Annotated in this window: 58 protein-coding genes, 1 tRNA gene and 1 pseudogene (1 of these 60 running past the window's edge); 37 read left to right on the forward strand and 23 right to left on the reverse strand. The window is 64.7% G+C overall.

Translation table 11 applies throughout. From position 1 onward, the window contains the following. The 3 genes from M8J71_RS18550 to M8J71_RS18560 all read right to left on the reverse strand — a co-directional run. Positions 1-472: aldehyde dehydrogenase family protein (locus tag M8J71_RS18550; protein ID WP_256249279.1), on the reverse strand; the 472-nt coding region annotated here is incomplete at its 3' end. Positions 473-513: 41 nt separating this feature from the next. Next, on the reverse strand, positions 514-1,428 hold the full coding sequence (kdgD, locus tag M8J71_RS18555; protein ID WP_256249280.1) for a 5-dehydro-4-deoxyglucarate dehydratase: 915 nt from the start codon (positions 1,426-1,428) through the stop codon (positions 514-516). A 139-nt stretch (positions 1,429-1,567) separates the two neighbouring features. Next, entirely contained in the window at positions 1,568-2,452 is an 885-nt protein-coding gene (locus M8J71_RS18560) for a LysR substrate-binding domain-containing protein (RefSeq protein ID WP_256249281.1), read from the reverse strand. Positions 2,453-2,594: 142 nt separating this feature from the next. On the opposite strand from M8J71_RS18560, the gene M8J71_RS18565 reads away from it, so the two are divergent. The 5 genes from M8J71_RS18565 to M8J71_RS18585 are packed head-to-tail and all read left to right on the forward strand — an operon-like array spanning position 2,595 to position 6,479. Further along, entirely contained in the window at positions 2,595-3,599 is a 1,005-nt protein-coding gene (locus tag M8J71_RS18565; protein WP_256249283.1) for a Bug family tripartite tricarboxylate transporter substrate binding protein, read from the forward strand. Positions 3,600-3,604: 5 nt separating this feature from the next. Further along, positions 3,605-4,189: a tripartite tricarboxylate transporter TctB family protein gene (locus M8J71_RS18570; protein WP_256249285.1), complete on the forward strand. Its 585-nt coding sequence runs from the start codon at positions 3,605-3,607 to the stop codon at positions 4,187-4,189. Between the two features lie 10 nt (positions 4,190-4,199). Beyond that, on the forward strand, positions 4,200-5,738 hold the full coding sequence (locus tag M8J71_RS18575; protein WP_256249286.1) for a tripartite tricarboxylate transporter permease: 1,539 nt from the start codon (positions 4,200-4,202) through the stop codon (positions 5,736-5,738). Then, complete coding sequence (locus M8J71_RS18580; RefSeq protein WP_163161365.1) at positions 5,735-6,139, forward strand: universal stress protein; 405 nt, start codon at positions 5,735-5,737, stop codon at positions 6,137-6,139. Before M8J71_RS18575 ends, M8J71_RS18580 begins: the two co-directional genes overlap by 4 nt. Before the next feature lie 19 nt (positions 6,140-6,158). Next, positions 6,159-6,479, forward strand: a complete 321-nt coding sequence (locus tag M8J71_RS18585; protein ID WP_256249287.1) for a hypothetical protein — start codon at positions 6,159-6,161, stop codon at positions 6,477-6,479. A gap of 8 nt (positions 6,480-6,487) precedes the next feature. On the opposite strand, the gene M8J71_RS18590 is transcribed toward M8J71_RS18585, so the two are convergent. Further along, complete coding sequence (locus tag M8J71_RS18590; protein WP_256249288.1) at positions 6,488-6,961, reverse strand: NUDIX domain-containing protein; 474 nt, start codon at positions 6,959-6,961, stop codon at positions 6,488-6,490. 109 nt (positions 6,962-7,070) lie between these two features. Here M8J71_RS18590 and M8J71_RS18595 point away from each other — a divergent pair, with 109 nt between their 5' ends. After that, on the forward strand, positions 7,071-7,340 hold the full coding sequence (locus tag M8J71_RS18595) for a hypothetical protein (protein WP_256249289.1): 270 nt from the start codon (positions 7,071-7,073) through the stop codon (positions 7,338-7,340). 100 nt (positions 7,341-7,440) lie between these two features. Here the strand turns inward: M8J71_RS18595 and M8J71_RS18600 are convergent, their stop codons facing one another. Beyond that, complete coding sequence (locus M8J71_RS18600; RefSeq protein ID WP_256249290.1) at positions 7,441-9,138, reverse strand: sensor histidine kinase; 1,698 nt, start codon at positions 9,136-9,138, stop codon at positions 7,441-7,443. Between the two features lie 124 nt (positions 9,139-9,262). After that, positions 9,263-10,636 carry a DNA repair protein RadA gene (gene radA, locus M8J71_RS18605; RefSeq protein WP_256249291.1) on the reverse strand — a complete coding sequence of 458 codons (1,374 nt, stop codon included), beginning with the start codon at positions 10,634-10,636 and terminating at the stop codon, positions 9,263-9,265. Between the two features lie 226 nt (positions 10,637-10,862). Here radA and M8J71_RS18610 point away from each other — a divergent pair, with 226 nt between their 5' ends. From M8J71_RS18610 to M8J71_RS18620, 3 genes are all read left to right on the forward strand, one after another. Continuing rightward, positions 10,863-12,782 carry a beta-glucoside-specific PTS transporter subunit IIABC gene (locus M8J71_RS18610; protein ID WP_256249292.1) on the forward strand — a complete coding sequence of 640 codons (1,920 nt, stop codon included), beginning with the start codon at positions 10,863-10,865 and terminating at the stop codon, positions 12,780-12,782. A 39-nt stretch (positions 12,783-12,821) separates the two neighbouring features. Then, complete coding sequence (locus M8J71_RS18615) at positions 12,822-14,243, forward strand: glycoside hydrolase family 1 protein (RefSeq protein ID WP_256249293.1); 1,422 nt, start codon at positions 12,822-12,824, stop codon at positions 14,241-14,243. Between the two features lie 110 nt (positions 14,244-14,353). Continuing rightward, positions 14,354-15,220, forward strand: a complete 867-nt coding sequence (locus M8J71_RS18620; RefSeq protein ID WP_256249294.1) for a PRD domain-containing protein — start codon at positions 14,354-14,356, stop codon at positions 15,218-15,220. Between the two features lie 32 nt (positions 15,221-15,252). Here M8J71_RS18620 and M8J71_RS18625 read toward each other — a convergent pair whose 3' ends face one another. Continuing rightward, positions 15,253-16,380 carry an FUSC family protein gene (locus M8J71_RS18625; protein WP_163161398.1) on the reverse strand — a complete coding sequence of 376 codons (1,128 nt, stop codon included), beginning with the start codon at positions 16,378-16,380 and terminating at the stop codon, positions 15,253-15,255. Between the two features lie 232 nt (positions 16,381-16,612). On the opposite strand from M8J71_RS18625, the gene pstS reads away from it, so the two are divergent. The 4 genes from pstS (at position 16,613) to pstB (ending at position 20,736) form a co-directional block, all read left to right on the forward strand. After that, positions 16,613-17,731 carry a phosphate ABC transporter substrate-binding protein PstS gene (gene pstS / locus M8J71_RS18630; protein WP_256249295.1) on the forward strand — a complete coding sequence of 373 codons (1,119 nt, stop codon included), beginning with the start codon at positions 16,613-16,615 and terminating at the stop codon, positions 17,729-17,731. 108 nt (positions 17,732-17,839) lie between these two features. Continuing rightward, positions 17,840-18,772 (forward strand): phosphate ABC transporter permease subunit PstC, encoded by a 933-nt coding sequence (gene pstC / locus M8J71_RS18635; RefSeq protein WP_256249296.1) that lies wholly within the window; start codon positions 17,840-17,842, stop codon positions 18,770-18,772. Beyond that, entirely contained in the window at positions 18,773-19,885 is a 1,113-nt protein-coding gene (gene pstA / locus M8J71_RS18640) for a phosphate ABC transporter permease PstA (protein ID WP_256249297.1), read from the forward strand. A gap of 71 nt (positions 19,886-19,956) precedes the next feature. Then, complete coding sequence (pstB, locus tag M8J71_RS18645; protein WP_163161406.1) at positions 19,957-20,736, forward strand: phosphate ABC transporter ATP-binding protein PstB; 780 nt, start codon at positions 19,957-19,959, stop codon at positions 20,734-20,736. 35 nt (positions 20,737-20,771) lie between these two features. Here pstB and M8J71_RS18650 read toward each other — a convergent pair whose 3' ends face one another. The 4 genes from M8J71_RS18650 to M8J71_RS18665 form a co-directional block, all read right to left on the reverse strand. After that, entirely contained in the window at positions 20,772-21,179 is a 408-nt protein-coding gene (locus tag M8J71_RS18650) for a hypothetical protein (protein WP_256249298.1), read from the reverse strand. 249 nt (positions 21,180-21,428) lie between these two features. Next, a complete protein-coding gene (locus M8J71_RS18655; RefSeq protein ID WP_256249299.1) occupies positions 21,429-22,442 on the reverse strand; it encodes an inorganic phosphate transporter in 1,014 nt (337 codons plus the stop codon). Position 22,443: 1 nt separating this feature from the next. Continuing rightward, positions 22,444-23,061, reverse strand: a complete 618-nt coding sequence (locus M8J71_RS18660) for a nuclease PIN (RefSeq protein ID WP_256249300.1) — start codon at positions 23,059-23,061, stop codon at positions 22,444-22,446. Positions 23,062-23,357: 296 nt separating this feature from the next. Then, entirely contained in the window at positions 23,358-24,017 is a 660-nt protein-coding gene (locus tag M8J71_RS18665) for a hypothetical protein (RefSeq protein ID WP_163161414.1), read from the reverse strand. A gap of 189 nt (positions 24,018-24,206) precedes the next feature. Here M8J71_RS18665 and M8J71_RS18670 point away from each other — a divergent pair. Beyond that, positions 24,207-24,279 (forward strand) — tRNA-Lys (locus M8J71_RS18670). 186 nt (positions 24,280-24,465) lie between these two features. Here the strand turns inward: M8J71_RS18670 and M8J71_RS18675 are convergent. Beyond that, a complete protein-coding gene (locus M8J71_RS18675; RefSeq protein WP_256249301.1) occupies positions 24,466-25,137 on the reverse strand; it encodes a hypothetical protein in 672 nt (223 codons plus the stop codon). Between the two features lie 42 nt (positions 25,138-25,179). Between M8J71_RS18675 and M8J71_RS18680 the strand changes: the two genes are divergently transcribed. From M8J71_RS18680 to M8J71_RS18690, 3 genes are all read left to right on the forward strand, one after another. Further along, positions 25,180-25,551, forward strand: a complete 372-nt coding sequence (locus tag M8J71_RS18680; protein WP_256249303.1) for a hypothetical protein — start codon at positions 25,180-25,182, stop codon at positions 25,549-25,551. Positions 25,552-27,095: 1,544 nt separating this feature from the next. After that, a complete protein-coding gene (locus tag M8J71_RS18685) occupies positions 27,096-28,127 on the forward strand; it encodes a hypothetical protein (protein WP_256249304.1) in 1,032 nt (343 codons plus the stop codon). A 137-nt stretch (positions 28,128-28,264) separates the two neighbouring features. Further along, on the forward strand, positions 28,265-29,281 hold the full coding sequence (locus M8J71_RS18690) for a LacI family DNA-binding transcriptional regulator (protein WP_256249305.1): 1,017 nt from the start codon (positions 28,265-28,267) through the stop codon (positions 29,279-29,281). Positions 29,282-29,357: 76 nt separating this feature from the next. Here the strand turns inward: M8J71_RS18690 and M8J71_RS18695 are convergent, their stop codons facing one another. Then, complete coding sequence (locus tag M8J71_RS18695; protein WP_256249306.1) at positions 29,358-29,837, reverse strand: hypothetical protein; 480 nt, start codon at positions 29,835-29,837, stop codon at positions 29,358-29,360. Between the two features lie 188 nt (positions 29,838-30,025). On the opposite strand from M8J71_RS18695, the gene araB reads away from it, so the two are divergent. Genes araB through araA form a run of 3 tightly spaced genes read left to right on the forward strand, consistent with a single transcriptional unit; the run spans position 30,026 to position 34,030 of the window. Then, positions 30,026-31,774, forward strand: a complete 1,749-nt coding sequence (gene araB, locus M8J71_RS18700; protein WP_256249307.1) for a ribulokinase — start codon at positions 30,026-30,028, stop codon at positions 31,772-31,774. Next, entirely contained in the window at positions 31,771-32,460 is a 690-nt protein-coding gene (locus M8J71_RS18705) for an L-ribulose-5-phosphate 4-epimerase (protein ID WP_256249308.1), read from the forward strand. The genes araB and M8J71_RS18705 overlap by 4 nt, the downstream gene beginning before the upstream one ends. Positions 32,461-32,509: 49 nt before the next feature. Beyond that, positions 32,510-34,030, forward strand: coding sequence for an L-arabinose isomerase (araA, locus tag M8J71_RS18710; protein WP_256249309.1), 1,521 nt, complete (start codon positions 32,510-32,512; stop codon positions 34,028-34,030). Between the two features lie 94 nt (positions 34,031-34,124). On the opposite strand, the gene M8J71_RS18715 is transcribed toward araA, so the two are convergent. Beyond that, positions 34,125-34,850 carry an ANTAR domain-containing protein gene (locus M8J71_RS18715; RefSeq protein WP_256249312.1) on the reverse strand — a complete coding sequence of 242 codons (726 nt, stop codon included), beginning with the start codon at positions 34,848-34,850 and terminating at the stop codon, positions 34,125-34,127. A 667-nt stretch (positions 34,851-35,517) separates the two neighbouring features. Between M8J71_RS18715 and arfA the strand changes: the two genes are divergently transcribed. The 12 genes from arfA (at position 35,518) to M8J71_RS18775 (ending at position 46,105) form a co-directional block, all read left to right on the forward strand. Next, positions 35,518-37,008 (forward strand): arabinosylfuranosidase ArfA, encoded by a 1,491-nt coding sequence (gene arfA / locus M8J71_RS18720; RefSeq protein WP_256249616.1) that lies wholly within the window; start codon positions 35,518-35,520, stop codon positions 37,006-37,008. A 93-nt stretch (positions 37,009-37,101) separates the two neighbouring features. After that, the gene (locus M8J71_RS18725) at positions 37,102-37,692 is read left to right on the forward strand and encodes an HhH-GPD-type base excision DNA repair protein (RefSeq protein ID WP_256249314.1); all 591 of its coding nucleotides are present in this window, start codon (positions 37,102-37,104) and stop codon (positions 37,690-37,692) included. 102 nt (positions 37,693-37,794) lie between these two features. After that, positions 37,795-38,799: a LacI family DNA-binding transcriptional regulator gene (locus M8J71_RS18730; RefSeq protein ID WP_256249315.1), complete on the forward strand. Its 1,005-nt coding sequence runs from the start codon at positions 37,795-37,797 to the stop codon at positions 38,797-38,799. Positions 38,800-38,860: 61 nt separating this feature from the next. After that, complete coding sequence (locus tag M8J71_RS18735) at positions 38,861-39,412, forward strand: cysteine hydrolase family protein (RefSeq protein ID WP_163161436.1); 552 nt, start codon at positions 38,861-38,863, stop codon at positions 39,410-39,412. A gap of 216 nt (positions 39,413-39,628) precedes the next feature. Next, entirely contained in the window at positions 39,629-39,931 is a 303-nt protein-coding gene (locus M8J71_RS18740; RefSeq protein WP_256249316.1) for an urease subunit gamma, read from the forward strand. Between the two features lie 10 nt (positions 39,932-39,941). Beyond that, on the forward strand, positions 39,942-40,301 hold the full coding sequence (locus M8J71_RS18745; RefSeq protein WP_256249317.1) for an urease subunit beta: 360 nt from the start codon (positions 39,942-39,944) through the stop codon (positions 40,299-40,301). Further along, entirely contained in the window at positions 40,298-42,100 is a 1,803-nt protein-coding gene (gene ureC, locus M8J71_RS18750) for an urease subunit alpha (protein WP_256249318.1), read from the forward strand. The genes M8J71_RS18745 and ureC overlap by 4 nt, the downstream gene beginning before the upstream one ends. Before the next feature lie 18 nt (positions 42,101-42,118). Continuing rightward, a complete protein-coding gene (gene ureE / locus M8J71_RS18755) occupies positions 42,119-42,598 on the forward strand; it encodes an urease accessory protein UreE (RefSeq protein ID WP_256249319.1) in 480 nt (159 codons plus the stop codon). A gap of 144 nt (positions 42,599-42,742) precedes the next feature. Beyond that, a complete protein-coding gene (locus tag M8J71_RS18760; protein WP_256249320.1) occupies positions 42,743-43,411 on the forward strand; it encodes an urease accessory protein UreF in 669 nt (222 codons plus the stop codon). A gap of 26 nt (positions 43,412-43,437) precedes the next feature. Next, positions 43,438-44,055: an urease accessory protein UreG gene (ureG, locus tag M8J71_RS18765; RefSeq protein ID WP_256249321.1), complete on the forward strand. Its 618-nt coding sequence runs from the start codon at positions 43,438-43,440 to the stop codon at positions 44,053-44,055. Positions 44,056-44,204: 149 nt separating this feature from the next. After that, entirely contained in the window at positions 44,205-45,044 is an 840-nt protein-coding gene (locus M8J71_RS18770) for an urease accessory protein UreD (RefSeq protein WP_256249617.1), read from the forward strand. After that, on the forward strand, positions 45,044-46,105 hold the full coding sequence (locus M8J71_RS18775; RefSeq protein WP_256249322.1) for a HoxN/HupN/NixA family nickel/cobalt transporter: 1,062 nt from the start codon (positions 45,044-45,046) through the stop codon (positions 46,103-46,105). Before M8J71_RS18770 ends, M8J71_RS18775 begins: the two co-directional genes overlap by 1 nt. A gap of 91 nt (positions 46,106-46,196) precedes the next feature. On the opposite strand, the gene M8J71_RS18780 is transcribed toward M8J71_RS18775, so the two are convergent. The 5 genes from M8J71_RS18780 to M8J71_RS18800 form a co-directional block, all read right to left on the reverse strand. Further along, a complete protein-coding gene (locus tag M8J71_RS18780) occupies positions 46,197-46,649 on the reverse strand; it encodes a DapH/DapD/GlmU-related protein (RefSeq protein ID WP_256249323.1) in 453 nt (150 codons plus the stop codon). A gap of 119 nt (positions 46,650-46,768) precedes the next feature. Beyond that, positions 46,769-47,428, reverse strand: coding sequence for a GntR family transcriptional regulator (locus M8J71_RS18785; RefSeq protein WP_256249324.1), 660 nt, complete (start codon positions 47,426-47,428; stop codon positions 46,769-46,771). A 121-nt stretch (positions 47,429-47,549) separates the two neighbouring features. After that, complete coding sequence (locus M8J71_RS18790; RefSeq protein ID WP_256249325.1) at positions 47,550-48,569, reverse strand: transketolase family protein; 1,020 nt, start codon at positions 48,567-48,569, stop codon at positions 47,550-47,552. After that, positions 48,566-49,474, reverse strand: coding sequence for a transketolase (locus M8J71_RS18795; RefSeq protein ID WP_256249326.1), 909 nt, complete (start codon positions 49,472-49,474; stop codon positions 48,566-48,568). Before M8J71_RS18795 ends, M8J71_RS18790 begins: the two co-directional genes overlap by 4 nt. A gap of 35 nt (positions 49,475-49,509) precedes the next feature. Continuing rightward, on the reverse strand, positions 49,510-50,847 hold the full coding sequence (locus M8J71_RS18800) for an MFS transporter (RefSeq protein ID WP_256249327.1): 1,338 nt from the start codon (positions 50,845-50,847) through the stop codon (positions 49,510-49,512). Positions 50,848-51,054: 207 nt separating this feature from the next. Here M8J71_RS18800 and M8J71_RS18805 point away from each other — a divergent pair, with 207 nt between their 5' ends. Genes M8J71_RS18805 through M8J71_RS18815 form a run of 3 tightly spaced genes read left to right on the forward strand, consistent with a single transcriptional unit; the run spans position 51,055 to position 52,651 of the window. Beyond that, positions 51,055-51,828 (forward strand): SDR family NAD(P)-dependent oxidoreductase, encoded by a 774-nt coding sequence (locus M8J71_RS18805; protein WP_256249328.1) that lies wholly within the window; start codon positions 51,055-51,057, stop codon positions 51,826-51,828. 51 nt (positions 51,829-51,879) lie between these two features. After that, on the forward strand, positions 51,880-52,158 hold the full coding sequence (locus tag M8J71_RS18810) for a hypothetical protein (protein ID WP_256249329.1): 279 nt from the start codon (positions 51,880-51,882) through the stop codon (positions 52,156-52,158). Positions 52,159-52,210: 52 nt separating this feature from the next. Continuing rightward, positions 52,211-52,651: an SRPBCC family protein gene (locus M8J71_RS18815; protein ID WP_256249330.1), complete on the forward strand. Its 441-nt coding sequence runs from the start codon at positions 52,211-52,213 to the stop codon at positions 52,649-52,651. Positions 52,652-52,724: 73 nt separating this feature from the next. Here M8J71_RS18815 and M8J71_RS18820 read toward each other — a convergent pair whose 3' ends face one another. After that, a complete protein-coding gene (locus tag M8J71_RS18820) occupies positions 52,725-53,054 on the reverse strand; it encodes a hypothetical protein (RefSeq protein WP_256249331.1) in 330 nt (109 codons plus the stop codon). Beyond that, positions 53,033-53,608 (reverse strand): SDR family NAD(P)-dependent oxidoreductase, encoded by a 576-nt coding sequence (locus M8J71_RS18825; RefSeq protein ID WP_256249618.1) that lies wholly within the window; start codon positions 53,606-53,608, stop codon positions 53,033-53,035. The genes M8J71_RS18820 and M8J71_RS18825 overlap by 22 nt, the downstream gene beginning before the upstream one ends. 213 nt (positions 53,609-53,821) lie before the next feature. Here M8J71_RS18825 and M8J71_RS18830 point away from each other — a divergent pair, with 213 nt between their 5' ends. Both M8J71_RS18830 and M8J71_RS18835 read left to right on the forward strand, forming a co-directional pair. After that, positions 53,822-54,418 carry a TetR/AcrR family transcriptional regulator gene (locus M8J71_RS18830; RefSeq protein ID WP_256249335.1) on the forward strand — a complete coding sequence of 199 codons (597 nt, stop codon included), beginning with the start codon at positions 53,822-53,824 and terminating at the stop codon, positions 54,416-54,418. Then, on the forward strand, positions 54,415-55,542 hold the full coding sequence (locus tag M8J71_RS18835) for a DMT family transporter (RefSeq protein WP_256249336.1): 1,128 nt from the start codon (positions 54,415-54,417) through the stop codon (positions 55,540-55,542). Before M8J71_RS18830 ends, M8J71_RS18835 begins: the two co-directional genes overlap by 4 nt. Here the strand turns inward: M8J71_RS18835 and M8J71_RS23475 are convergent. After that, a pseudogene (locus tag M8J71_RS23475) lies at positions 55,501-55,677 on the reverse strand (DUF3040 domain-containing protein); the annotation flags it as partial. The gene M8J71_RS18835 and the pseudogene M8J71_RS23475 sit on opposite strands and share 42 nt — an antisense overlap. Before the next feature lie 95 nt (positions 55,678-55,772). Further along, on the reverse strand, positions 55,773-56,233 hold the 3' portion of the coding sequence (locus tag M8J71_RS18845; protein WP_256249619.1) for a DUF488 domain-containing protein. The gene runs 73 nt beyond the window's last position; only the last 461 of its 534 coding nucleotides appear in the window; the start codon falls outside the window, past its right edge — the gene reads right to left on this strand; it ends in the stop codon at positions 55,773-55,775.

Here is a 56,233-nt window from a genome sequence, read left to right on the forward strand (position 1 = left end):
TGGCCCCGAACACGGCGACGGGGCCGAGCGGGATTTGGCGCTGGCGGATGTCTGCGCGGGGGAGGGGAGTACGCTCGGGCAGCGCGGGGTCGATGCGGACGCCGCGGAAGTCGCCCTGCCGGACCACCGCCGCGAAGAGGCGCAGCTGGCCGGTGGTGCGGGCGCGTTCGCCCTGGAGCCGGGCGGAGGGCAGGCCGGTTTCCTGGCCGGCGCGGATGACCAGCTCCTCGCCGATGGCCTCGATGTTGTCCGCGATCGCTTCCAGGAAGCTGGCGTGCGTTTCCGGGTCAAGGGTGCTGAAGGACGCGAAGGCCTCGGCGGCCGCGGCCGTTGCTGCCTTGAGCTGTTCCTCGGTGAGCAGCGTGTAGGTGGGCTCCAGCGCCTGGTTCGTTGCCGGGTCGAAGCCGAACGTGGTTTTGCCTTGGCCGGCAGTGGGCTGTCCGGCGATCAGGGAGTGTCCGGTAAGGGTCACAGTGGTTCCTCCTAGTAAAGGGTGGATCAGGAGATGGTTGATCAGGAGACGGCGGCGATAAGGGCCTTGAGGTCCGCGAGGTCCTGCTCGGCGAGGTTCTGCAGCGGCGGACGGACCGGCCCGGCCGAGCGGCCGATGGCGTCCAGGCCACCCTTGACGATGGACACGGAATATCCTTTCACACGGTCCCGGATGTCAAGGTAGGGGATAACAAAGTCGTTTAGCTTCTTGTTCACGGCCACGCGGTCGTTGTTGCGCACGTCCTGGTAGAAGTCCAGGGCGAACTGCGGAACGAAGTTGTACATGGCGCTGGAGTAGGTGCTCATGCCCAGCTGCAGCAGCGGCAGTGCGAAGGTTTCGGCGGTAGGCAGGCCACCAAGGTAGAAGAGCCGGTCGCCGAGCTTGGCGTAGACCCGGGCGTCGTGCTCGAGGTCGCCTACGCCGTCCTTGAAGCCGATGAGGTTTTCGTGTCGGTCAGCCAGGGTTGCCACCGTGGTGTCCTTGTAGATGGCGTTGGCCCGGTTGTAGATGATGACACCAAGGGAAGTGGCCGCACATACTGCGCTCACGTGTTCGGTCAGCCCGGCCTGGTCCGCTTCGGTCAGGTACGGAGGGAGGAGCAGGAGACCGTCCGCGCCGGCCGCTTCGGCAGCTTTTGCATTCTCGATGGCCTGCGCAGTGGAACCGCCAGCAGAGGCAAGGACAGGAACCTGGCCGCCCACTTCATCGACGGCAGTGCGCACTACGCGCTCTGATTCGGCCGGGGTCAGTGAGAAGCCTTCGCCGGTACCGCCGGCCGCGAAAAGCCCTGCCACCGGGAAGCTCGCCTGCCACGCCAGGTGCTTGCGGTAGTTCTCCTCATCGAACTGCAGTTCGGCGTCGAATGAGGTGACAGGGAAGGACAGCAGGCCTTCCTTGAGGGTGTCCGCCAGTTCCTGGGGTGAGTACTTTGCCACGGTGTGGTCCTCCGGTGTGTGCGCCGCGGGCGGCGGGCTGATGATTCCTTCCCAGACTAGGAGTGACGCTGATGCCTGTCTAAGTGCAATTTTGTATGTATTGATACCTTCCAGGCATGACGGCTGCGGCCGCCCCCATCTATTCCATGGCGAACTCAAGGTCCCGCAGCAGGCGCTCAAGGGCAGGGTTCGTAATCCTGCGGTTCCAGATGGCGTGCAGCTCCACCTGCTCCCCGTCGCCGCCTGCGAGCGGGAGGAACTCCACGCCCTTGATGCCCAGCAGGGTGGCGGAGTGGGGCACAAAGGCTAACCCGCGCTTTGCTGCAACCAGCGACACCATGGTCAGGATCTGGCTCACGGTGTGGACTACGTTGGCATGGTTGAAGGGGAGCGTCCGGACCACAAGGTCGTAGAAATAGCGGGCCTGGGTTGCGGAATGCATAATCAGCGGCTCCTCTTTGAAGTCCTCCGGCGAAATATCCCGCGCCAACAGCGTCAGCGGATGGCCGGACGGAACGGCCAGGACCATGGACTCGCGGTAAAGGAGGTGGGAGTCGAAGGTCTCTTTGTCGAACGGAGGACGCGCCAGCCCGAGATCCAGTTCGCCCGTCAGCAACCCGTTGAGCTGCTCGCCTGTGACCAGCTCCTGCAGGTCCACATCCACATCGGGAATGATTTGTGAAAGCTCCTCCAGGAGCGGCCCCAGGATGCTGAAGCCGCTGGCGGCGGTAAACCCGATGCGGAGCATGCCCGACCGCCCCGAAGCGATGCGCCGCGCCGTTACCGGTGCCCGTTCGGCAAGGGCCATAAGACGGCGCGCCTCCTCCAGGAACGTCTGTCCAGCGTGCGTCAACTCCACTTTGCGGTTGTCCCGCTCAAGCAGTTCCGCACCCACGATCTTCTCCAGCTTCTGGATCTGGCGGCTTAGCGGGGGCTGCGTCATGTTGAGCCGTTCCGCCGCCCGTCCAAAGTGGAGCTCCTCCGCCACGGCGATAAAGCCGGCAAGCTGGTCAAAAGTAAACATGATGCCTTCCAGGTATCAAATGATGCAGATTTGGGCTTAGACATGCATCATAACCACTCCCTACACTCGACAAAGCGAACGGGGTGACCCGCTTCACAGATGTTCCGGGCCCCAACGCCCGCCGTGCCAACTAGGAGTTCCAATGAAGCACTTCCCCACACGCCGCACGATTCTCGGAGCGGCATCGGCCGTTACGCTGCTGGCGCTGACGGCGTGCGGCAATGTCGCCGGCGGCGGCGCGGCCGACTCGGCCAAATACCCGTCCGGCCCCGTCAACCTCTCCGTAGGCCAAGCAGCCGGTGGCAGCACCGACCTGATTGCCCGCGCCCTCGCCGAAGGTGCCGCGAAGACCCTCGGCCAGCCGATGCCAGTGGTCAACAAGCCTGGCGCCAATGGCGCCCTGGCCACCAAGGAAATGGCCGGAAAGCCCGCCGATGGCCAGGAATTGGTCCTGCTCAACGCATCCCTGATCACCATCACCCCCCTGGCGGTCAGCGCCGATGAAGCAGTGAACATTGATGACCTGGACATCATTGCGGGCTTGTCCCAGGACGACTACGTGCTGGTGGCCAGCGCCGAGTCCGGGTTCAAGTCCTTCCAGGATGTAACCGCAGCAGGACGCAACGTCACCTTCGGCACCACCGGCGTCGGCACGGGTAGCCAACTTGCCCAGACGGTGCTGTTCAAGCAGGCTGACGTCAAAGGCACGGACATCCCCTTTGACAGCGGCAAGCCGGCCCTGACTGCAGTCCTCGGCAACCAGGTGGAGCTCGCCACTATCCAGTTGGGCGAAGCCATGCCGCAGATCGAGGCCGGAAAGGTGAGCCCGCTCCTGGTCTTCTCAGAAGAGCGCAACAGCTTCCTTCCTGACACGCCCACGGCAAAGGAAGCCGGCTACGACGTTCCGGTTGCCCAGTACCGTGCGGTGGCCGCCCCGAAGGGTACCCCGCAGGAGGTCAAGGACAAGCTGCTCGCCGCGTTCCAGGAGTCGTTCAAGTCTGACGCCTACAAGGAGTTCAACAAGAAGAACATGCTGACCCCGAAGGAGATTTCCGGCGAGGAAGTCGTGACGGAATGGAAGGCATACGCAGCGAAGTACAAGGAACTGGTGGAGAAGCACGGCATCAGCCTGAGCGGAAATAAGTGATTTCCGTGAAAGGAACCCCCGCAGGACCCGCCGGAGGCAGCAGTGCTACTGCTGCCTCCGGCGGGGACGCCCCCCATACCTTCCCCGATGAAGTCCTGGATGACCTGACCCCAGAACAACTCGCAGCACAGTGGGAGGAAGAAAAACCTCCCGCAGCCGGAGCCCTCGCCAACGTTGCATCATCATTGGTGGTTCTTGGCGTCGGTGTTGCTGCAGCCATCCTCTCTATGGCACTGGGGCTGGGCACGCCGTCCGCCCCGCAGCCCGGCCTGTGGCCGTTCATCATCAGCTGCGTCATGGTGGCCCTGGGCCTGTTCCAGCTGGTTGCCGGCCGGCACAACCGGGACGCGGAAAAGTTCACGCGCATGTCCACCTCGCCGCTCACCGGCCTGGTGACCCTCGCAGCCATGGTGGCCCTCATGCCGCTGATTGGCTTCGAACTGCCTGCCCTGGTGCTCTGCATCATCTGGATGCGCTTCCTCGGCGGCGAAACCTGGCGCTCCACGCTGGTGGTCAGTGCGAGCGTCGTCATCGCTTTTTATGCCATCTTCGTCCTCGCGTTGAACACCTCCGTTCCCCACCTCTTCTAGGAGACCTCCCGTGGATTTTCTCAATCCCGTTATCAACGGATTCGCGGTAGTCCTGGAGCCCACCAACCTCCTTTACTGCCTGATTGGAGTCGTGATCGGCATGCTGATCGGTGTGCTGCCCGGCCTGGGGCCTGCGGCAACCATCGCCATCCTGCTTCCGCTCACCTACAACGTGGAGCCGGTCACCGCAATCATCATGCTCGCCGGAATCTTCTACGGCGCACAGTACGGCGGCACCATCACTTCCGTCCTCCTGCGCCTGCCGGGTGAAGCCTCCTCGGTGGTTACCGTGTTCGACGGCTACCAGATGGCGAAGCAGGGCAGGGCCGGCACGGCGCTGGGCCTGGCCTCCATCGGCTCCTTTGTGGGCGGCACCGCGGCCATTATTGGCCTGACGTTCCTCGCCCCCATCGTGGCCAGCTTCGCCCTGGACTTCGGGCCGCCCGAATACACAGCGCTGGCCATGCTCGGCATCCTCCTCGTGGCAACCATCAGCAGCGGGTCAAAAGCCAAAGCACTCATCGCCGCGGCGCTCGGACTGCTCCTCGCCACGGTTGGCCGGGACATTTTTACGGGTGAAAGCCGGTTTACGTTTGGCAGTCTGCAACTCGCTGACGGCATCGATTTCGTGCCGATCGCCATGGGCATTTTTGGCCTCGGCGAAATCCTCTACAACCTTGAGGAGCGGCACCGGGCCGCCAAGGCGCCGTCGAAAGTCGCCAATGTCTGGCCTTCCCGCAAAGACCTCAAACAGGCGTCGGGTGCCATCGGCCGTGGTTCGGTGCTGGGCTTCTTCCTGGGCATCCTGCCCGGAGGCGGTGCAACCATCGCCTCCATGGCTTCCTACGCCATGGAGAAAAAGCGGGCAAAGCAGCCGGAACGCTTCGGCAAGGGTGCCCCCGAGGGCGTCGCAGGACCGGAAACCGCCAACAATGCTGCCGCCACCTCGTCCTTCATTCCTCTGCTGACGCTTGGCATCCCCGCCAACGCCACCATGGCGCTGATGTTCGGTGCGCTGCTGATCCAGGGTGTCACCCCCGGCCCGCAGTTGGTGGAGCAGAACCCGGAGCTCTTCTGGGGCGTGGTGAACTCCATGTACATCGGCAACATCCTGCTGCTGATCATGAGCCTGCCGCTGGTGGGGATCTTCGTGAAGATCCTCCGCGTCCGGGCCGCCATCCTGGCTCCCGTCACGGCCCTGATCACGCTGTTGGGCGCCTACACCATCAACAACAGCATGTTTGACGTGACGCTCGTGGTGGTTTTCGGCATCATCGGCTACCTCATGAAGAAGTTCGGCTTCGAACCGGGCCCCCTGGTGCTGGCCTTCGTGCTCGGCGAGCTGCTGGAGAGCTCCATGCGCCGTTCCCTGCTGGTCTTCGGCGGCGATCCCCTGGGGTTCTTCGGCCGTCCCATCTCTGCCACGCTGCTGGTGGTCTTCGTCCTGGTAGCCGTACTTCCGGCCATCCGTACCGCCATCGCCAAGCGCAAGCGCAGTTCAACTGCCTCAACATCAGCCGCCACACCGGACATCAAGGAGAAGGTATGAGCATCATCGTCGGATTCGTCCCAACGCCCGCAGGACAGGCTGCGCTCGCAGCAGGCATCGCCGAAGCAAAGCTCCGCAACGAGGACCTAGTGATCGTCAACTCGGCCCGGCAGGGTGCCCTGGTGGACAAGTCTGTGGCCCCGGAAGACGTTTTGGCGCAGGCTGCCAAGCGTGCTGCCGACGTCGGAGTAAAGGCAACTGTTATCCAGCCGCCCTACCAGCACGATCTGGCCGATGAGTTCCTCGATGTTGCCAGGGAAGTTGATGCCTCGCTTATCGTTATTGGCCTGCGGCACCGTACCCAGGTAGGGAAATTCATCCTGGGCAGCCATGCCCAGCAGATCCTGATGCAGGCAGACCGCCCGGTCCTGGCCGTCAAAGCCGACGGCGGGCACTTCTAAGGCAGATGACGGAAACTCCATGTACAAACACAATCCCGCCCGCCGCGGCCCGGTGCCTGCAGCTGCCCCCGTCCCTGACTGGTCCAAACTATGCAGGAACGACCACGTGGAGGTGCGTACGGCGGGTGGGGCCGTGATCTCCGGAACGATCGACATGATTGCCGCAGACCGCAGCGTTTTCTGGATGATCAGGAACGACGGCGCCGGAAGGACAATGCTCTGTTCTGTTGACGGCGTGACGGTCACCAAGGTGTCGCAGGACGGGGCACCTGCACGGACGCAGGCACCGCTACAAGTTCCAGAGCGGGGCCGGTCGCCGCGCGAACAGGCGGCTGCTTGACGCCGGTCCTATGACTGCCCGCGGACGTGTTCCGCCAGGGCATCAAGGACCGGCAGTTGGCCCTTGACCAGCTTGAGCCGTGCTTCCGCTTCGGGAAACCAGCGGGCGTCGTCGATTTCCGGGTAGTGCTGGATCCGGCCCGAACCCTTGGGCCACTCCAGTGGGAAAGTGTTGCTGACAATCCGGTCCGGCTGGAAGTCCTGCTCTGCAGTAAACACCGTGATGATTTTGCCGGACGGCTGCCGGAACTGCCCGAGCTGCTGGTAGTCCGCGGCCGGAGCGGGGGAACCCATTTCTTCGGCGAACTCCCGCAGGGCGGCCGCAAGCGGATCTTCGTCCACGGTGTATTCGCCCTTCGGCACTGACCAGGCATGTGCATCCTTGCGTGCCCAAAACGGGCCACCCATGTGGGCTATCCAGACCTCCAGACCACCGGGGTTTGCCCTCCTGTACAGCAGTAGTCCTGCACTGAAAACCGGCATCTGTCCTCCACCTGCGTCAACGAACGGTAGTCGCCGTCCAACGTTAACCTGCAGTTCACGGCGCTGCTTTAGGTTATTCCTTCAGGCACTCTGCTCGAAGGGACCGGTCATGGCCAACATCGCTGAGGTTTTGGGACGGCTTACGCCGGAAGAACTTGATGAGCTCCGCATTCTTGGCCCGCAGGGCCACCTGCCGCGGCACCTGGTTGACGCCCTGGACCGTGCGGCGGGCGGACCTGGATCCGGCCGCGGCTATTACGTGCCCACAGGAAACGTCAGCGCCACCGGCGGCCCGCTCCTGGTGCTGCGCAGCGACGTTTCCGGCTGGCTCTTCAACGCCCACAAGGACGACCCCGATTCGTTGACGCAGCACGGCTGATTTTCCGCGCTGGTGCAGTACGGCCGGCCCGTCAGCCCAACCGGCCGCGGGGATGCCGGCCACCAGGGACCCGACAGGCTGGGCCGAGCCGGCTGATGGCTTAGTCCTCAGCACACGGGATCATGAATGTTGCGGTGGTACCCGTGCCCTGCGTGCTGGCGAGGCTGATCGATCCGCCATGGGCTTCAATGATCGTTTTGCTGACCGGCAAGCCCAGGCCGGCGCCAGGGATGGCGGTTTCACGGGACCGCGCCGAGCGGAAGAACTTCGTGAAAGCCTGCTCCTGCTCTTCCGCGCTCATGCCAACGCCGGTATCCGTAATCGAACAGACAAGCGTTTGCCCATTCCTCTGTGCCAGCACAGTGATCCGTCCGCCCTCCTTCGAATACTTGATGGCGTTGGAGAGGAGGTTGCCGAGTACTTGGCGGATCCGGCCTGGGTCAACACGGGCGGGCAGGGGCTGCTCGACGTCGAGCTCCAGTTCGAGACCGTTCATGGCTGCCTTGGGAATGGTCGAATCGACTACTTCCGTCACCAGCTTGGCCAGGTCCGTGTCCTCCAGGGACAGCTCCACACGCTCCGACGCGACCGCGATGAGGTCGTTGACCAGACCCAGCAGGTGTTGGGCATTCCGGTGCACCACCAGGAGCTCAGACTGGATCTCCTCGTGGCCCGGCTCGTCCAAGACCAGCTCAAGGTAGCCGAGGATCGACGTCAGCGGCGTGCGCAGCTCGTGGGAAACGGTGGCAACAAAGTTGTCCTTGGCTGCCAGCGCGCTGATCAAGCGCGTCACGTCCACGAATGTCAGGACCGAACCGCCGTCCTTCCCTTGGCTCGCAGGTATGCCGTGGGCGCCCACCGAATATGCACGTTGCCGGGCCGGGTCGTCGGGGTCGCCGGTCCAATACAGCTCATCGGAAAAGGCGGAGCCGCTGATGGCACGCGATACCGGCGACAGGTCCGGGGGCGCCGGGGAGGACCGGTCTGCCAGGAAAAGCCCGCCGTGGCCGGCCGCCTCAGTAAGGGCGGCCAGCGCGGGATCGGCCTGCATCGCCTTATTCGTCAGGACGGTCCTGCCCTCAGCATCCACCACCCAGACTCCTATTCCTACTGCTGCCAGCACTGCGTCCAGAAGGCGCTGGCGGCGCACGTTCTCCGCGAGCGTCTGTGCCAGTTCATGTTCGCTGAGCAGAAGCCTCTCGCGTTGCCGGAAAACGATGCCGGCCACCGCATACGCTGTAACGGCGATGGCTGACATCACCAAGGGCAGGAATATTGTCCTGATCATCGCCCCGGGAGCCTGAGCCGAGACGGCGACGGCAGTGGGGAGCGCGGTGCTGAGCACCACCCCAAGGATGGCAAGGAAAAGCATGTAGCGTCGGCGGCGCACCGACAGCCAGATGACGGGAAATACCAGCAACAGGCTGAGGACGTTGAAGGCCGGCCCACCGGCCTCCCTGGTAAATCCAACGGCGATGCAGTCCAGGACGGGAATGGCTGCAGACGCACCTGCCGGCAGCCTCCCCCACGGAACGGCGAGGCAGGCGGCGAAGATCGCCGTATGGGCGAGCAGTGCCATGCGGAACATATCGCTTGCCAGGCTCGCCGGGCTGAACACTGCCGCAGCCGCCACCACAAGGCAAACGGTGATGGTGAAGGGCAGTTGGGCCAGCACAACCCGCCCCCGGACTCCAAGCCTTCCGTGCAGCGCATCGACGTGATCTGCAAGGGGGCCGTTGATGGCCAATTCTCCGGCACTGCCGAGCGCAGCCCTGTCCGATTCTTGACGTTGCTTCACCAATCTGGCCCCCCAGCGCAGAAATAACAACCCTCCGGCTGCTTGAAAGTAGCTCCAGAGTACCGGTGAAAGCAAGACATCGCTGGTGTTTCCCGCCCGCAAGCTCTACCCATGCTGCATGCCCTTATCCAATCAGCAGGCTCAAGGCTTCCGTCAAGTGCTCCACTTCCCGCACCGAAAACCCCGCTGGAACCGGCCCCGGCCCGGTATGGCTTGCCGGAACCACCGCGTGGGTGAATCCCAGCCGGTGGGCCTCCTGGATGCGCTGGTTGATGCCGGGGACAGGGCGGACCTCGCCGGCCAGGCCCACCTCGCCGAAGGCAACCAGCCGGATGGGCAACGGCTTGCGCGCCTTTGCCGATGCGACGGCAAGGGCAACAGCGAGGTCCGTGGCGGGCTCGCTCAGCTTTACTCCGCCCACCGTGGCCACATAGGAATCATCCTTGTGCAGCAAGGTACCCGCACGTTGCTGCAGCACGGCCAGCAGCATGGAAACCCGGGAACTGTCGAGGCCGCTGGTAGCCCGTCGCGGCTGGGAGTTGGCGCTCTCGGCGAGCAGTGACTGCACCTCCGCCAGCAGCGGGCGCCGTCCTTCCATGGTTACGGTGATGCACGTGCCCGAAACAGGATCCTTTGTACGGCTGACAAAGAGCCCGCTGGGATCGGCGAGCCCTTCGATGCCGTTTTCGTTCAAGTCGAAGCAGCCCACATCGTCGGTGGGCCCGTAGCGGTTTTTAACGGCCCGGAGCAGCCGGAGCCGGGAATGGCGTTCACCCTCAAACTGGCACACCACGTCCACCAGGTGCTCCAGCAGCCGTGGCCCGGCGATGGAGCCATCCTTGGTCACGTGACCCACCAGAAGAGTGGTCATGTTCCGCCTCTTGGCCGCGGCAATGATGGAAGCTGCCACTTCCCGAACCTGCGAAACGCCGCCGGCGCTGCCGTCAACGTCGGCGCTGCTCAGGGTCTGGACCGAGTCCACGATCAGCAGCCGCGGCTCAATCTTCTCCACCTGCCCGAGGGCCTGGCCCAAGTCCGTTTCCGCGGAGAGGTACAGCGATTCCGCCACGGCGTCGATCCGCTCCGCACGCAGCTTCACCTGCGCTGCGGACTCTTCGCCGGTCACGTACAACACGTCCTGCGCTGTCCGGGCAAACTTCGCGGCTACGTCCAGGAGCAGCGTGGACTTGCCCACGCCGGGTTCGCCGGCGAGCAGGATGACGGCACCCGGGACCAGCCCTCCGCCCAGCACCCGGTCCAGTTCGTCAACGCCCGTTGGCAGGTAGGCGGCGGTGGTGGCGTCCACTTCGGCGATCCGGCGGGCCGGCTCCAGGACGGTGGTAGCCGCCGTCGTACGCGCCACTGCGGTGCCGGTTTCCTCCACGGTGCCCCATGCCTGGCACTCGCCGCACCGGCCAACCCACTTGGCGGTGGTCCAGCCGCACTCGGCGCACTTGTAGGCGGGCGCCTTGGATGCCCGGGAAGTCTTGGTAGCCATGCGTTCCACCCTAGTGGCGGGCACTGACATTCCTCCCCACCCAAACCCCGCCCCAGCACCACCAGGCCCAAAATGCACTTGCAGGTGACCTTCGCCACCTGTATAGTCATCCGTCGAAGGCAATTTCGCCTACAGGATTGTTACCCGAACGGGGCAAGGCCTGAGAAGCACACGATGTGCGTCTCGGGTCTTTTTTTGTGCCCAAAAATAGACAGAGAGGTCTGACATGGCAACTGTGGACTACCGGTCGCTGGCCGGAGACATCCTGCAGGGCGTGGGCGGCGAGAAGAACATCGCCAGCGCCACCCACTGCGCTACCCGGCTCCGGCTCAAGCTGCGGGACGACGCAAAGGCTGACACCGCAGCCATCGAAAAACTCCCCGGCGTTATCACGGTCATGAAGGCCGGCGGCCAGTACCAGGTGGTCATCGGGAACAATGTGCCCACCGTCTACGCCGAACTCGGCAAGATCACCAGGCTCGGCGAAGACGCAGGCGCCAACGAGGAACCCGCCGCGCACGGCAACCTCTTCAACCGCTTCATCGACCTCATCTCCTCGATTTTCTCCCCGGTCATCTGGCCACTTGCCGCAGCCGGCCTGCTCAAGGCATTCCTGAGCATGGCAACCCAGTTCGGCTGGCTGGATCCGGCGTCGCAGACAAACGTGATCCTGGCAGCCACCGCGGATGCCCTCTTCTACTTCCTGCCGATCTTCCTGGCAGTCACTGCCGCCAAGCGGTTCAAGACCAACCAGTTCACGTCCATGGCCATCGCCGGCGCCCTGGTCTACCCGAGCATCGTGGCGCTCGCCGGACAGCCGGAACCCGTCAACTTCGCCGGCATCCCGATGGTGATGATGAACTACACCAGCTCCGTGCTGCCCATCATCGTGGCAGTCTGGCTGCAGGGTTACCTGGAGCGCTTCCTCACCCGCGGGCTGCCGTCCGCCATCCGGAACTTCACCACGCCGCTGCTGACCCTGCTTGTTATGGTCCCATTGGTCCTGCTGACTGTCGGCCCGGTCACCACCTACGCTGCCCAGGGCCTCTCCACCGCCATCAACGCGGCCGTCCCCTTCGCGCCCTGGCTGGCCGGCGGCATTATGGGCGGCTTCTGGCAGGTCTTTGTCCTCTTCGGCCTGCACTGGGGCCTGGTCCCGGGCATGCTGAACGAGATTGCCACCCAGGGCTACTCCCTCCTGATGGGTCCCCTGCTGGCAGCAGTCCTCGGCCAGGCCGGCGCAACCCTCGCCGTGATGTTCCGCACCCGCAACAAAGCCCGCCGTACCGTTGCAGGCCCCGCCGCCTTGTCAGGGTTCCTGGCCGGCATCACCGAACCCGCCATCTACGGCGTCAACCTGCCCCTGAAGAAGCCCTTTTACTTCGGCATCACCGGCGGTGTTGTGGGCGGTGCCATCGCAGCCGCCGGCGGAAGCGGTGCCACGTCCTTCGTGTTCCCGTCACTCCTTGGCCTGCCTGCGTTCAGCACCGTTGGCAACTTCGCCCTCCAGCTGCTGGGCACCGGCGCGGCAATCCTCATCGCCTTCCTCCTGACGTTCTTCTTCGGCCCACGCGAGGAAGCTGCGGCGGCAGCGTCCGACGCCGGCACGTCCGTTCCGGAGACCGCTGCGGCTATCCCGGCAGCAGCGCAGCCGGTCCCGGCTTCCCCGGCACACGCCGCCACCATGTCCGGCACCGTGGAAGTCCTGGCCCCCGTCGCCGGGCAGGCAGTAGCGCTCGCCGATGTCCAGGACAAGGTGTTCGCCTCCGGCGCCATGGGCAAGGGCTTGGGCATCATTCCGGCTGACGGCCATATCTACTCGCCGATTTCCGGCTCCATCAAGGCGGCCATGAAAACCGGCCACGCCTTCGGCATCAAGTCCGAGGACGGCGTGGAAGTCCTGGTCCACATCGGCATCGACACCGTCCAGCTCCAGGGCCGCGGCTTCGAATCCGCCGTTACCCGGGGCCAGCAGGTCCGCGCCGGTGACCTGCTCGCCGTCGTCGACCTGGACCTTGTCACCGAAGCCGGGTACGACACCACCACCCTGGTGATGGTCACCAACACCGCCCAGCTCGCGGGCGTGGACCCGGTGGCCGGCGGCACGCTCGCCCAGGGCGACACCGCCATCACCGTCCAGGTCTGAGCCCACGTCCCTCCACTTTCCAGTCCTACCGATGAAGGAATGATTACTGTGACCACCACTTTCCCCGACGGATTCCTCTGGGGCGGCGCCACCGCCGCGAACCAGATCGAAGGCGCGTACAACGAGGGCGGCAAGGGGCTCTCCATCCAGGACGTGATGCCAAAGGGCATCACAGAGACCCCCACTGAAGGCCCGACGCCGGAGAACCTCAAGCAGGTGGCGATCGACTTCTACCACCGCTACGCAGAGGACATTGCCCTCTTTGCGGACATGGGCTTCAAGGTGTTCCGTTTCTCCATCGCGTGGAGCCGGATCTTCCCGCTCGGCGACGAGGAAACCCCCAATGCCGAGGGCCTGGCTTATTACTCGCGGATCCTCGATGAACTCGAGAAGCACGGCATCGAACCGCTGGTGACCATCAGCCACTATGAAACCCCCCTCCACCTGGCGCGGAAGTACAACGGCTGGACCAACCGTGAGCTGATCGGCTTCTACGAGCGCTACTGCCGCGCGCTGTTCGAGCACTTCGGCGGCCGGGTGAAGTACTGGCTGACGTTCAACGAGATCAACTCGGTGATCCATGAGCCGTTCCTCTCCGGCGGCATCCCCACCCCCAAGGAACAGCTCACCAAGCAGGACCTCTACCAGGCGATCCACCATGAGCTGGTGGCGTCCGCGCGGGCCACCAAACTGGCGCACGAACTGATGCCCGGCGCCCAGGTTGGCTGCATGATCATTGCCCTCCCCACCTACCCGCTGACGCCGGACCCCTCGGACGTCGTGGCGGCGATGCACACCGCACAGGACAGCTATGCCTTTGGCGACATCCACTGCCGCGGCGAGTACCCCGGGTACCTGCTCCGGTACTTCCGCGACAACGGCATCGAACTGGACATCACCGCCCAGGACCGCGAAGACCTGAAGAACACCGTGGACTTCGTCTCCTTCAGCTACTACATGAGCATCTGCGAGACGGCAGATCCCGCCAAAAAGGAGAAGGGGCCGGGCAACATCATGGGCGGCGTCCCCAACCCCACGCTCAAGGCATCGGAGTGGGGCTGGCAGATCGACCCGCAGGGCCTTCGGGTGGCGCTCAATGACTACTGGGACCGCTGGCAGAAGCCGCTCTTCATCGTGGAGAACGGCCTGGGCGCCGTGGATCAGTTGGAGGAAGTCGACGGCGAAAAGACCGTCGTCGACGATTACCGCATCGGCTACCTCAACAACCACCTGGTGCAGGCCCGTGAAGCGGTTGAAGACGGGGTCCAGCTGATGGGCTACACCTCCTGGGGATGCATCGACCTGGTTAGCGCCTCCACGGCCCAGATGAGTAAGCGCTACGGTTTCATCTATGTGGACCGCAACGATGACGGCACCGGCTCCATGGAGCGCTACCCGAAGAAGTCCTACGGTTGGTACAAGGAAGTTATCGCCAGCAACGGCGCCAGCCTGAAAAACTAGCACCTGCACCAGCGGAGTTTTTGTCCAGATACGACGACGCCCTAAAGCCTGCGTATCTGGACAAAAACTCCCTGGGAACGCATCCCGCTCAACGACGAAAGGAGGACGACGTGGAGGTGTTGCGCGTTTTCAACAACAACGTCGTCCTCGCCCGCGCCGCCGACAGGGGAGAGGTCATCCTCACCGGCCGTGGCCTCGGCTTCCAGGCCAAACCTGGGCAACAGGTGGACGAAACCAAAGTGGTGCGCGTCTTCGTCCCTGAGGACGGGCGCAACGCCGATAACTTCGGTGCGCTGGTGGCGGCAATTCCACCCGAACACCTGACCCTGGCAGACCAGGCACTGGAAATTGCCCGAAACGGAATGACAGGACCCCTGAACTCCACCTCAGTGGTGGCGCTCGCGGATCACTTGAGCTTCGCCATTAAGCGGCTGCGCCAGGGCCTGAACATTGAATACCCGCTCCGGGCCGAGGTGGCGCACCTGTATCCGGACGAGCTGCGGATGGGGCAGCAGATCGTTGATTTCGTGAACGACAAGCTTGAGGAACAGTTGCCCCGCGACGAGTCGGTTGCTGTGGCACTCCACCTGGTGAACGCGGGATTCGCCAGCGGCGACCTGTCCTACACCTACCAAATGACCGGCGTCTTCGCCCAGCTCTTCGAGGTCCTGGAACAGGCCTACGGCCGCGCCTTTGACCGGGAGACAGTCAACGCTGCCCGGTTCATCACGCACTTGCGCTACTTCTTCGTCCGCGCCCACACCGGCCGGCAGTTGGCGGAAGGGGCAACCGGCCTCGGCTCAGCAATCCGGGAAGCCTACCCCGAAGCCTTCGGCACAGCCCTGAAGCTGCAGGCGGTGCTGGAACTGCGGCTAGGCGAACCCCTGACGGATGACGAGGTGACCTACCTGACGCTCCACGTCGCCCGGATGGCAGACGACCTGCGACTCAGCCAGGGCGCCGAAACTGGAAGTTAAGGCAACAAGGCTGCGCTGCGGCAACACCGCACCTAGAGCGCGGGCAGCACATCGCGGGCTTCGCGCGCGTCCATCCCGGTAGCCTCCAGCAGGTCAACCATCAGCGGGCGGTACAGCATCACCACCGTTTCCCCCTCCAGCCTCTGCACCTCGAGCAGCTTCGGATGCAGGCGCAGGGCGATCTCGCTCAGGTCCCGGCGGGCGGTGCGCAGGTGGGCGCGGCGGACGCCGTCGTGCGTTTCCGCCAGGCCCAGCGAAAGCTCATCAATCGCGGCAGCGGTCTCCTGCAGTACCTCCGCGATGTTTTCCGTCGCCTCGTCGGAAAGCGCCGCGTGGTTGATGGCGCTGGTGAGCCGCCGTGCGAAAACCCTGCTGTTCCTCAGCGCCAGGTCAATGAAGTCCAGCGATTGTTTCAGCTGGTCGAGCTCTTCCCGGTGCCGCCTGTAGGCGGGCGCCAGCGTGGCAACCTCCCCGGACGCGCGGAGGGACTGGCGCATGCCGTCCACCAGCGGCTGGCAATTCCGCCCCCGGATAAGGGCATGCCAGGCCTGGGTGGAATCGCTCTTAACCAGGGCGTCCCCGCACTCGCGCAGCACCTCGGCCAGTTCATGCAGCAGCTTCTGCACATCCTTGCGCGGCTCCCGGCGCGGATCCTTGGGGATAAGGATGGTCACCAGCAGCGCGCAGAGGCCGCCGACGACGGCGTCGATACTTCGGGTGAACGGTCCGCCGGCCGGCGCAGGCAGCAACACAACCAGCAACGACTGCAGCCCAAGTTGCGTGGTGAAAATAGTGCCGCTGTCCAGGAAGCGGGCCAGCAGGATGGAGAAAAGAAGGACGACGGCGGCCTGCCAGATCCCGCCGCCAAGCCAGTGCAGGAGCAAATCACCTACGGCAATGCCGATGGTGCAGCCCAGGCCCACCTCCACTACCCGCCGCAGCCGCGGTTCCCGGGAAAAGCCCAGCGCAATCAGGGATGAGGTGGCGGCGAACAACGGCCCGGAGTGCCCCAGCACATACTCGGCGAAAGCATACGCACCCACGGCGCAGACAGTCATTTGGATTGCAGGAACCAACGAGTTCCGGCTGCGGATGAGCCCGGTGCGGATACGGCCGCGCAGGAACCGCCTGCCTGCTGAAAGTCCTGCTGCCGAAGCCATGCGTTCCAGTCTATTTGCTGGACGTCCACTACGGCCGGACATGTGATCTGCGCAATGGGAACCCGGCACTTGTAAGCCATTATCCCGCCGTCGTTAATGTTCCGTTCACTTTGGACAGCCCATCCCGTTACCTGCGGCCCATACCTTCGATAAAAGTACAGAACGTACGCATCGCGCTGCAGGGTTCTCCGTCCCTGCCCGCACCTGAATAACCCTGGAAGGGGTACATCTAGTGAAGGCACTCCGCTTCGGCCGCCACGCGGCTATCGCTGTTCTCGCAGCCGGCGCACTCGCGCTCACCTCCTGCGGTTCAGACAACGCCACGGGCACCGCTCCCGCCGGCACCCAGACTTCCGGCACCAAGGTGACCGGCACGCTCACCGGTATCGGCGCATCCTCCACCGGCGCAGCCATGGACGCCTGGAAAGCCGGTTTCGCTTCCGCAAACCAGGGCGCCACCGTGCAGTACTCCCCGGACGGCTCCGGCGCAGGCCGCAAGGCCATCATCGACGGCTCGGCACAGTTCGCCGGTTCGGACGCTTACCTGAAGGACGAAGAGCTCGAGAGCTCGAAGGCCGTGTGCGGTCCCGACGGCGCCATCAACATCCCCGTCTACATCTCACCGATCGCCGTGGCTTTCAATGTTCCCGGTGTCACCGAGCTGAAGCTGGACGCAGCCACGGTTGCCAAGATCTTCCGCGGCGAAATCACCAACTGGAACGATCCCGCCATCGCCGCCCTGAACGAAGGCGTCACCCTGCCGGACCTTAAGGTCACCCCGGTGAACCGCTCGGACGATTCCGGCACCACCACCAACTTCACCGACTACCTGGCCTCCGCGGCACCTGAGGTCTGGACGGACCCGTCCTCCGGTGTCTGGCCTGCAAGCCTGCAGGGCGAGAACGCCAAGGGCACCTCCGGTGTGGTCAAGACCGTCACCGACACCCCCGGCGCCGTGACCTACGCGGATGACTCCGCAGTGGGCGGCAAGCTCGGCACCGCGTCCATCAAGGTGGGCGAGGAATTCGTCAAGATTTCCGCAGAAGCTGCCGCCAAGGCCGTGGAAGCAGGCAACCCCGTCGAGGGCCGCGCCAGCAATGACGTGGCCATCAAGCTGGACCGCAAGACCACCGAATCCGGCGCCTACCCGGTGGTCCTGGTTTCCTACCACGTGGTCTGCAGCGCCTACGACAAGCAGGAAACCGTTGACCTGGTCAAGGCCTTCGAGAGCTACGTAGTTTCCGAGGAAGGCCAGCAGGCCGCCGCGGATTCCGCGAAGTCCGCCCCGCTCTCCCCGGCCCTGGTCGAGAAGGCCACCACGGCCATCGAGTCCATCAAGGTCAAGTCCTAATCACTGCTCCGAAACCGGGTTCCCCGCCTGCCGAGAGGCAGTGCGGGGAACTTGGCTTTGGAAGCCACCTTTCCAGCCTCAGTACCACCTCGATCGAAGGGCCGTCGAATGACCGCCACCTCCCTGACCAGCACCCAGGGCGCCGGCCGCGCCGGGGACAAAATCTTTTCGGGTGCCGCCTTGGCCGCCGGATGCCTCATTCTCGCCGTCCTCTTCGGCGTCGCACTCTTCCTGGTGGTCCAAGCCATCCCGGCGCTGACCGCACCGGCCGCCGACATCCAGGGCGGTAAAGGCTTCTTCGCCTACATCTGGCCCATCGTCATCGGCACGCTCATCGCCGCGGTCATCGCATTGATCATCGCCACACCCGTCGCCATCGGCGTCGCACTGTTTATCTCGCACTTCGCCCCGCGCGGCCTCGCGTCCGGGTTGGGGTACGTCGTGGACCTGCTCGCTGCCATCCCGTCCGTCATCTACGGCGCCTGGGGGGCAGCGTTCCTGGCCAAGGAAATCTCCCCGGCCTACAACTGGCTGGCGGAAAACATGGGGTGGCTGCCCATCTTCCAGGGCCCGGCCTCGGCCACCGGCAAGACCATCCTCACTGCCGGCATCGTCCTCTCCGTCATGGTGCTGCCCATCATCACCTCCCTGTCCCGCGAGATCTTCCTCCAGACCCCCAAACTGCACGAGGAAGCCGCACTCGCCCTGGGCGCCACCCGCTGGGAAATGATCAAGATGTCAGTCCTGCCCTTCGCGCGGCCCGGCATCATCAGCGCCATCATGCTGGGCCTGGGCCGCGCACTCGGCGAGACCATGGCCGTAGCCCTCGTGCTGTCGTCCGGCGCCCTGACCGCCAGCCTGATCCAGTCCGGCAACCAGACCATCGCAGCCGAGATCGCCCTGAACTTCCCCGAGGCCAGCGGGCTCAAGGTCAGCACGCTGATCGCCGCCGGCCTGGTCCTGTTCATCATCACCCTGGCCGTGAACATGATCGCGCGCTGGATCATCACCCGGCACAAAGAATTCTCGGGAGCCAACTAAATGACCTCCACGCTTACTCCCGTCCGCAGCAAGCGCTCGGCGCTGACCAAAGGCCAGCTGCCAAAGTACGCACCCTATGCCGTCCTCGCCGCCGCGCTGATTGCCGGCGCCGCGATCCTGGCCCTCATCGGCTTCAACCCGTTCGGCTGGGGCATCGTCTCCGCGATCCTGTTCGCCATCGGGCTGGTGTCCTGGAGCGCCGCCGTTGAAGGTACCCGCAAGGCAAAGGACAAGCTCGCTACCTGCCTGGTGGTGGGATCCTTCCTGGTGGCCCTGCTCCCGCTCTTCTCAGTGATCTGGACCGTGCTGGCCAACGGTGTTCCCGGACTTATCAACCCGGGATTCCTTACCACCTCCATGAACGGGGTAACCGGCGTTTACGACAACAGGGCGGTGGAAGAAGGCGCACCCGTCCTGGGCGGCATCTATCACGCATTCCTGGGCACGGTGCAGATCACCCTGCTGGCCACCGTCATCTCGGTTCCGGTGGGCCTGCTGACCGCCATTTACCTGGTGGAGTATGGCCACGACGGGCGGCTCGCACGCGCCATCACCTTCTTCGTGGACGTGATGACCGGCATCCCGTCCATCGTGGCCGGCCTCTTCTCCGCGGCTTTCTTCTTCGCCGTGGTCGGCCCCGGTACCAAGACCGGCGCCGTTGCCGCCGTCGCGCTTTCCGTGCTGATGATCCCCGTGGTGGTGCGGTCCAGTGAGGAAATGCTCAAGATCGTTCCCAACGAACTCCGCGAAGCGGCGTACGCGCTGGGCGTGCGCAAGTGGCGGACCATCATCAAGGTTGTCATCCCGACGGCGATCTCCGGCATCGCGTCCGGCGTGACCCTGGCGATCGCCAGGGTCATTGGTGAGACTGCGCCCATCCTGGTCACCGCCGGCTTCGCCACCAGCATTAACTCCAACGTGTTCAGTGGCTGGATGGCTTCACTGCCCACGTTTATCTACACCCAGATCCTGAACCCCACGTCGCCGGCCAACCCGGACCCGTCCTCGCAGCGGGCCTGGGGCGCCGCCCTGGTGCTGATCATCCTGGTGATGGTCCTGAACCTGGGCGCCCGGCTGATCGCCAGGATCTTCGCCCCCAGGACGGGCCGCTAAGGCCCAGCTCCTTCCGGTCCTTTGGGCCGGACCATAGACTTCAATCCATACCCAGTTAGTGAAGGAACACCATGTCTAAGCGCATCGACGTCAAGGACCTGAACGTGTACTACGGCGATTTCCTTGCCGTGGAGGACGTCACCATCAACATTGAGGCCAAGTCCGTCACCGCGTTCATTGGTCCGTCCGGCTGCGGAAAGTCCACCTTCCTGCGCACCCTGAACCGCATGCACGAGGTGCTTCCCGGCGCCCGCGTTGAGGGCGAAGTCCTGCTCGACGGCGACAACCTGTACGGCCCCGGCGTAGACCCCGTTACGGTCCGCTCGCAGATCGGCATGGTCTTCCAGCGGCCAAACCCGTTCCCCACGATGTCCATCCGGGACAACGTGCTGGCCGGCGTCAAGCTGAACAACAAAAAGATCTCCAAGGGCGAGGCAGACGTCCTGGTGGAACGCTCGCTGAAGGGCGCAAACCTGTGGAACGAGGTCAAGGACCGGCTGGACAAGCCCGGTTCAGGGCTCTCCGGCGGCCAGCAGCAGCGCCTCTGCATCGCGCGGGCCATTGCCGTGGAACCGCAGGTGATCCTGATGGACGAGCCATGCTCTGCCCTGGACCCCATCTCCACCCTGGCCATTGAGGACCTCATCAACGAGCTCAAGGACCAGTACACCGTGGTGATCGTGACCCACAACATGCAGCAGGCGGCCCGCGTCTCAAACCGTACGGCTTTCTTCAACATCGCGGGCACCGGCAAGCCGGGCAAACTGATCGAGATCGGTGATACCCACACCATCTTCAGCAATCCCACCCAGAAGGCAACTGAGGACTACGTTTCCGGCCGCTTCGGATAAATACCGCACCGGGCGGACACGCGGCGCGGGTGCGGCTACTCCGGCACTTCCAGCTGGAAACCGCACCGGCAGCGCAGGACCCTGGTGGGAAGTGAGACGGAGCTGAGGGCGCCCCCGCCGGCACTGCTGCGGTAGCAAAGGCGCTCGATTTCGAACTCGGCTTCCTCCATGGGAAAGCCGCAGTGGATGTATTCATCACCGAACATGATGACTTTCGCCATCCAGCGCACCTGGTGCAGGGCAGCGGCCACTTCTGCCGCGTACGCAAGGTGTTCGTGGAAGCGCCGGCAGTCATTGCACGTGTAGGAAACTGTGACCAGGTCGCCGTTGGCCCCACCCATGGCCATGATGGCGTGGATGGTCAGGTGATGTTCCGTTCCACAGACTTCGCATTCCATATGCCGTGGCTGGGGCAGGGAGTGCCGGGGATTCGAGTTAGCCACGATGCCTGCTCTTTTCCACACAAGGTGCATCCAGTTCCGCCGATATGCTGCAGCGGCGTTCGTCCGCGGCCCTGCACCCGGCGGCGGATATCATCCCCCGGCAACAGCGCGTTGGAGGCGTACTTCCGAATTTACGTCACATGGATCGGCCTGTATAGGTCAGCAGGGCGGACAGGCTATCGGAAGGGTGGAAGCCCCGGCCACCGCGGCGCTGTTGCTCCCGAGGGCAGCCCCACGACAAGAAAGCGCCTACCCAGCCACCGGCGAAAGTGCCAACGCCAGGACAAATGCCAGGGCCGCCGTTGCCGCAGGAGTCAGGATCCAGAGGCCCACGATGCGGATCACGAGCTTTCGGTTGGTCACCGAAAAATGCTGGTTTTCGCCTGCGCCCAGCACGGCCGAGGTAACGGTGTGTGTGGTGGAGAGGGACCACTGCAGCCCGATTGCGCCCACAAACAGCATGACGGCACTGAAGATCTGTGCCACCGAGCCGCGCAGCGGATCAACACGGGTGATCTTGTAGCCGATGGTGTGTGAGATCCGCCAGCCCCCGTACATCGTGCCGGCGGTAATCATGACCGCAGAAAGCAGCGCCACCCATACGGGGACGGTCCCGCCGTCCGAATATCCGGCTGCCAGCAGGGCGAGGAGCAGCACCGCGTTAATCCGCTGGCCGTCCTGCAGGCCGTGGCCGAACGCCACCGCCCCGGCGGCAATGGACTGGCTTCGGCGGAACCGCTGGTTCACCACACTGGGCTGCGTGTAGCGGGCAGCCCACGTGGCCGGGTAAACCAGCAGGAAGGACCCGCTGTAGGCAACCAGCGGCGACAGCACCAGTGGCAGGACAACCTGCAACAGCAGGGAGCGGTCCACCCCACCCACACCGGCGCCGCCCACTGCAAGGCTGGCGAGCCCGGCACCGGCAAGGCCGCCCACCAAAGCGTGCGTGGAAGAGGCCGGAATGCCCCGCCACCACAGCAGGATGCCCCAGGCAACGGCGCTGCCCAAACCGGCGAGCAGTATGTTGAGGCCGTCCGTACCGCCGGGAAGGTTGATCCAGGTTTGGCTGACGGCGACGGCAAGGAGCGCGCTCAGCAGGGCGCCCAGGAAGTTGAAGAAGGCGGCCAGCAGAACGGCCACGCTGGGCGTCAGGGCCCGGGTGCGCACGGCAAGGGCAACAGAGGTGGAGACGTCGCGGAAGCCGTTGACGAAGGCGAACACGGCCGTCAGGACAACCACCGCGCCGAAGATGACTGCGGTCACGTCAGGATTCCTTGACGATGATGCTGCCTACCTGGGTGGCGATGCGCCGCATGTCCTTGGTGACTTCCACCAGCTGGTTGGCAACGTCACGGTTGCGCGAGTACTGGGCCCACTTCATGTCCCTGATCATGTCCGCCACCCAGACCCGGTGCGTCCGTTCAGCACGTTTGGCCAGCCGCAGGATTTCGATCCAGTAGTCCTCAAGGTCATCGAGGTTGTCGAGCCGGCGCATGGCGTCCACCGTGAGCTCGGCCTGCCGGCTGATGACCTCCAGCTGGTCCGCAGCCCGTTTGGGCAGCCTTTCCAGCCGGTAGAGCGCCACCAGCTCCGCCGCGGCATCCAGCTTCTCGATGGCCTCATTGAGGTAGCGGGACAGGGCGTACATGTCTTCGCGGGGGAGCGGGTTCACGAAGCTGGTGCGCATGTGGGTCAGGAGGGCGAAGTGCAGCTCGGCGGACCTGGCTTCGTGGTTGTGCATATCCTCCACGAGCTTGCCGTGCTCATCGGCGGGGACGCCAAGGATCTCAGCCAGGGTGGCACTGGCCAGCACGATTTGCTGCGCCATCTGGGATAAGAGGTTCAGCCCGGCGGGCTCCTGGGGAAAAAGGCGCAGCTTCACGTAGTTACCGGTCTCCGGGAAAAGTACAGGGCGGGAGTTGCCTGCCGTGTGACTTGACCCCGGCGCGCAACTGACGCTAACTCTACCGGCCCCGAACGGCACCCCTGAAATGGGCAAACACGAAAGCGGGCAACAGCATTTGGGCAGAAAAATGGTGCCGAACCGGATACGCCTCTCGGCGGTAGGCCGCTCTAGGCGGCTGAATGTTGAAGCCCGGGGGTTTCGCGGCTCGGCACCAGTTTCAGTGTTCTACGTTGGTTGGCCCAAGTCAACATTGACAGATCCGGGGTCTTGGGTCAGTCGAGTTCGCCCAGGCGCCACGCGTTGGCGGCGTGCTCAAGGTCCTCGGCGGTTTTAACCAGCTGGTGTGAATTGCGGGTCAGTTTGCTGGCGTGCGCCTCGTTGCCGTGTTCGGCACCGTCGGCGAGAGTCGCCTGGCCCAGCGCCACAACCCGGCAGAACGCGGCGGAACGTTCCAGCGCGACGTCGAACTCGCCGTCGAACGCGCCGGAAAGGATGGCATCAGCCATCGCTTTCATCTCGTCCGCACCGGGAGGCTCAGCGGCTCCGGCCACCACGTTGGAGACCTGTGCAGTGTCCTTGCCCGCGCGGAAGTACACCGAAATGCGCTCCGGGTCCTGGACCGTAGCCGCCCGCAGGGCGTACAACCGCCACAGCGCGCCGGGAAGGGAGCGGGCGGGGCTCTCGGCCCACATCTCCGCGATGGCCTCCAGGCCCTGCTCGTCCGCAAGCTTGACCAGCCGGTCGGTCACTACGGGATCATCGCTGTCCCGGCCGTGGCGGACCAGCGCCTGGGCAGCGAGGTGGGCGGCTTCGGACACGCGGGCGGGATCGGCGCCGCCGGCGAAGGGTTCGAAGTCCACGGGCGCGAAAGGCTTCGGCTTGTGGTGCCGGTTGGCGCCGCCGTAATGGCTGGGACCTGTTTGCTCGCTCATGCCCCCCACGCTACTCCTGTGCCCTGCGGGAAATCGAGCATCCGGACAATGCCGGTGGACGCAACAGAATCTCCGACGGCGGGACCCGGCGTGCGTGCGAATGGTGCCGTGACCATGGGTTAGAGTATTAACGTCCAGAAATGGACTGGGCCGGGTCGGCCGGTACAGTGTGCCGAAGCAACCCGGCGGGGGCCTTTAGCTCAGTTGGTAGAGCATCGGACTTTTAATCCGTGGGTCGTGGGTTCGAGCCCCACAGGGCCCACCCTTTAGCAGGTCAGAGGCATTAGCCTCTGACCTGCTTGCGTTTTCAGGGCCAATAGGCCCGGGAACACTGCTTTGTTGCCTCGCCTAAAATTCCGCTTCGGGTGCGCATTGAACCAGGTGTTGACTTTGTAGTCGCGCAGGGAGCAGCCTTCGCGTGGGCAAGAGCTTCAAGCTGTCCGTCAGGTCAAGGATCTGCCGCCACATTGGCGCTGATTTGAGGCCTTTTAACCGCGCGTCCATAATGACGACGGGCCGCTTGCAGACGCCGGGATGCCCGGCGGCGCGCTGATGCGGGGTGAGTGCCGGTACGGGCATAAGTATCCCGCAGGCGCCAAGCAGCAACGAGTGCTGCTACAAACTGGGCCGCCAGCCACAGCACCGACACCCCTGGTAGCCCGTAGAGATGGGCAGCGGCTGCGGCAGGCACTACTGCAACGGTTGCCGCCACGCACGCAACAGCGGTCGCTTCCGCCTGCAGCGCCCGGGCGCGGCAAACGCCGTAGTAAATCTGCGTCACACAACTCAGGACCAGTGCCGGGACCAGTAACGGAAGTAGAACCCAGTGTGGGGCGTACTGAGAGCCGAGCATTTGTAAGATAAAGGGACTTGCTCCAATCAGGACGCCCCCTGCTGCAAGGGTGAGGAGGAGGCTGATTCGAAGCGCCCGTACAACCAGTCCCGGATGATGGCCGGGGGCCGCGAGCTTAGTTTGCAGGGAATAGCCGGCGGACTGTTGAACGAAAAAGACTGCTGTTGCCAGCATCCAGACGACGTACCAGGCCGCAGTGGCCGAGGCGCTGAGTGTAGCGGCGATGATGAGGGGCAACACGTAGCCGGGCGCGCGGTCGGCCAGCATGAGGGGATAATTCCGGAGGGCGGGACGGAGTAGATTCAGGATTTGCCGAAACCGCAGGACGTTTTTGCCCCCGGGACCAATTCCAGCACGGTATACCTGCAGCAGTCCAAGAAGTACGCTGGCTGCGGCTCCAGCGGCGACCGCGCCGACAACGGTGTTGAGACTGCGGTATCCGCCGGCAAGGCAAGCAGCCAGAACGGCCAACTGGACGAGACTCTGGAGCAAGCTGCGCATCAATGCCAAGTGGGCTTGGCATTGAGCAGTATGGATATGGTCAAGCTGGTAAGCCGTGGTGGCGAAAAAAGCGGCAGCCAGAAACGCCGCCGCTGCTGTTGGGTCATCCCAGGCTTGGCCGACCCCAGGGCCGAGGGCACGCGTTGTTATGAGCAGCCCCGTCGCGACTATGAGGGATGAGAGCCCTACAGTGAGCAGGCTTGTGGTTATCAGCCGACGCCCATCGGTCTCCGCGGGCAGGAGCGTCAGTGTGGCCGGGCCAACACCCAGCATCCCTATCTGAACTGTCAGCAGCGCCGCCGCGACGACCGCGGTAGCTAAGCCGAGCTCAGCCGGGGCCAAAAGAATTGCAGCGAGGGCCCAAAATAGAAGGCCCGTGACCATGGGCACCACACGGGCTGCGGTCAACCAGATCGTGTTGCCACCCAGAGAGAGTACTTTAGCCGCTGGGCGCACGAGCTAACCCCCTGGCCATCACACAGTAGTTAGAAAGCAAGAACGCGGCCCCGTGGGGCAAGCAGCGGGGGTCGCTCATAAGCGCCAGGCCGGCATCGAACTTGGGAGCCGGGTAAAGATACACAACCGCCTCACCATTTGCTTCATTGCATTGATATGACATTGGCCAGTACACACTCCAACTCCCGGGAGCGCCCCGCCAGCGCTCCTAGGGACACCGCTGGCCCAGCAAATCAAGAGCCATAGCTTTGCCGTACCCCGCAGACTAGTGCCTGCGGGGGGAGAAAAAAGCAGTAGTAAGTACTCATTTCTGTGGCGTGCACTTACCTGCAGCATTCAATGCTTTGCTAACGCACTTTGCGGATCCACGTTGAAGGTGGCTGCCTCAGGCCATGTGGGCGCTTGGGCCTTCAGCGGTGACCCTGGAGTGGGGGTTTTATGGGTAGGATCGCCCCCTTCCACTCCAGGCTGTGAAGACGTACATTGTCCCCATGAATCGCCACGAACAACCCGCCACGCACGTGTCCGCACGTTCGCTACGATGTTCCTTTCCGTGGCTGCTCTCCTCATGACTGCAGCGATACCTGCCTTTGCAACGCCGAGCAATGCCGGGTGATACGGGCCTAAAGGCACACTCTGCTGTGCTGGGCGATTCACATGCCCGCGGGCCCGTGGCAGACCCGCCCTACGCGGCCCTCCTGGCTGCCCGGTCGCGCACAGTGCTAACCGGGCAACGCCACCCCTAACATCCCGGATCCGTACCGCAAGAAAGGAGCTGAAAAGGGCGAACCTTGTCGCCCTGACAGTGATTGAAAGTGATCCCGGCACAGCAGCAGTTGCGAAATTCTCATAACCGAACAGGTGCTGACAAACCGGACGGCATATAACCGAAGCCGTCCACGGTGTGTCGAGGAGAATCAACTCATGTCCATGGCGCTGGACCGGGTTCCCCTGACAGGCCAGACAGTCTGCAACGGAAATACCGAAAAACTGGACTGGCTCTTGACCTCTCCAATCGTCCGATGGCGGTTCCAATAGTTCCGCGCTGGCGGGGAGCAACGGGGAACATGAACATGCATGCGGATCGGGAAATGCCGCTCCTGTTGTGTCCGTCAAAGGGACGTGCCCCTGGCTGTCACAGGCGCAGTCCACGGGACGTCATAGCCTCGGCGTACCGGCTTGTCTGCCCTTTGAGTCGGATGGCATGAGAACCAAGGACCCTAGCTGGGCAGGGACCGCCACTGGAAAATTTTCGAACGGAGCCAGTTATGCAGATAACACCGATGTATGTCCAGCGACTCGCGCGCATCGTATTAGCCCTACTCCTGATGGCTGGCACAGCACTCGCCGCCCCGCCGGCCTTGGCCGCCCCTGACCCCCTCACCTGTGCCGGTTATCCCGAAAAGCGCCACTTCGTGGATGCCCAATCCTGGTGGTTGCCCACCGAGGGTGCGAGTCCGGCCGGTACCAACCATGGTCATATCCACGTTGGTGCTTGTATTCCAGAACGCGAAACCATGACCGGACCATTTACGCTTGATATTCGGATGGTGTTGCACGATCCTGGCCGCCAAAAGGTCTATACCGGCAGTACCTCTGCGCCATATGTGTCGGTGGTCATGAAAGATAAGTCCATCGAGAAGGTGCAGTCCAAGCTTTTCCAAACCGGCTGGACGTGTCCCACCCCAGGTACCTGCACCCGCTGGGGCCAGGTTACTGTCAACCCATCCGTATTCTCCACCGACGGTCTCAAAGAAACGCGCCTGCGCTTCTTCTCTGACGTCGATGACACTGCCGCGGGCGGCACGACAGCCCCAGCCCGTATGATAGCGAACCTCAACTTCCAGTATTACGTTGACTTGTCGCCTACCCGCGCCATTAGCGACGTCTCCCGTGATCCTTACCTGCGCGGTAAGGGGTGGTATTCAGCCCCCGGGCGCGATCTGGCTGCGGGCGGCTATTGTGAAGCCGATCTCGTGACCGTTCCGGTTCCAAATACTCCCATCAGCGGCATATGGTCACCCGCCGTCAAGATGGTTTGGCACGGCGATGCGGGCGACCCGCGCGTCACGGCCCATGAAGTCCGCATCGACCCGGATTTCCACAACAACGAACCCGGTAAAATAGTTCGTCAGGCGGCCGGGGAGTACGACGGCCCGATCAGTATCGACACCACGCAGCTGGCAAATGGCAAACACACGCTGTTCCTGCGCGCCGATTGCAACGACCAGTACGGCCGCAACTCCACCACCTCGGGCGTTCTGATCGTGCCATTTGAAGTCGGCAACGGCATCGGATAGCTTCTGCCACCCATCTGTGGGTGGTGGGTTCGGGCCTTGCCGGGCTCACCCTTTGAGCGAAGAACGGGACAATCCCCGGCGGCCCCCTCCAGGCCACCGCGGGATCTCGGGGTGGTGGCAACCGGCACAATGGGGACATGACAAAAAGCAGCACCGGGCGGCTGCCGCGCCTTGAGGACGTTGCCGAACTAGCCGGCGTCTCCCACCAGACCGTTTCCAGGGTGGTCAACGGCCATCCCAACGTCAGCAAAACGACCCGCGAAAAGGTTGAGGCGGCCATCGCGGAGCTGGGCTACCGGCGCAACACCGCGGCGCGAAGCCTGGTGACGAGGCGCTCGCAGACCATCGGTGTGCTGGGCAGTGAGCTTTCCCAGTACGGCCCGGCCAACACCATGCTGGGCGTGGAACAGGCAGCCAGGGATGCCGGCTACTTCGTCAGCATCGCCGCGTTGCGTTCCGTAAGCAGGGATGCAATTTTCGACGCGCTGCGGCACTTTCTGGACCAGGCGGTGGACGGGATCGCCGTCCTGTTGCCGCACACCGAAACCTTGCGGATCCTGGAGGAGTTCAACCCCGGTGTGCCCGTGATGGCTGTCGGTTCGCTGGGCAACGCGGCAGTCAGCGGAGCGATGGTGGACCAGAAGCTCGGGGCTGAGCTCGCCGTCGGGCATCTCATCGAGCTGGGGCACAGCAGGATCGGCCACGTTGCCGGGCCGGCGGACTGGATCGACGGGGCCTTGCGCACCGAGGGATGGCGAGCAGCGCTGCAGCACGCCGGCCTCCAGGACGACCTGTTGTTTGAAGGCGACTGGAGCGCGGGGAGCGGCTACGCGATCGGGCGGCAGCTGGCGGCGGAACGAAGGGCAACCGCCGTGTTTGTGGGCAATGACCAGATGGCCCTCGGCGTGTTGCGTGCCTTCAACGAGGCTGGGGTCCGGGTGCCCGACGACGTCTCCGTGGTGGGGTTCGACGACCAGCCGGAGGCCAGCTACTTCACCCCGCCGCTCACCACGGTGCGGCAGGACTTTGAGGAGCTAGGCCGGCGTTGCATGGACACCATGCTGAAGGAGATTGAGGCGGGCGCCGCCGTCAGCTCCACAGTGGTCACTCCGAAGCTGGTGCGCCGGGACAGCGCAGCAGCACCGAGGCATTAGCGCGGTTGCGTCGCCGTGGCCTGACGCGACGCCCCAGCCTGAAGCGATACCCGTCATTATTCTTAGGCGCCCGGGACTAAGCTGCGCGGGAACTTTGGCGGTCCGTGGAGCTGCGGCGGGACCAGGCGGCAAGCCGGGGCCAGTAACTGATGGCCGCGTACGCTGCCAGGGCCGCGGCCATGTGCAGATGGAGCATCAGGTGGAGTGAATGGCCGGCCGGCGCAGCCACTTCGCCGGCCGGCGGCACGTCCTGGATAATTCCGCCGTGGCCGTGGACGGACAGTCCACTTCCGGAGCCGCCGGAAAAACCCGTGAACCCGAGATGAAGCAATTGCTGGGCCACTCCGCAAAAGAGCAGCAACACCCAAGCCGGCATCGGGAAGCGCCCCAGGATCGCGGCGGCCATGCCAAGCAGCGCGGCGAGCGCCAGGAGGATGAGCAGGCCGGGGGCGGGCCCTCCGGCCGCCAGATGGGCTGCCAGTCCGAGGCCGGTGGAGATGGGGCCCGCCAGCCACACGCCGGAGCCAGCGCGGACTTTTGGTTTCGGGTCGTCCACGGAGCTCCTTTCCGGTTGGGTCGCGGTTCATCCTGTCCTTACCCCATTGGGCAGCGTCCCACACTTTCGCGATCGCCGTCCTGGCTCCGGCAAAGTATGAAAGGCCCGACGCCGGTATTGACAGCACGCTTGTTAGCGCTCACAATCGAAGGGTCGCGGAGCTGCGGCAGCTATTGGAGGAACTTTCTATGGACGTCAAAGTGGACACGGACAGCTACGTCATCGGTGTGGACTATGGAACGCTCTCCGGCCGGGCCGTGGTGGTCCGGGTCCGGGACGGCAAGGAGCTCGGCAGCGGCGTGTTTGAGTACCCGCATGCGGTGGTCACGGGTGCCCTTCCGGCAGACGTCGCGGACCTCTCCGGTAAAACAGGTGCACGGCTTCCCGGCGAATGGGCGCTGCAGGTGCCGAACGACTACCGCGACGTCCTGCGCATCGCGGTTCCCGCCGCTGTTGCTGAGGCAGGGATCGACCCCGCCGCCGTCGTCGGAATTGCCACGGACTTTACCGCCTGCACCATGGTGCCGGTCGAGGCGGACGGCACCCCGCTGAACGAGCTCCCGGGATTCGGAAACCGGCCCCATGCCTATGTGAAGCTTTGGCGCCACCACGCGGCGCAGGGCCAGGCTGACAGGATCAACCGGCTCGCGGCGGAACGGGGTGAGGAGTGGCTGCCGCGCTACGGCGGGTTGATCTCTTCGGAATGGGAGTTCGCCAAAGGCCTGCAGCTCCTGGAGGAGGACCCGGAGGCCTATGCGGCGATGGACCACTGGGTTGAAGCTGCTGACTGGATCGTCTGGCAGCTGTGCGGCCGGTATGTCCGGAACGCCTGTACTGCCGGTTACAAGGGTATTTACCAGGACGGCCGTTACCCGTCTGAGGACTTCCTTGCAGCCCTGAACCCCCAGTTCAAGGACTTCGTCAGCAGCAAGCTTGAGCACACCATCGGCCGCCTGGGCGAGGCCGCCGGCTACCTCACCGCTGAAGCTGCTTCCTGGACCGGGCTGCCCGAAGGCATCGCCGTGGCCGTGGGCAACGTGGACGCCCACGTCACCGCTCCTGCTGCCAGGGCAGTGGACCCGGGCCAGCTGGTGGCCATCATGGGCACCTCCACCTGCCACGTTATGAGCGGGACCGAACTGCGCGAGGTGCCCGGCATGTGCGGTGTAGTGGACGGCGGCATCGTGGACGGACTGTGGGGCTACGAAGCCGGCCAGTCCGGCGTCGGAGACATCTTCGCCTGGTTCACCAAGTACGGCGTGCCGCCGGAATACCATCAGGCAGCCGAAGCGGCCGGCGTGGGCATCCACGAATACCTCACCGAACTGGCCTCCCGCCAGGCCATCGGCGCGCATGGCCTCATCGCCCTCGACTGGCACTCGGGCAACCGTTCCGTGCTGGTGGATCATGAGCTCTCCGGCATCGTGGTGGGGCAGACCCTGGCCACCCGCCCGGAGGACACCTACCGTGCACTGCTGGAAGCCACCGCCTTTGGCACCAGGACCATTGTGGACGCGTTCCGCGACTCCGGCGTTCCGGTGAAGGAGTTCATCGTTGCCGGCGGCCTGCTCAAGAACCCGCTCCTGATGCAGATCTACGCGGACGCCACCAATCTGCAGCTATCCACCATCGGCTCCACCCAAGGCCCCGCCCTTGGCTCCGCCATCCATGCCGCCGTCGCTGCCGGAAAGTACTCGAATATCCGTGAAGCGGCCGCCGCTATGGGCTCCCAGCCGGGCGAGGTGTACACGCCCATTCCGGAGAACGTGGCCGCCTACGAGGAACTTTTCCAGGAGTACAAAACCTTGCACGACTACTTCGGCCGCGGCAGCAACGATGTGATGCACCGGCTCAAGGCCATCCAGCGCAGGGCAGCAGGTTCGCTTCCGGCTCCCGCTGCGGTTGCTTCCGAGGCTGCCGTGGGGGTGTCCGCATGAGCATCCTGGACACAATCTCCCGCGTCCGGGAGGAAGTGTGTGCCCTGCACGCAGAGCTGACGCGCTACGAGCTGGTGGTGTGGACGGCGGGCAACGTCTCGGCCAGGGTCCCTGGCCAGGAGCTGATGGTCATCAAGCCCTCGGGTGTTTCCTACCAAGACCTCACTCCCGAGCAGATGGTGGTCACGGATCTCTACGGGGTGCCCGTGGAGGGGGATGCAAGAGGTACGTGGGGCAATCCGCCGCTGTCGCCGTCGTCGGACACTGCGGCGCATGCCTACGTCTACCGGCACATGCCGGAGGTGGGCGGGGTAGTGCACACGCACTCCACGTATGCCACCGCGTGGGCGGCCCGCGGGGAGGCCATTCCCTGTGTGCTCACCATGATGAGCGACGAATTCGGCGGATCCATCCCGGTAGGGCCGTTCGCACTGATCGGCGACGATTCGATAGGCCACGGGATCGTGGAGACGCTGAAGAACTCCAATTCCCCGGCCGTGCTCATGCAGAACCACGGGCCGTTCACCATCGGCAAGGACGCGAAGTCCGCTGTTAAGGCGGCCGTGATGTGCGAGGAAGTGGCCCGAACGGTGCACATCGCACGCCAGCTGGGCGAGCCCCTCCCCATCGACCAAGGCCACATCGACTCGCTCTACGCCCGCTACCAGAACGTTTACGGGCAGTAACCGCCGGCCCTTTTTCGGATAACCAAAGACTTACTCCCAGAGGAGAACCATGAGCACCGCAGCAAACACTTCCCTTGACGGTTACGAGGTCTGGTTCCTCACCGGCAGCCAGCACCTCTACGGCGAGGACGTCCTGAAGCAGGTGGCCGCCCAGTCCCAGGAAATTGCCAACCAGCTGAACGCGTCCTCCTCGGTGCCTGTGCGGATCGTCTGGAAGCCGGTCCTGACCGACTCTGACGCTATCCGCCGGACTGCGCTTGAGGCCAATTCGGACGATTCCGTCATCGGCGTCACCGCCTGGATGCACACGTTTTCGCCGGCAAAGATGTGGATCCAGGGCCTTGACCTGCTCCGTAAGCCCCTGCTGCACCTGCACACCCAGGCCAACCGGGACCTGCCGTGGGCGGACATCGACTTCGACTTTATGAACCTGAACCAGGCCGCGCACGGCGACCGCGAGTTCGGCTACATCCAGTCCCGCCTGGGCATCGCCCGCAAGACCGTGGTGGGGCACGTCTCCAACCCCGAGGTGGCCCGCCAGGTGGGCTCGTGGCAGCGCGCCGCGGCCGGCTGGGCCGCCGTCCGCACCCTGAAGCTGACCCGCTTCGGGGACAACATGCGAAACGTCGCCGTCACCGAAGGCGACAAAACCGAGGCGGAGCTCCGCTTCGGTGTCGCCGTCAACACCTGGTCCGTCAACGAGCTCGCCGACGCTGTGCACGGTGCCACGGAGGCCGACGTCGACGCCCTGGTTGCCGAGTACGAGGACCTTTACGACGTGGTCCCCGAGCTGCGCGCCGGGGCCGCACGGCACGACTCCCTCCGTTACGGGGCGAGGATTGAGCTGGGCCTCCGCAGCTTCCTCGAAGCCAACGGCTCCGCGGCGTTCACCACCTCCTTCGAGGACCTCGGCGCACTCCGCCAGCTCCCCGGCCTGGCCGTGCAGCGGCTGATGGCCGCCGGCTACGGCTTTGGCGCCGAGGGAGACTGGAAGACCGCCATCCTGGTCCGCGCGGCCAAGGTGATGGGCGGTGACCTGCCCGGCGGGGCGTCGCTGATGGAGGATTACACGTACCACCTGGAACCTGGAGCCGAGAAGATCCTCGGCGCCCACATGCTGGAGGTCTGCCCCTCCCTGACGGCTGCGAAACCGCGCCTGGAAATCCATCCGCTGGGCATCGGCGGCAAGGAAGACCCCGTGCGCCTGGTGTTCGACGCCGATGCCTCCCCGGGGGTCGTCGTCGCCCTGTCCGACATGCGGGACAGGTTCCGCCTGGTGGCGAACGCCGTCGATGTGGTTCCCCTGGACCAGCCCCTGCCCAACCTTCCCGTGGCCCGCGCCCTGTGGCAGCCAAAGCCTGACTTCGCCACCTCCGCGGCAGCCTGGCTCACCGCGGGCGCAGCCCACCACACTGTACTGTCCACGCAGGTGGGGATGGATGTCTTCGAGGACTTCGCGGAAATCGCCAAAACCGAACTGCTCACCATCGACGAGGACACCACCATCCGGCAGTTCAAGAAAGACCTGAACTGGAACGCGGCCTACTACAAACTAGCCGGCGGGATCTAAGCCGCCTGGCCAGACAGCAGCCCCGGAACATGTCTTCCGGGGCTGCGTCCGGTTTTGGGGCTCTGCCTTTCCTGCAGGCCTTCAGTCAGGCTTCCTAGTGGCCGAAGTGGGCGCGCGGAGGGCCCTCGGGCAGCCGCTCAAGGATGTCCTCTGCCACCCTGCGGACCTTGATGTTCCGATGGCTTGATGCCTTGGCCAGGATCGAGAAGGCCTCGTGGTACGAACATCCGTTCTGGGCCATGATCACGCCGCAGGCAACGTTGATGGACGTGCGGCTGTCCAATGCCAGACGCAGGTCCGACGCGGTGGACCTCGCGGTGTGCAGGTCGAGGGCCATCTGCAGGCTCTTGGCCGCAAGGCCGGCGAAGGAACGGGCCTCTGAAATCACCTGCAGGGGGAATGCCTTGGAATCCTGGGCGAAGAACGCCAAGGCTGCGCTGGTCGGGCGGACCGGTGTGCCATCATTCCGCGCCTCCCCGACGCCCTGGTCCACAGCGAGCCGTACGCCGAGGACGCTGCCCAGGCGGGCCAGCTGCAGCTGGTTGCAATAACGCGGCCAACGGAAATCGCCGCTTCTTTGCAGCACGGCCACGGGATGGCCGCCGGACAGAACCTCGCTGACCGGCCCTTCACCCTCGTGCTGCTCCCACTCCAACAGCCGGATGACGTCCGGCGTCGTACCGGTGATGGCCGGAGTTCTCTTGGGCTGGCGCACCACTACAGCGCATTCGATGACCACGTCCGCGGTGCGGACGACGGCGCGCGCGGACGCCGCGGCCAGCAGCTCAAGGGAGTCGTGCAGCGTCTCCGCGCCGGTCATCAGGTCCAGCAGGATTCCATCCGGCTTCGGGGGTGAGGAAGCCGCTGTCCACGGCTGGCCCTGCCGTGCCGGTGCGGGATGGCCCGATGGATTCCCGTGTGAGCCGTGCGCCGGCGCGGCAACCCCCTGGCGGTGGTGGCCTGAACCTGGCGCGGAAAAGAGAGGGCCGGCGACGGCTGGGGGAGAGGCCTTGGTCTCAAAGGCCTCCTCGTCGCCGGCCCCGCTTAATGCCCGAGTCCTTCGGACCGGGAAGTTGGAGCTTGCGTATCTCGCATGCATTACGTCTCACACCCCCTCGTGAGTCAAGTACCGCGAGCCGGAAGATGGCTTGTCTCTGTGAAAAACCTAGTTCCGTAGCCGCCCGGGGAGAACGCGTAACCGGTACTTGTCTTTGAGATTAGGTATTACTTGGTTTTTGGCCTGCGCTGCCTGGTTTTCGGTGTCCTCGCAGGTGGGTGGCCCTTTCCCGGCCTTTGCTCCTGGAAAACATCGCCGGGGCAGGCTGCGCCCCCGGGCTTGACTACTGACGGGCAACCCCCAACAATATTTTCTATAACGTTGTAAAAATCGAGCAGAACCCAGGAACGAGGACGTTTTCGTGGCAGCAACAGAACCGGCCGGCCCCACCGCGCCCAGCCAGGCAGGACCGGCCGCAGCAAAGATCACCATGGACCCCGCCTTTGTGGTGGGACCCGTCCGCCGCCGCACTTTTGGTGCCTTTGTGGAGCACCTGGGACGCTGCGTCTACACCGGCATCTTCGAGCCGGAGCACCGCACTGCGGACGAGGACGGGTTCCGCGGGGACGTGCTGGAGCTGACCCGGGAACTGGGGGTGTCCACGGTCCGCTATCCGGGCGGCAACTTTGTTTCCGGCTACCGCTGGGAGGACGGCGTTGGCCCCGCGGACAAGCGGCCGGTCCGCCTTGACCTCGCCTGGCACTCCACGGACCCCAACCTGGTGGGTGTGGACGAGTTCGCCAAATGGTCGGCCAAGGCCGGCGTCGAAACCATGATGGCGGTGAACCTCGGCACCCGCGGCACGCAGGAAGCGCTGGACCTGCTGGAGTACTGCAACATCGAGGGCGGCACGGCCTTTTCGGACCAGCGCAGGGCCAACGGTGCAGAAAACGGCTACGGCATCAAGATGTGGTGCCTCGGCAACGAGATGGACGGACCCTGGCAGATCGGGCACAAAAATGCCCAGGAGTACGGCCGGCTCGCTGCCGACACCGCGCGCGGCATGCGGATGATCGAGCCTGACCTGGAACTCGTGGCCTGCGGCAGCTCCGGCCCCACCATGAGCACCTTTGGCGAATGGGAGCGCGTTGTGCTCTCCGAGACCTACGAGCTGGTGGACCTGATCTCGGCCCACCAGTACTTCGAGGACTTTGGCGACCTGCAGGAGCACCTTTCCGCGGGCCACCGGATGGAAGCCTTCATCCACGACATTGTCAGCCACATCGACCACGTGAAGTCGGTGAAGAAGTCGGCCAGGCAGGTGAACATTTCGTTCGACGAGTGGAACGTGTGGCACATGAGCCGGGACGAGTCCCGGGCTCCGACGGGCAAGGACTGGCCGGTGGCCCCCGTCCTGCTCGAGGACACCTACACGGTGGCGGACGCCGTCGTCGTTGGCGACCTCCTGGTCACCCTGCTCAAGAACACCGACCGCGTCCACTCCGCCAGCCTCGCCCAGCTGGTCAACGTGATCGCCCCCATCATGACCGAGCCAGGCGGCCGCGCGTGGAAGCAGACCACCTTCCACCCGTTCGCGCTCACCTCCCGGCACGCCTCAGGGACAGTGCTGCAGCTCGCCGTCGAGTCCCCGCTGGTCAGCGGCGGCAAGACGACGGACTTTGCCGCGGTGTCTGCCGTCGCAACCTACGACGCCGGGAAGGGCGAGGCCGTGGTGTTTGCCGTCAACCGCTCCGCCACGGACGCGCTGGGACTGGATGCCGTGGTGTCCGGGCTGGGCAACGTGCGCGTTGTGGAGGCAGTCACGTACGCCAACAAGGACCCGTACTGGCAGGCTACCGCTGATGATTCGACGTCCGTCCTGCCTGCGGAGAACGTCTCCGTGAAGGCCGACGGCGGCCGGCTCACCGCTGAGCTGCCGGCCGTGTCCTGGTCCATGATCCGGCTGGCCGTGGGCGGCTGATCCGAGGGAAAACTCCGGGGGAGGGGGACGCCCGCCGGGCGTGGAAGCAGTGTTTCCGGCGCCCGGCTGACGCACCTGCCAACCTCTGGGAGGATGGACGGCATGGAACTGCACATCACGGGCGATCCCGCCGCGGACAAGTTGTTGAGCGAGGACGCCTTCGCACTGCTGACGGGCATGCTGCTGGACCAGCAGGTGACCATGGAATCTGCGTTCGCCGGGCCCGAGAAAATCAAGAGCAGGATCGGGTCCATGAAGCCGGAGGCCATCGCCTCCCAGGACCCGCAGGCCTTCGTCGAGATGTTCAAGGAACGGCCCGCCGTCCACCGTTTTCCGGGTTCGATGGCCGCACGCGTGCAGGCGCTCGCCGAAACCGTGCAGAACGAGTGGGAGGGCGATGCCACCGCAATCTGGACCAAGGGCGACCCCGACGGCCAGGAGGTGCTGCGCCGGCTGAAGGCCCTGCCCGGATTCGGCGAGCAGAAAGCCAAGATCTTCCTGGCACTCCTCGGCAAACAGCGGGGTCTCCAGGCGCCGGGCTGGCGCGAAGCGGCCGGACACTATGGCGAGGAAGGGGCCTACCTGTCGGTTGCCGACATCGTGGATCCGGAGTCGCTCACCAAAGTGCGGGCCAGCAAGCAGGCCGCCAAAGCCGCGGCGAAGGCAGCAAAAGCCAAGGACTGACGGGCTGCCCTGGCGCCCTTTGCACCAGGCCGGTTCCCCTACGGATGGCATGGTCTGCAACGATGTATGCCAGGAACAGCGGAACCACAAGAAGGAGCCATAATGGCGGTCACCATGAACGACGTAGCAAGGGCGGCGGGTGTCTCGCTGAAAACGGTGTCCAATGTCCTGAACGACTACGAGTTCATCCGTCCCGCCACCAAGCAGCGGGTCCAGGACGCCATCGCCGAACTGGGGTATGAAGCCAACCTGACGGCCCGCAGCCTCCGCTCCGGCAAGACACGCATGCTGGGCCTGGTCCTGTCCGACCTCTCCGCGCCCTACTACGCGGAACTGGCCTCCCGGCTGATGAAGGCCGCATCACAGCGGGGCTACCGGGTACTCGTGGAGCAGTCGGACGCCGTGGCGGAAGTGGAACTGAACGCCCTGCAGGGCCCGTTCCGGCAGCTGACCGACGGCCTGCTGTTCACACCGCTGATGATCGACGCCGATGCCATCGCAGCCCGCCTGGGCAAGAAACCCCTGGTGATGCTGGGCGAACACATCCTGGATCCCCGGTTCGACCTCGTCACCATGAAGAACGAGGAAGCCGCCGCTGCCCTGACCGCCCACCTCCTGGCGGCCGGCCGCCGCCGGATCGCTGTGGTCGGTGCCCGCCCGGAGGAGTCCACGGGGAGTCCCGGCCTGCGCCTCAACGGCTACCGGAAGGCGCTGGAGCAGGCCGGGGTCCCGTTCGATCCGGTACTGATCGCACCGTGCGAGTGGCGCCGGGACAACGGCGCGGCTGCCGTCGCCGGGCTTATGGAGAAGGGCGTGGAGTTTGACGCCGTGTTTGGCCTCAACGACGTTCTCGCGCTGGGAGCCTTGCATGAACTGCTGATCCGCGGCGTCCAGGTGCCGGACGACGTGGCCGTGGCAGGCTTTGACGACATCGACGAGGCCCGCTTTGCGTCGCCGTCCCTCACCACCGTCTCCCCGGGGATGGAGGAAATCGCCCAGCGCTCCATCGCCCTGCTGCTCGACCGGATCGAGGGGCAGGAGACGGCCGGCCAGGGTGTGCATGTGGAGGCGGGGTTCCAGCTGAAGGTCCGGGAATCCGCGCCCTAGGTTTCGCCCGGCCGGCCTCAGGGTACCTTTCCCGCAGAGCTCAACGAGGGAAAGGTGCCACATGATTGCACTTCTTGTCATCGACATGCAGAACGCGTACTTTGAGGCGCCGGAACTGGCGGCGCAACAGGAACAACTGGTCGCCTCCTGCAACAGGTTGCTCGAAGCGTTCAAGGCAAGCGGACACAAGGCGTTGATGGTGGGAACCGAGCACGAGCGGGACAAATCCACCTGGACCCTGAACATGCTTGACGATGATCAGGGCTTCATTTTCCGCGGCAGTGAGCAGACCCGCGCCGTGCCGGGCCTTGCCATCGACGGCCTGCCCCAGTTGAACAAGACGCGTGACAGCGCCTTCGTTGGCACCAACCTGCTGTCGCGGCTGCGCAACTGGGGCGCCAACGAGGTGGTGCTTGCCGGAGTCTCCACCCACAACTGCATCGCCCAGACCGGCGCCGATGCGTTCGCGCACAACATTCGGGTCACGTACGCCAAGGACGCGATGGCCTCGGAAGACAACCAGGACGCAAAGGACATGCTGCGCATCCTCTCCACCAGTTACCGCCAGCCGGTCCAGTCCACGGACGAGATCCTGGCCCGGCTCAGCCGCTGATCTCCCCACCTTTAAGGACGGACGACGGCGTGTCCCGGAGACCCGCCGTCGTCATCGCCTTTCCGGCGTTGGAACGTGGGGAGATTCAGCGCGTTGTGGGAGACCTGCGCTCGATACAGCGGGTGAGAGCCGCGCATAACAAACCTGAAACGTGGCGGAAACCTCCGCCCCCTACTGTGGGTCCCACGCCGTCCGCTGGCCGCCGAAGGGACCCTCATGCATCTGATGCCACGTGAGCAGGAAAAGCTCATGATCGTGGTGGCCGCCGACCTTGCCCGGCGGCGCCAGGCCCGCGGACTCAAGCTCAACTACCCCGAAGCCGTGGCCATCATCAGCTACGAGCTGATCGAGGGCGCACGGGACGGCCGCACAGTGGCTGACCTCATGAGCTACGGCACCACGCTGCTGCGCCGGGAAGACGTGATGGAAGGAGTGCCCGAGATGATCCACGACGTGCAGATTGAGGCAACCTTTCCGGACGGCACCAAGCTCGTCACCGTCCACGATCCCATTCGCTGAAGGGCAGGCCATGATTCCAGGAGAGTACGTCCTCAGGCCGGAGCCGGTGATGGCGAACGCCGGGCGGGAGGCGATCGACGCCGTCGTGGTTAACACCGGTGACAGGCCCGTGCAGGTGGGGTCGCACTTCCACTTCGCCGAAGCGAACGCGGCCCTGATGTTCGACCGTGACGCCGCCTACGGCCGGCGGCTGGACATTCCCGCCGGCACCGCGGCGCGGTTCGAGCCAGGGGACTCCCGGAACGTGCGGCTGATCGAACTGGCCGGCGCCCGCGAAGTGTACGGGCTGGGCAACGCCGTCAACGGTCCACTGACAGCGGTAACGGGGTCCGCAGGCGCACGGTCCGAAAAGAAGGAAGGCGGCAAGTGAGTTTCGAGATTCCCCGCCGGCAGTACGCCGACCTGTACGGCCCGACGGCGGGTGACGCCATCCGCCTGGCTGATACCGACTTGTTCCTCGAGATCGAGAATGACCTCACCGTCTATGGCGAGGAGGTGGTGTTCGGCGGCGGCAAAGTGATCCGGGACGGCATGGGCCAGAACGGCCAGGTGACACGGGACGGTGTTGGTTCCGGCAGCGTTGGTTCCGGCAGTGTTGGTTCCGGCGGCGGAGTGCCGGACACCGTCATCACCAACGCCGTAATCCTTGACTACACAGGCATCTACAAGGCCGATGTGGCCATCAGGGACGGACACATCTTCAAAATCGGCAAGGCCGGCAACCCGCAGATCACCGACGGCGTGGACATCGTGATCGGGGCGAGCACGGAAATCATCGCCGGCGAGCGCAAGATCCTCACCGCCGGCGGAGTGGACACCCACATCCACTTCATCTCCCCGGACCAGATCCCCGCGGCGCTGACCAGCGGCATCACCACCATGATCGGCGGCGGCACCGGCCCGGCCGAAGGCACCAAGGCCACCACGGTGACGCCCGGAAAGTGGCACATCCAGCGAATGCTGCAGGCTGCCGAGGGCTTCCCCATGAACATCGGGCTGTTCGGCAAGGGCCATGCGTCCGCCGTCGAACCCCTGGCTGAGCAGATCCGCGCCGGTGCCATCGGACTGAAGGTTCACGAGGACTGGGGGTCCACCACCTCGTCCATCGACACATCCCTGACCGTCGCCGACGAATACGACGTCCAGGTTGCCATCCACACAGACACCCTGAACGAGTGCGGCTTCGTGGAGGACACCATCCGCGCCATCAACGGCCGCGTTATTCACACTTTCCACACCGAGGGCGCCGGCGGCGGGCATGCCCCGGACATCATCAAGATCGCCGGGATGCCCAACGTCCTGCCCGCCTCCACCAACCCCACGCTGCCCTACACGCTCAACACCATCGAAGAGCACCTGGACATGTTGATGGTGTGCCACCACCTCAACCCCGACATCCCCGAAGACGTCGCGTTCGCTGACTCGCGCATCCGGGCGGAAACGATCGCAGCCGAGGACGTGCTGCAGGACCTCGGCATCTTCGCCATCACCTCCTCCGACTCCCAGGCGATGGGCCGGGTGGGCGAGGTAATCACCCGTACCTGGCAGGTGGCGGACAAGATGAAGAAGCAGCGCGGCGTGCTAATGGACCCACGGGGGGACGCCGCTGCCGGTGCCCACGGCTCCTCGTCGGGTTTGGGTCCGGGCAGCGACAACTTCCGCCTCAAGCGCTACGTGGCCAAATACACCATCAACCCCGCGATCGCACAGGGGATTGCGGACTCGGTGGGCTCCGTGGAGGTGGGCAAGTTCGCAGACCTCGTGTTGTGGGACCCGGCCTTCTTCGGCGTCAAGCCGGAGCTGGTGCTTAAGGGCGGCCAAATCGCCTATGCATTGATGGGGGATGCCAACGCCTCCATTCCCACCCCGCAGCCGCGCACCATGCGCCCAATGTTCGCCACGTTCGGGAAGGCCCTTCAGCAGTCCTCCATCACGTTCCTGTCCCAGGCAGCGATCGACGCCGGTGTCCCCCACGAACTGGGCCTGGAGAAGATCATCCGGCCCGTCTCTGGAATCCGGACCCTGACCAAGGCAGACCTGAAATACAACGACGCCACCCCGGACATCCAGGTGGACCCCGAAACGTACCAAGTAAAGGTCGACGGCGAAGACGTCACCTGCGAGCCGTCCGACGTCCTGCCCATGGCCCAGCGCTACTTCCTCTTCTAACTTCCACTGGAGCCCGACGTGATCATCGAAAAAGTCCTCGGCAACCTGCACGAACTGCCGGATCCGCACGCCTACGCCAACCTGCACCAGGAGAAAGTGGTGCTGCCCAGCGCCCAACTGGTCAAACGCATCCAGCGCGCCACCACCGACCACGGCAAGGAGATCGGCATCCGGCTGCCGTCCGGGTCGGGCGACTTGCGCGACGGCGACATCCTGCACCTGGCCGCCTCCAACATGATCGTTGTATCCGTGCTCCCCACCGACGTCCTGGTAATCGCGCCCCGGACCGTCCACGAGATGGGCGTCGTGGCCCATTCCCTGGGCAACCGGCACCTGCCGGCACAGTTCTTCGACCCTGCTTCGGAGTATGGGGCCGACGTCATGGTGTGCGCCTACGACCACACCGTCGAGGACTACCTCGTCCATATGGGTGTGCCTTACTCCCGCCAGGAACGCGTTATGCCTGCGCCTTTCCGCCATGCTGAGCACTCGCACTGACTCTCCCGCGCTGCGCGCTTCAATTGGTGCGCGGGCTTGGGACGCCGCGAGGGATATGGGGCCGTGCCCGCTCCGCGGTGCCCGCCACGCCGCGGCCCCATATCCCTCGCGTCGCTTGCTCTTCTCACCTTTGGTGCGCCTGCAGTGAGCAGTTATCAGCTTGCTCTGCAGCAATTGGTGGACTCCGCTTTGCCTACTGGGGCGTTTGCGCACTCTCTTGGCTTTGAGACGTACATCGACCGGGGGCTCGTTCTTGATGAGGGGTCTTTTGGGGTTTGGCTCTCTGCTTTTGTTTCGCAGTCGCTTTCTTACTCCGATGGGTTGGCCATTCGGCTCTTTTATGAGGGGGTTGGTCTTGGGGAGCTCGATGCTCTTTTGTCTGCTTCGCTGCTGCCTCGGGAGGTTCGGGAGGCCAGCGTTAAGATGGGGCTGCGGTTGCTGGAGATTGGGGGCGAGGTCTTTCCCTCGGTTGAGCTGGGACTGTACCGGGACCTGGTGAGTGGCGGCCTCGCCGGCGGGCATCAGCCGCTCGCTTTCGCCGTCGTCGCCCGCTCACTGAACGTGCCGCTGCCGGCGGCGCTCGCCGCCTACCTTTTCGCCGCGGCCACGTCCCTGACGCAGAACGCGGTCCGCGCCATCCCGCTGGGCCAGAACGCGGGCCAGCGGCTGCTCCGGCAAGCGGCCGACGAGGTTGCTGCCGCCGTCGAACGGGTCTCCCACCTGACGCTGGACGACTTCGGGGCCGTCACTCCCGGACTGGAAATTTCACAAATGCGGCACGAGCACCAACGTGCCCGGATGTTCATGAGCTAGCTGCGCTTTTTACCCAGGAGGACAGAATGACTGAACCCATCAAAATCGGCATCGGCGGACCGGTCGGCGCCGGCAAAACCCAGCTGGTGGAGCGGCTCACCCGGCACATGAGCGGCGAAATCTCCATGGCTGCCATCACCAACGACATCTACACCATCGAGGACGCCAAAATCCTGGCCGCCAACGGCATCCTCCCCGTGGACCGGATCATCGGCGTCGAAACCGGCGGCTGCCCGCACACCGCCATCCGCGAAGACACCTCCATGAACACCGCCGCCATCGAGGAACTCAAAGCCCGGCACCCGGACCTGCAGGTCATCTTCGTCGAATCCGGCGGCGACAACCTCTCCGCCACCTTTAGCCCCGAACTCGTAGACTTCTCCATCTACATCATCGACGTAGCCCAAGGCGAGAAAATCCCCCGCAAAGCAGGCCAGGGCATGATCAAGTCCGACCTCTTCATCATCAACAAAACCGACCTCGCCCCCCACGTTGGAGCGGATCTCGCCGTGATGGAACGGGATTCCAAGGAGTTCCGCGGTGCAAAGCCCTTCTGCTTCACGAACCTTAAAACCGACGAAGGGCTCGAAGCCGTCATCGATTGGATCCGTCACGACGTTCTGATGCTTGACCTGGCTCGATGACGACGGTTTCCCAAATGGCGCCGGAAGGTGAGGCGACCACAGAGGCGGCGAGGCCGGATTTGGGGGCCGCGGCGTGGTGGGCACCGCGAAGCGGGCACGGCCCCAAATCCGGCGAAGCCGCCGGACCCAGCCCGGACACCCGGCGCGAGATGGGCAGGCTGGAGCTTCGGGTCGCCGTGCGTGGGGAGCGTTCCATTGCGTCCCGGCAGTTTCACGAGGGTGCTCTTCGAGTTTTGCGGCCGCACTATCTTGATGACTCCGGTCAGGTTTGCTACGTCGTTGTTAATCCTGGCGGGGCTTATCTTGGGGCGGATCTCTTTGTGCTGGACGTGGAAGTTGGGGACGGCGCTGATCTGTTGTTGACCACGCAGTCGGCTACGAAGGTGTACCGGACTCCCGGGTCTTTTGCTGAGCAGCGGATGGCTGTTCGGCTGGGGGAAGGGGCCCGGCTGGAGCTGATGCCTGACCAGCTCATCGCCTACCGGGAGGCCAGCTACCGGCAACGGACGCACGTGACTCTCCGGCCGTCGTCCTCGCTGGTCATGGCGGAAGTGGTGACCCCTGGCTGGTCGCCGGACGGGGCCGCCTTCCGATACGAGGAAATCCGGCTGCGCAACGAGATTCGGGTGGAAACCGGCGGCGACGGCGGGACGTCCGAACTCCTGGCGCTGGACAACCTGCTCATCCGGCCGCCGTCGGGGGATGTTACCGGGATGGGGTTCATGGAGGGCTTCAGCCACCTAGGCTCGCTGATCGTGGTGGACGCCCGGGTGGACCAGGCGCTCGCCGCCGAGCTGCACAGCATCACGTCGGCGCGCGATGCCACGACCGGAATCTCGCTGACCCACAGCATCGCAGGGACCACCGGGCTGGTCCTGCGCTCACTGTCGAACAGCACTGGTGAAGTAAACCTCCTCCTTGGTGCCTGCACCTCCCTCCTCCGGGAGCGGTGGCATGGGCAGGAACCACTGAACCTACGGAAGCACTGATGACAGCCGTTACCAACCTCACCGCCCTGTACCGCGGGCGGGATGCCTTGCCGCTGCGGACCCGCCTGCTGTGGATGTTCGGTGCGGTGGCCGCCCTGCACGCCGCCGCCGTCGTACTGCTGCTCGCCGGCGGAGCAGGCAACGCAGGGGGAGCCGGTGCCCAGGCCCTCACCGGGGGCCTGGTCCTGACGGCCTATCTCGCGGGCGTGAAGCACAGCTACGACTGGGACCACCTGGCGGCCATCGACAACTCCACCCGCAAGTTCGTGGCGGGCCGCCAGGATCCGGTCAGCGTCGGGTTCGCCTTCAGCCTCGGACACAGCTCCGTGGTGACCCTGGCCGGTGTGCTGGTTATTGCCGGCGCCACCGCCATTGGCGGATTCATGCAGGACGGATCGGCCGGCAACCTGGTGCTCGGACTGATCGGCGGCGGCGTTTCCGGCCTTTTCCTGCTGGCCATGGGCCTCTTCAACGGGTCGGCCTTCGCACGCTCTGCGCAGGCCTACCGCAGGGCCCGGTCCGGCGCGGCGATTGATCCCCAGGATCTCCAACCCACGGGACTGGTGGCGCGGCTGCTGGCCCGGCCACTGGCCAGGGTCCGGCGGCCCCGGAACATCTACGTCATTGGCTTCCTGTTCGGGCTGGGCTTTGACACCGCCACCACCATCGGGCTGCTGATGATGACGACGGCGGCGTCGCTGGCCGGGGTGCCGCCCATCGCCCTGCTGGCGCTGCCGCTGGCGTTCACCGCTGCCATGACCCTGTGCGACTCCCTGAACGGGATGGCCATGATGCGGATGTACCGCTCGGCGCTTGATGACCCGCAGCGGAAACTGGGCTTCAACGCCCTGGTGACCGGTATCTCGGCGGCCTCCGCGCTGTTCATCGCGGTGATCACGCTGGGCGGCTTCGTCAACGCCGCCTTCGCGCTGGATGACCCCCTGACCGTGTGGCTGGGATCGGTAGACCTGGGCGACGCCGGCCTGCTCCTGGTGGCGCTGCTGCTGGCGGTCTGGGGTGTGGCTGCCTTGAAAGTGCGGGTGGACGGCCCGCGGCACTAAGAAAGGCGGCGCAGGGGCCGCCTTATGGGCATTCAGCGCGCGCGGTGCTGGGCAGGATCGGGTCAGCCAGGCACCACAGCGGCCGGGCGGCTCAGGCCGCCATCCGGCCCCTGCCCTTCCGGTGCCCGCGGTTCTTCGCCTGGTCCGGAACACCTGCCCTCGAGCCCAACAGCACCTGCCCGCCGTCGGGAACCCTGCTGTCCGCGTGCAGGTGCACCCCGTGCTCGATGAGGACGCTGGAGCCAATGCGTGAATGGCTGCCGATGTGCACCCGGTTTCCGATCACAGCGCCCCGGCCTATCCGCACACCGTCGCCGATGACGGCCCGGTCACCGATGGTGGCATCGCGATCGATCCAGCTGCCGTGGCCGATCCTGCAACCCGAGCCGATCCGGGCGCCGTACTCCACGTAGGTCATCGGGCCGATGCGTGAGCTTTCGGCCGCTGTGGCACCGGGAGCGACGAGGCCGCCGCCATTGGCGTGGCGGGCGTAGCGGGTGACCTTCCCGGCGTCGTCTTCAACTGATACAAACTTCGCGTTCATTCAATCCCTCGTTAACGGTGGCAGCCTTTTCAGCCGCACATTCAGTTAACGGTTCGGAACTCAAAGGGATTCCCGGGAACCGGGACGAGAACGGCAGGCAGCCTGTGAAGCCTGCGCCCTTAGGCCACGAGGTTGGCTGCGGCGGTGTCCATGTGTGCGCGGATGGTCTTCCGGGCGAGTGATGCGTCGCCTGTTTCAATGGCCGCCACGATGTCACGATGCCGGTCAACGCTCATATTCTTGACGCCCTTTTCCAGGCCGCCGAACATGATGGACATCCGGATTGACCCTTCGAGGGACTCCCAGGAGTGGAGCAGGGTTTCATTGCCGGTCAAGCGGCAAAGAGTGCGGTGGAATTCCATGTCGGATTCAATCCGCTCTTCCAGGGACAAATCCTGGGCTGCTTCCATGACATCAATGGTCTGACGCAGCGACTGGATAGCGTGGGCTCGGTCCGGGAGTTCGCAGAGGGTGCGCGCAGCCAAGGATTCGAGGGCTGCACGTACAGCGAAGATGTCCCGGATTTCCTTTTCGTCCAGGTGCCGGACTGACAGCCTGCCGCGGGGGCCTGCGGACAACAGCCCCTCCTGTTCAAGCTGGCGCAGAGCCTCGCGGAGCGTTCCCCGGCTGATCTGCAGCATCTCGGAAAGTTCTGTCTCCACCAGATGCCGCCCGGGTGCGAGTTCACCGCTGGTGATGGCGGTCCTCAGCGCTGAGAGCGCCTGCTCACGCAGGCTCTTCTTTTGCAGTCCCAGCAACGGGGCTGTCAGTCCGGCCATGGCGTCTGTCCTCGATGTTGTAAGTCGACTGTTTACAGTCGGTCGTAATTTCGATAATACGGCAGAAAGCACGGCACCGGGCAGGACCGGTACCGTGCTTTCCGCATTCGCCGGAGCCGCGCTAGCCGAGCTCCGCGAGCACCTTTGCCACGATGCGGTCCACCGCAAGGCCGTAGCGGTCGTGGAGGGTGGGCAGTGCCCCGGCATCCAGGAACTGGTCCGGCAGTGCCACCGGGACCACGCGCTTGCCAACACCGGCGGTGACGACGGCGGACGCCACCGTTTCGAACAGGCCGCCCACCACGGAGTGGTTCTCCAGCGTCACGGCCAGGCGGTCGGTGTTGATCTCGGCGAGGACGGTTTCGGCGTCGAAAGGTTTGATGGTGGGGGTGTGGACGACGGCGACGTCCACGTTGTGTGCGGCGAGGGCCTTGGCTGCCTGGAGGGCGCGCATGGTCATCAGGCCGGAGGAGATAAACACGACGTCGTTGCCGCCGCGCAGGACCTTGGCCTTGCCGAGTTCGAAGGTGTAGCCGTACTCGTCCAGGACTGTGGGGACGTTGCCGCGCAGCAGGCGCAGGTAGGTTGGCCCGTCACTTGCTGCCAGCTGCGGGACTGCCTGCTCGATGTCGATCGAGTCGCAGGGGTCCACGATGGTCAGGTTGGGCATGCCGCGGAAAATCGCCATGTCCTCGGTGGCCTGATGGCTGGGGCCATAGCCGGTGGTCAGGCCGGGCAGGCCGCCCACGATGTTCACGTTCAGGTTGGGCTCAGCGGCGTCGAGGCAGAGGAAGTCGTAGGCGCGGCGGGCGGCGAACACGGAGTAGGTGGATGCGAATGGCACCAGTCCGGTTTCGGCCAGGCCGGCTGCTGCGCCGAAGAGCAGCTGCTCGGCCATCCCCATCTGGAAGAACCGTTCCGGGAAGGCCTTGGCGAAGATGTGCATGTCTGTGTACTTGCCCAGGTCCGCGGTGAGGCCAACAATTTTGCCGTTCTCCTGCGCGGCCTTCACCAGCGCGTGCCCGAAGGGTGCCGAGGAGGTCTTCTGGCCCGCATCGGCGAAAGACGCGATCATGGCCGAGGTCTTCAGCTTGGGCTTTGCGGCTGTTGTTGTATCGGGGGCCTCGGTTGTGGTGCTCATGCTGAAGCCTTTCCTTCGTAACCGGCGGTGAGCTGCTCGCGGCAGGACTGCCATTCGTGTTCTTCGATGCGCATGAAGTGCGCCTTTTCGCGGTTCTCCAGCAGGGGTACGCCCCGGCCTACCTTGGTGTCGCAGAGGATGACGGAGGGGCGTCCGACGGCAGCGGCCTGGGCCGCTGCGTTGTCGAACGCTTCCAGCAGGGCGGCGACGTCGTTCCCGTCCACCCGCTGCGTGTACCAGCCGAAGGATTCCCACTTTTCCGTGACCGGCTCGGTGCGCAGCACGGTGTCGGTCTTGCCGTCGGCCTGCAGGGCGTTGATGTCCACCATCGCGGTCAGGTTGCCCAGCTGGTGATGGTGGGCGCCCATAGCCGCCTCCCACGTAGAGCCTTCGTCCAGCTCGCCGTCGGAGAGGAAGTTGAACACCCTCGATGCCGAGCCCTGGTAGCGCAGTCCCAGCGCCATGCCCACCGCGATGGTCAGGCCGTGGCCCAGGGAGCCGCCGGAGATTTCCATGCCGGGTGTGTAGGTGGACATCCCGGACATCGGCAGCCGCGAATCATCCGAGCCGTAGGTTTCCAGTTCTTCCACCGGGACAATCCCGGCTTCGGCGAGGGCGGCGTAGTGGCCAATGGCGTAGTGGCCGGTGGAGAGCAGGAACCTGTCCCTTGCCTCCCAGTGCGGATCCTCGGCCTTGAAGCGCAGCTGGTCGCCGTACACCGTGGCCAGCATGTCCGCAGCGACCAGTGCCTGGCCCACGTAGCCCTGGCCCTGGACCTCGCCCATGTTCAGGGCGTGGTGCCGGATCCGGTAGGCGGCCGCGCTGATTCCCGCAATGCGGTCCCTTGCAGCGTCGGTGGCCACCTGCCTTTCGGCGGCCGGGGACTGGACAGTATCTGTTGCCATTGCTTGCTCCGTGGTTGTTTCGTGCGTGGTGGTCATTAGACGCTCACTGTGTTGGGGGTGCTTTTGGTGGCCTCGTCAGCCAGCTCGCGCTCCCGCTTGCCCCAGGTTTCCCGGGTGACGATTGCTGCCCAGAGGCCGATGGCTGCGTAGAAGCTGAAGAGGAGGGCCGGGCCCATCCAGCCCAGGGCCACGAACAGCAGGGTGGTGACGAAGGGGGTGAATCCGGAGACCATCGCGGAGATCTGGTAGGCCAGGGAGGCGCCGGAGGAGCGGGTCTTTGCCTGGAACAGCTCCGGGAACCAGGGGCCCTGCGCACCGGCCAGCGAGTTCTGGCAGACAGCGTAGGAGATGACGATGGTGGCAATGACGAAGATGAACAGTCCGGTATTCACCAGCAGGAACATGGGAATGCCGAACAGTGCGGCGAAGGCGCAGGACCAGACGTAGAGGGGCCGGCGGCCGATGCGGTCGGTGAGGCGGGCCCAGGCCATGGTGGCGAAGATGCCAATGAACGAGGCGATGCAGAGGGCCACCAGCGTTTCGGTCTTGTCCGCCAGCTGCTGCGTGTGGAGGTAGGAAATCATGTAGGTGACGGACACGGCGTAGCCGGCCGTCTCGGCGACGCGCAGGCCGATGCCCCGGACGATGCTGCGCCAGTCCGTCTTGATTACCTCGATGATGGGGTTCTTGACGATGGAGCCGCTGTCCTTGACTTCGTCGAAGACCGGGGACTCGGGCACCTTGGAGCGGATGATCAGCCCGACCGCGACGAGCACGATGCTGGCGAGGAAGGGAACGCGCCAGGCGAGCTCACCGCCGAGGTTGACGCTCACCAGGAAGACGAGGTTGGCCAGGAGGAGGCCCACCGGGAATCCGGCCTGCACGATGCCGGTGTATTTGCCCTTGGACTTCCATGGCGCGTGCTCGTAACTCATCAGGATGGCGCCGCCCCACTCAGCACCGAAGGCCAGGCCCTGGACCACCCGGACGAAGACCAGCAGTGCGGGTGCAAGCAGGCCCACCTGCTCGTACGTGGGCAAGAGGCCGATGAGGAACGTGGCCACGCCCATGAGGATCAGGGAGGCGACCAGGACGGGTTTCCGGCCCACCTTGTCGCCGAGGTGTCCGCCGATGATGCCGCCCAGGGGGCGGGCAGCGAAGCCGACGCCGAGGGTGGCAAAGGCTGCCAGCGTTCCGGTGACGGGGTCGCCGGTGGGGAAGAACGCCGTCCCGAAGTACAGGGCTGCGGCGGTGCCGAAGCCGATGAAGTCGTACGTCTCAATAACGGCACCGACACCGGAGCCGACAGCGACACGCTTGGCGTCTTTGGTGCCGTGGACGTGGCCCCGCATTTTGAGAGCTTCGTTGCTCATGGTGGTTCCCTTTCGATTCGCGGCCGAAGTAAGGATCCGCCGCTGTCGACTGTTAACAAATGATATAGCAAGTGTGACGGAGATCATTAGCACTGTCAACAGTCAACTTTAAAGGTTGACTGTTAACAGTAAGAGCTAATACTGTGGTCCCAGTCACTTTGACCTGAGTCTCACCGACGCACTCACTCATTGATCCAAGGGAGCATCATGACCACCATCCAGCGCACTGCCGTCCTCACCGGAGCAACTTCCGACCGGGGCATCGGCATCACCACCGCCCGCCGCTACGCACGCGAAGGCTGGGGCATCGTCGTTTTGGACCTCGACGGCGAGAAGTCCGCCAAGGTCGCCACCGAGATCGGCAACGAGTTCAACGTCCCCGCCTTCGGTCACGAGGTGGACGTTGCCAACGAAGCGTCTGTTGCCGCTGCCCAGGCAGCCGTCGCGGCCGAGGTGGCCGCCGGCACTTTGCCGCCCGTGGGTGCCCTCGCCAACATCGCCGGTATCACTTCCCCGGTCCCGTTCCTCGAAACCACCCTGGAGCTGTGGCACAAGGTGATGGACGTCAACGCAACAGGCACCTACCTGGTGACGAAGGCGTTCCTGCCGGACATGATCGACAACGGCTGGGGCCGGATCGTCAACATGTCCTCCGTCTCGGCCCAGCGCGGCGGTGGCGTGTTCGGGAAAGTCCCGTACTCCGCAGCAAAGGCGGCCATCCTGGGGTTCACCAAGGCCCTCGCCCGCGAACTGGGGACCACCGGCGTGACGGTCAACGCAATCACCCCGGGTGCCGTGGACACCAACATCCGCGTAGGAAGCACCGAAGAGCAGGAAGCCGCGATCAACGCCGGAATTCCGCTGGGCCGCAACGCCACCACGGAAGAAGTGGCGGCCGTCATCACCTTCCTGTCCTCGGAGGACTCGGCCTACCTCACCGGCACAACCATCGACATCAACGGCGGAAGCCACCTCCACTAAACGCAGCAGCGGCAAAGCCTGGTTGGAGAACGGGCGGATTGGGGCAACGCGATGAAGCCGTATCGCTACCATGACTGGAGCCGGCTGATCGGAACACCGGTGGAGGTCCGCAAGGATTTCGAGATCGTGCGCGCCGGCGTTGTGGACGATGCCATGGCGGATTCGTCCGCCTTGTGGCTGGCTGCCGACGCAGGAGGAGGCAGGGCCCTTTATGCTGCCGCAGAGGGTTACGAGGTGTGGATCCGGCCCATGGAGCTTGGCGGGAAGCTCTGTTTCAAAATGGCGGCCGCGCAACTCTCAGGGCCGCGGCAAGGAAGCAGGTCCTGGTAGACAGGCTTGTGAAGGGGTGGGCTTCCCGCCACACGGTTCCTACACTGGGGTGATGATCACAGTCACCGGAAGTGTGGAAACCAGGTTGCCCGCCGAGCAGGCCTTTGCCTACATGCGGGAGTTCGAAAACACGAGCGAGTGGGACCCCAGCACCCCGGTGATGGACAAGCTGACCCCAGGGCCCGTGGCTCTGGGGCACAGGTACCACGCCGAATCGGAGTTCCGGGGCAAACGCCAGACCCTTGAATACGAGGTCATCGAGCTGACGGAGAACCACATCAAGCTCCGCGGCGAGAACAAAACGGTCACGGCTTTCGACTCGATCGATGTGAGCTCCAATGGTGCGGGTTCGGTGGTCAAGTACACCGCGGAGTTCAGCATCAAGGGCCCGGCCAAGATCATCCAGCCGCTGCTGAAACCGGCCTTCATGTCGCTGCGAGACCCCGCGCTGAACGGGATCAGGGACACGCTCAACTCCCGCGCCGGAGCATAACCAACACGCCCCGGAGCATAACCCAGGGGTGCCCCTGCGATGAACGGGGCCTGTCAGTCGCCGGAGGGGAGCACTACAGTCCCGTAAGGCGGGTGCATGCCTCCCACAAACGCCGGCGGGCTTCGGGATCCGAGCCCATGCCCGGCGTCGGAAGCTCCTTCCGCTTCGCCCAAAGCTTCCCGGAAACCTCCGCTGATTCCGGTGCGGTGGCAAGCCAGACCGCCGTGTCTGCCGCCTTGTCGGCCGGGGCGCCGAAGGTGTTGGTGACCCAACGGAACGGGCCCCCGACGTCCTGCAGCAGTGCCGTGTCCTTGACGAGGCCGGGATGCACGGCATTTGCCACCACGCCCGTGCCGCGCAGGCGCTCGCCGAACTCCTGCGTTAGGAGGACGCGGGCAAGCATTGTGGGCGGCGGGAGCGGAGGTAGCTGTACTTGCCCTTCGCTGTCTGAAGATCATCGAAGTTAAGCGTGGTGTTGCCATACCTCGAAGCAACGTTCACGATTCGTGCCGGCGAGGCAGCCGGACCAGGCGCGCCTATGGTTCCGGTGTTTGCCTTCCCTGCATGCGCGGCACGCTTGAGTGCGTCCAGCAGCAAGTTAGTCAGCAGGAAGTAGGCCACCACATTCGTGGCGAAGGTCAGTTCCAGCCCGTCCGGAGTAACGTGGCGTTCCTTGCGGAAGACCCCTGCGGCGTTAACAAGCACATCCAGCCTGTCGTGGCGGGACAGGACCTCGGACGCCGCACGCCGGATGGAGGACTGGGACGATAGGTCGCACTCCAGCGGTTCGAGCCTGGCATCCGGAACGAGCGCTCTGATGTCCGCCATCGCTGACTCCGCCCGGGCAGTTGAGCGTCCGACGACGACGACGGCGGCTCCCTCGCGTGCCAGGCCGGTAGCTATGGCTTTACCCAGCCCGCCCGTCGCGCCAGTTACCAGCGCCAGGCGCCCATCCATTGATCCCACCGCCGCCTCCTTAGCACCCGGCCTTCCGCCCTCAGGCATAGCTCCTTCGACAGGAGCCCAAGAGCCCCAGACCTCAGAACCAAGACCCCAAGCGCCTTCAGGTTACGCCGTCGCCGGGACCCTTCCTACTGGCATCCGAACAATATCGAAGGAGGTTGCCGAAGTAGGTATACTGGTCTACCTACCTAGAAACAAGGAGTGCCAGTGACCCCGTCTGATGTGTCTGTGCCGCCAAGGAAGTCTGCGCGCGAACTCTTGCTGACGGCAGCGGCAAGGCTCTTCTACGCCCAAGGGGTCGGAGCCACGGGCATTGATGCCATCACTGCCGCGGCGGGGGTGGCAAAAAAGAGTCTGTACAACAACTTTGCGTCCAAAGCGGACCTGGTGGGCGCATACCTGGATGACCGGCACGAGGAATGGCTTGGCCTCTACCGGAAGCGCGCGGACCTCGCGGGAGGGCCGAGGGAGCGCGTGCTGGCCATCTTTGACGCCTACGTCGATCATGCCCGCTTTGCATACGAACATGGATTCCGGGGGTGCGGACTGCTCAACGCAGCCGCGGAACTGCCGGCAGGCAGCCCAGGGCGGCTCGCGGTGCGGCGGCACAAGGAAGAAGTTGAGGCCCTCCTCGCCGCGCATCTGGCGGAGCTGCTCCCGGGCCAGGAAGAACCCCGTAGGAGGCTGGCCAGCCATCTGGCCTTCCTGCTGGAAGGTGCCATGGTCCGTGCAGGACTCGAGGGTGGGGACGCCCGACTCCTTGAAGGCCGAGCCATTGCCGCGCAGATGTTGGACGAGCTGTGACTGTTTCAGCCGGCCTCGCGTCCGGTCCGTTCCGGGGCGCTGTTTTTGTGCTCGCCGCGTCGGTGCTGTGGGGCACCACAGGAACTGCAGCCACCTTTGCCCCGGCCGTCAGCCCATTGGCCATCGGTGCGGTTGCGATGGGAGTGGGCGGGTTGCTGCAGGCCCTGTACGCGGCCCATCCCATCAGCGCGCAGTGGCGACTCCTAGTGAAGCGATGGTCGCTGGTGGCCCTTGGGGCGTTGGCGGTTGCGTTATATCCCCTGGCCTTTTACACCTCAATGCATCTTGCTGGCGTGGCCGTGGGAACGGTGGTGTCCATCGGTTCCGCCCCCGTGGCAGCGGCGGTCATCGAGCGGCTTGTTGACCAGAAGCCGCTCACCCGCCGGTGGATGGCCGGGGCACTGATCGCCGTCGGCGGCGCCGTGCTGTTGTCATTTGCCGGGCACCGGCCCGACGGCGGCGGCGCAGGCCCCGCGGCAGAGTCCTGGGCCAGCGCGTCCTGGGCCAGCGCGGCGGGAATAGCCCTGGGCCTGGTCGCAGGGACGACCTACGCGCTGTACTCGTGGACGGCCCATCGCATCATCGGCGGTGGCGTGTCCTCCCGGGCCGCTATGGGGACAGTGTTTGGGGTGGGCGGTGTCCTGCTGATGCCTGTCCTCTTTTTGACCGGCCGCCCGCTCCTTGAGACCTGGACGAACTTCACCGTCGGGGCGTACATGGCGCTCGTGCCGATGTTCGCCGGGTACGTCCTGTTCGGGTGGGGCCTGGCGCGGGTGCGCGCCAGCACCGCGACAGGTCTTTCCTTGGTGGAAACTGTGGTGGCAGCGGCATTGGCTGTCCTAGTAGTGGGGGAACGGCTGCCGGCAGCGGGCTGGATCGGAGCCGCCACCGTCCTGGCGGGACTGTTCTTCCTGGTCCCGCGTGCCTCACCACAGGGTCAACAGAAGCTGAATCGCTTAGGCCTACGTGGGCTGCCCGCGACGGCGGCGGCGCCCGAGCGGATGCTTGTTCAGCGCGAGGTAAGCCACCGAAACCATCAGGAACAGCCCCGAGGCAGCTACACCGATGACCTGGCCGCTGAGACCGGCGATGAAGAGCACAAGGCCGAGCAGGCCCGCAACTGAACCGTAGTAGAAGCCTGCACTGAACCGGCGGGAGGGGTAGCCGGACAGCAGTTCCATGGCGAGGTGGGGATCGTCGGCGATCAGCCCGAGCTCCAGCTCCTTAAGGAGCCTCCGCTCCTCTTCGGACATTGGCATTGGACGCCCTTGAAATCTAAGTCGGGAGTATCGATATCGACCGTAGGATTCTTGTCCTGTTGAGTCAAGGGTACGGGTTGCCCGGTTGTGGCGGCTTATCCCATGACGTCATATCTCAGTGAATTTCCCAGCACCCTGACCCCCTGAGTCGGGACATGCGTGGTGGGCCGGGAGCGGGCCATCAGATGCTCCACGGGAAGTCCGGCCAGGAGGACGCAGTGGTCGGCGATGAGCCTTCGGTGGCATCTCCACCAGAGGGTTTCGCTGCACATAATGGCAGTGGGTTGATCCTGTGCGTCTTCCACCAGTCGTTCCGCGGCGGCGCCCAACTCCCGGGTGCGCATGTAGGCGGCGTAGGCCCGGAAAGAATCGTTGCGGAGGGCCGTGTCCGGTGATTCGGGCGGAAGCTTGCGGAAACCACCCAGTCGCTGCTCCCACCGGTAGCTGATGCCGGCTTCCGGCAGCCAAGCGGCCATGCTGTCCTTGCCAAAGTGGGGATGCTTGCGGCTGCCGGGCCCAATGCGGACGTCCACGAGGGATGTCATGCCGGCGCTTT

Source organism: Pseudarthrobacter sp. R1 (assembly GCF_024494415.1).
In the GTDB taxonomy this organism is placed as follows: domain Bacteria; phylum Actinomycetota; class Actinomycetes; order Actinomycetales; family Micrococcaceae; genus Arthrobacter.

Coding starts and splice junctions, on each gene's coding strand:
- M8J71_RS18560 (WP_256249281.1), bottom strand. CDS start 2,452: ATGTTTACTTTTGACCAGCTTGCCGGCTTTATCGCCGTGGCGGAGGAG.
- M8J71_RS18565 (WP_256249283.1), top strand. CDS start 2,595: ATGAAGCACTTCCCCACACGCCGCACGATTCTCGGAGCGGCATCGGCC.
- M8J71_RS18580 (WP_163161365.1), top strand. CDS start 5,735: ATGAGCATCATCGTCGGATTCGTCCCAACGCCCGCAGGACAGGCTGCG.
- M8J71_RS18585 (WP_256249287.1), top strand. CDS start 6,159: ATGTACAAACACAATCCCGCCCGCCGCGGCCCGGTGCCTGCAGCTGCC.
- M8J71_RS18590 (WP_256249288.1), bottom strand. CDS start 6,961: ATGCCGGTTTTCAGTGCAGGACTACTGCTGTACAGGAGGGCAAACCCC.
- M8J71_RS18595 (WP_256249289.1), top strand. CDS start 7,071: ATGGCCAACATCGCTGAGGTTTTGGGACGGCTTACGCCGGAAGAACTT.
- radA (WP_256249291.1), bottom strand. CDS start 10,636: ATGGCTACCAAGACTTCCCGGGCATCCAAGGCGCCCGCCTACAAGTGC.
- M8J71_RS18610 (WP_256249292.1), top strand. CDS start 10,863: ATGGCAACTGTGGACTACCGGTCGCTGGCCGGAGACATCCTGCAGGGC.
- M8J71_RS18615 (WP_256249293.1), top strand. CDS start 12,822: ATGATTACTGTGACCACCACTTTCCCCGACGGATTCCTCTGGGGCGGC.
- M8J71_RS18625 (WP_163161398.1), bottom strand. CDS start 16,380: ATGGCTTCGGCAGCAGGACTTTCAGCAGGCAGGCGGTTCCTGCGCGGC.
- pstC (WP_256249296.1), top strand. CDS start 17,840: ATGACCGCCACCTCCCTGACCAGCACCCAGGGCGCCGGCCGCGCCGGG.
- pstA (WP_256249297.1), top strand. CDS start 18,773: ATGACCTCCACGCTTACTCCCGTCCGCAGCAAGCGCTCGGCGCTGACC.
- pstB (WP_163161406.1), top strand. CDS start 19,957: ATGTCTAAGCGCATCGACGTCAAGGACCTGAACGTGTACTACGGCGAT.
- M8J71_RS18665 (WP_163161414.1), bottom strand. CDS start 24,017: ATGAGCGAGCAAACAGGTCCCAGCCATTACGGCGGCGCCAACCGGCAC.
- M8J71_RS18675 (WP_256249301.1), bottom strand. CDS start 25,137: ATGCTGGCCGACCGCGCGCCCGGCTACGTGTTGCCCCTCATCATCGCC.
- M8J71_RS18685 (WP_256249304.1), top strand. CDS start 27,096: ATGCAGATAACACCGATGTATGTCCAGCGACTCGCGCGCATCGTATTA.
- M8J71_RS18690 (WP_256249305.1), top strand. CDS start 28,265: ATGACAAAAAGCAGCACCGGGCGGCTGCCGCGCCTTGAGGACGTTGCC.
- araB (WP_256249307.1), top strand. CDS start 30,026: ATGGACGTCAAAGTGGACACGGACAGCTACGTCATCGGTGTGGACTAT.
- M8J71_RS18705 (WP_256249308.1), top strand. CDS start 31,771: ATGAGCATCCTGGACACAATCTCCCGCGTCCGGGAGGAAGTGTGTGCC.
- araA (WP_256249309.1), top strand. CDS start 32,510: ATGAGCACCGCAGCAAACACTTCCCTTGACGGTTACGAGGTCTGGTTC.
- M8J71_RS18715 (WP_256249312.1), bottom strand. CDS start 34,850: ATGACCGGCGCGGAGACGCTGCACGACTCCCTTGAGCTGCTGGCCGCG.
- arfA (WP_256249616.1), top strand. CDS start 35,518: ATGGACCCCGCCTTTGTGGTGGGACCCGTCCGCCGCCGCACTTTTGGT.
- M8J71_RS18725 (WP_256249314.1), top strand. CDS start 37,102: ATGGACGGCATGGAACTGCACATCACGGGCGATCCCGCCGCGGACAAG.
- M8J71_RS18730 (WP_256249315.1), top strand. CDS start 37,795: ATGGCGGTCACCATGAACGACGTAGCAAGGGCGGCGGGTGTCTCGCTG.
- M8J71_RS18735 (WP_163161436.1), top strand. CDS start 38,861: ATGATTGCACTTCTTGTCATCGACATGCAGAACGCGTACTTTGAGGCG.
- M8J71_RS18740 (WP_256249316.1), top strand. CDS start 39,629: ATGCATCTGATGCCACGTGAGCAGGAAAAGCTCATGATCGTGGTGGCC.
- M8J71_RS18745 (WP_256249317.1), top strand. CDS start 39,942: ATGATTCCAGGAGAGTACGTCCTCAGGCCGGAGCCGGTGATGGCGAAC.
- ureG (WP_256249321.1), top strand. CDS start 43,438: ATGACTGAACCCATCAAAATCGGCATCGGCGGACCGGTCGGCGCCGGC.
- M8J71_RS18770 (WP_256249617.1), top strand. CDS start 44,205: ATGGGCAGGCTGGAGCTTCGGGTCGCCGTGCGTGGGGAGCGTTCCATT.
- M8J71_RS18775 (WP_256249322.1), top strand. CDS start 45,044: ATGACAGCCGTTACCAACCTCACCGCCCTGTACCGCGGGCGGGATGCC.
- M8J71_RS18780 (WP_256249323.1), bottom strand. CDS start 46,649: ATGAACGCGAAGTTTGTATCAGTTGAAGACGACGCCGGGAAGGTCACC.
- M8J71_RS18785 (WP_256249324.1), bottom strand. CDS start 47,428: ATGGCCGGACTGACAGCCCCGTTGCTGGGACTGCAAAAGAAGAGCCTG.
- M8J71_RS18790 (WP_256249325.1), bottom strand. CDS start 48,569: ATGAGCACCACAACCGAGGCCCCCGATACAACAACAGCCGCAAAGCCC.
- M8J71_RS18795 (WP_256249326.1), bottom strand. CDS start 49,474: ATGGCAACAGATACTGTCCAGTCCCCGGCCGCCGAAAGGCAGGTGGCC.
- M8J71_RS18800 (WP_256249327.1), bottom strand. CDS start 50,847: ATGAGCAACGAAGCTCTCAAAATGCGGGGCCACGTCCACGGCACCAAA.
- M8J71_RS18805 (WP_256249328.1), top strand. CDS start 51,055: ATGACCACCATCCAGCGCACTGCCGTCCTCACCGGAGCAACTTCCGAC.
- M8J71_RS18810 (WP_256249329.1), top strand. CDS start 51,880: ATGAAGCCGTATCGCTACCATGACTGGAGCCGGCTGATCGGAACACCG.
- M8J71_RS18815 (WP_256249330.1), top strand. CDS start 52,211: ATGATCACAGTCACCGGAAGTGTGGAAACCAGGTTGCCCGCCGAGCAG.
- M8J71_RS18820 (WP_256249331.1), bottom strand. CDS start 53,054: ATGCTTGCCCGCGTCCTCCTAACGCAGGAGTTCGGCGAGCGCCTGCGC.
- M8J71_RS18825 (WP_256249618.1), bottom strand. CDS start 53,608: ATGGATGGGCGCCTGGCGCTGGTAACTGGCGCGACGGGCGGGCTGGGT.